At 59.4% G+C, this 54,047-nt stretch carries 38 protein-coding genes and 1 pseudogene; 20 read left to right on the forward strand and 19 right to left on the reverse strand.

Annotated elements, in window-relative coordinates; all coding sequences use genetic code 11:
- Window positions 1-403: 403 nt before the first annotated feature.
- The 5 genes from K0F88_RS05960 to K0F88_RS05980 all read left to right on the forward strand — a co-directional run bounded on the left by K0F88_RS05960 (window position 404) and on the right by K0F88_RS05980 (window position 6,067).
- Window positions 404-895, forward strand: a complete 492-nt coding sequence (locus K0F88_RS05960; protein ID WP_094470841.1) for a CS1 type fimbrial major subunit — start codon at window positions 404-406, stop codon at window positions 893-895.
- A gap of 114 nt (window positions 896-1,009) precedes the next feature.
- Complete coding sequence (locus K0F88_RS05965) at window positions 1,010-3,532, forward strand: TcfC E-set like domain-containing protein (RefSeq protein ID WP_219094554.1); 2,523 nt, start codon at window positions 1,010-1,012, stop codon at window positions 3,530-3,532.
- A gap of 38 nt (window positions 3,533-3,570) precedes the next feature.
- Entirely contained in the window at window positions 3,571-4,311 is a 741-nt protein-coding gene (locus tag K0F88_RS05970) for a pilus assembly protein (RefSeq protein ID WP_094470843.1), read from the forward strand.
- Window positions 4,312-4,316: 5 nt separating this feature from the next.
- A complete protein-coding gene (locus K0F88_RS05975; RefSeq protein ID WP_094470844.1) occupies window positions 4,317-4,805 on the forward strand; it encodes a CS1 type fimbrial major subunit in 489 nt (162 codons plus the stop codon).
- Complete coding sequence (locus K0F88_RS05980; protein ID WP_219094555.1) at window positions 4,802-6,067, forward strand: hypothetical protein; 1,266 nt, start codon at window positions 4,802-4,804, stop codon at window positions 6,065-6,067. The genes K0F88_RS05975 and K0F88_RS05980 overlap by 4 nt, the downstream gene beginning before the upstream one ends.
- Before the next feature lie 44 nt (window positions 6,068-6,111).
- On the opposite strand, the gene K0F88_RS05985 is transcribed toward K0F88_RS05980, so the two are convergent.
- The 3 genes and pseudogenes from K0F88_RS05985 to K0F88_RS05990 all read right to left on the reverse strand — a co-directional run bounded on the left by K0F88_RS05985 (window position 6,112) and on the right by K0F88_RS05990 (window position 14,446).
- Window positions 6,112-10,161, reverse strand: coding sequence for an NEL-type E3 ubiquitin ligase domain-containing protein (locus K0F88_RS05985; RefSeq protein WP_374039708.1), 4,050 nt, complete (start codon window positions 10,159-10,161; stop codon window positions 6,112-6,114).
- Window positions 10,162-10,185: 24 nt separating this feature from the next.
- Window positions 10,186-11,179: pseudogene (locus K0F88_RS32945) on the reverse strand (dermonecrotic toxin domain-containing protein); the annotation flags it as partial.
- Window positions 11,180-11,329: 150 nt separating this feature from the next.
- Window positions 11,330-14,446, reverse strand: coding sequence for a transglycosylase domain-containing protein (locus K0F88_RS05990; protein WP_219094556.1), 3,117 nt, complete (start codon window positions 14,444-14,446; stop codon window positions 11,330-11,332).
- A 615-nt stretch (window positions 14,447-15,061) separates the two neighbouring features.
- Between K0F88_RS05990 and K0F88_RS05995 the strand changes: the two genes are divergently transcribed.
- The gene (locus K0F88_RS05995; RefSeq protein WP_219094557.1) at window positions 15,062-16,483 is read left to right on the forward strand and encodes an amino acid permease; all 1,422 of its coding nucleotides are present in this window, start codon (window positions 15,062-15,064) and stop codon (window positions 16,481-16,483) included.
- 353 nt (window positions 16,484-16,836) lie between these two features.
- Complete coding sequence (locus tag K0F88_RS06000; RefSeq protein ID WP_219094558.1) at window positions 16,837-17,334, forward strand: Type 1 glutamine amidotransferase-like domain-containing protein; 498 nt, start codon at window positions 16,837-16,839, stop codon at window positions 17,332-17,334.
- Between the two features lie 253 nt (window positions 17,335-17,587).
- On the opposite strand, the gene K0F88_RS06005 is transcribed toward K0F88_RS06000, so the two are convergent.
- On the reverse strand, window positions 17,588-18,712 hold the full coding sequence (locus tag K0F88_RS06005; protein WP_219094559.1) for an OpgC family protein: 1,125 nt from the start codon (window positions 18,710-18,712) through the stop codon (window positions 17,588-17,590).
- Between the two features lie 249 nt (window positions 18,713-18,961).
- On the opposite strand from K0F88_RS06005, the gene K0F88_RS06010 reads away from it, so the two are divergent.
- The 3 genes from K0F88_RS06010 (at window position 18,962) to K0F88_RS06020 (ending at window position 22,511) form a co-directional block, all read left to right on the forward strand.
- The gene (locus K0F88_RS06010; RefSeq protein WP_094470851.1) at window positions 18,962-20,467 is read left to right on the forward strand and encodes a glucosyltransferase domain-containing protein; all 1,506 of its coding nucleotides are present in this window, start codon (window positions 18,962-18,964) and stop codon (window positions 20,465-20,467) included.
- A gap of 119 nt (window positions 20,468-20,586) precedes the next feature.
- Window positions 20,587-20,961 carry a GtrA family protein gene (locus tag K0F88_RS06015; RefSeq protein WP_094470852.1) on the forward strand — a complete coding sequence of 125 codons (375 nt, stop codon included), beginning with the start codon at window positions 20,587-20,589 and terminating at the stop codon, window positions 20,959-20,961.
- Window positions 20,958-22,511 carry a glycosyltransferase family 39 protein gene (locus K0F88_RS06020; RefSeq protein ID WP_219094560.1) on the forward strand — a complete coding sequence of 518 codons (1,554 nt, stop codon included), beginning with the start codon at window positions 20,958-20,960 and terminating at the stop codon, window positions 22,509-22,511. The genes K0F88_RS06015 and K0F88_RS06020 overlap by 4 nt, the downstream gene beginning before the upstream one ends.
- On the opposite strand, the gene K0F88_RS06025 is transcribed toward K0F88_RS06020, so the two are convergent.
- Window positions 22,489-24,108, reverse strand: coding sequence for an FMN-binding glutamate synthase family protein (locus tag K0F88_RS06025; RefSeq protein ID WP_219094561.1), 1,620 nt, complete (start codon window positions 24,106-24,108; stop codon window positions 22,489-22,491). The genes K0F88_RS06020 and K0F88_RS06025 overlap by 23 nt on opposite strands.
- Before the next feature lie 181 nt (window positions 24,109-24,289).
- Window positions 24,290-25,090 (reverse strand): LuxR C-terminal-related transcriptional regulator, encoded by an 801-nt coding sequence (locus tag K0F88_RS06030; RefSeq protein WP_059406091.1) that lies wholly within the window; start codon window positions 25,088-25,090, stop codon window positions 24,290-24,292.
- 124 nt (window positions 25,091-25,214) lie between these two features.
- On the opposite strand from K0F88_RS06030, the gene K0F88_RS06035 reads away from it, so the two are divergent.
- Both K0F88_RS06035 and K0F88_RS06040 read left to right on the forward strand, forming a co-directional pair.
- Complete coding sequence (locus tag K0F88_RS06035) at window positions 25,215-26,036, forward strand: carbon-nitrogen hydrolase family protein (RefSeq protein ID WP_219094562.1); 822 nt, start codon at window positions 25,215-25,217, stop codon at window positions 26,034-26,036.
- A gap of 239 nt (window positions 26,037-26,275) precedes the next feature.
- Window positions 26,276-27,601: an APC family permease gene (locus K0F88_RS06040; protein ID WP_219094563.1), complete on the forward strand. Its 1,326-nt coding sequence runs from the start codon at window positions 26,276-26,278 to the stop codon at window positions 27,599-27,601.
- Between the two features lie 63 nt (window positions 27,602-27,664).
- On the opposite strand, the gene K0F88_RS06045 is transcribed toward K0F88_RS06040, so the two are convergent.
- From K0F88_RS06045 to K0F88_RS06065, 5 genes are read right to left on the reverse strand one after another with little or no spacing between them, the layout of a single operon-like run.
- A complete protein-coding gene (locus K0F88_RS06045; RefSeq protein ID WP_094470856.1) occupies window positions 27,665-29,071 on the reverse strand; it encodes an ATP-binding protein in 1,407 nt (468 codons plus the stop codon).
- Entirely contained in the window at window positions 29,068-30,876 is a 1,809-nt protein-coding gene (locus K0F88_RS06050; RefSeq protein ID WP_219094564.1) for a DAHL domain-containing protein, read from the reverse strand. The genes K0F88_RS06045 and K0F88_RS06050 overlap by 4 nt, the downstream gene beginning before the upstream one ends.
- Window positions 30,873-31,832: a cytochrome-c peroxidase gene (locus tag K0F88_RS06055; protein WP_219094565.1), complete on the reverse strand. Its 960-nt coding sequence runs from the start codon at window positions 31,830-31,832 to the stop codon at window positions 30,873-30,875. Before K0F88_RS06055 ends, K0F88_RS06050 begins: the two co-directional genes overlap by 4 nt.
- Before the next feature lie 44 nt (window positions 31,833-31,876).
- A complete protein-coding gene (locus tag K0F88_RS06060) occupies window positions 31,877-33,751 on the reverse strand; it encodes a bifunctional diguanylate cyclase/phosphodiesterase (protein ID WP_219094566.1) in 1,875 nt (624 codons plus the stop codon).
- The gene (locus K0F88_RS06065; RefSeq protein ID WP_094470859.1) at window positions 33,748-36,048 is read right to left on the reverse strand and encodes a bifunctional diguanylate cyclase/phosphodiesterase; all 2,301 of its coding nucleotides are present in this window, start codon (window positions 36,046-36,048) and stop codon (window positions 33,748-33,750) included. Before K0F88_RS06065 ends, K0F88_RS06060 begins: the two co-directional genes overlap by 4 nt.
- Window positions 36,049-36,307: 259 nt before the next feature.
- Between K0F88_RS06065 and K0F88_RS06070 the strand changes: the two genes are divergently transcribed.
- The 4 genes from K0F88_RS06070 (at window position 36,308) to K0F88_RS06085 (ending at window position 39,493) form a co-directional block, all read left to right on the forward strand.
- Entirely contained in the window at window positions 36,308-37,687 is a 1,380-nt protein-coding gene (locus tag K0F88_RS06070; protein WP_219094567.1) for an HD domain-containing phosphohydrolase, read from the forward strand.
- 189 nt (window positions 37,688-37,876) lie between these two features.
- Window positions 37,877-38,311, forward strand: a complete 435-nt coding sequence (locus tag K0F88_RS06075; RefSeq protein WP_094470861.1) for an NUDIX domain-containing protein — start codon at window positions 37,877-37,879, stop codon at window positions 38,309-38,311.
- A 25-nt stretch (window positions 38,312-38,336) separates the two neighbouring features.
- Entirely contained in the window at window positions 38,337-38,975 is a 639-nt protein-coding gene (locus tag K0F88_RS06080; RefSeq protein ID WP_094470862.1) for a LysE family translocator, read from the forward strand.
- A gap of 2 nt (window positions 38,976-38,977) precedes the next feature.
- Complete coding sequence (locus tag K0F88_RS06085; RefSeq protein ID WP_094470863.1) at window positions 38,978-39,493, forward strand: GNAT family N-acetyltransferase; 516 nt, start codon at window positions 38,978-38,980, stop codon at window positions 39,491-39,493.
- Between the two features lie 162 nt (window positions 39,494-39,655).
- On the opposite strand, the gene metR is transcribed toward K0F88_RS06085, so the two are convergent.
- Window positions 39,656-40,573, reverse strand: coding sequence for a transcriptional regulator MetR (gene metR, locus K0F88_RS06090; protein WP_219094568.1), 918 nt, complete (start codon window positions 40,571-40,573; stop codon window positions 39,656-39,658).
- A gap of 118 nt (window positions 40,574-40,691) precedes the next feature.
- Here metR and metE point away from each other — a divergent pair, with 118 nt between their 5' ends.
- Window positions 40,692-43,004 (forward strand): 5-methyltetrahydropteroyltriglutamate--homocysteine S-methyltransferase, encoded by a 2,313-nt coding sequence (gene metE / locus K0F88_RS06095; protein WP_219094569.1) that lies wholly within the window; start codon window positions 40,692-40,694, stop codon window positions 43,002-43,004.
- A 245-nt stretch (window positions 43,005-43,249) separates the two neighbouring features.
- Complete coding sequence (locus K0F88_RS06100; RefSeq protein ID WP_219094570.1) at window positions 43,250-44,269, forward strand: alpha/beta fold hydrolase; 1,020 nt, start codon at window positions 43,250-43,252, stop codon at window positions 44,267-44,269.
- Window positions 44,270-44,410: 141 nt separating this feature from the next.
- On the opposite strand, the gene K0F88_RS06105 is transcribed toward K0F88_RS06100, so the two are convergent.
- The gene (locus K0F88_RS06105; protein ID WP_094470867.1) at window positions 44,411-44,779 is read right to left on the reverse strand and encodes a DUF6124 family protein; all 369 of its coding nucleotides are present in this window, start codon (window positions 44,777-44,779) and stop codon (window positions 44,411-44,413) included.
- A gap of 536 nt (window positions 44,780-45,315) precedes the next feature.
- On the opposite strand from K0F88_RS06105, the gene K0F88_RS06110 reads away from it, so the two are divergent.
- Window positions 45,316-45,981, forward strand: a complete 666-nt coding sequence (locus K0F88_RS06110) for a DsbA family oxidoreductase (RefSeq protein ID WP_094470886.1) — start codon at window positions 45,316-45,318, stop codon at window positions 45,979-45,981.
- Window positions 45,982-46,038: 57 nt separating this feature from the next.
- Here K0F88_RS06110 and K0F88_RS06115 read toward each other — a convergent pair whose 3' ends face one another.
- The 6 genes from K0F88_RS06115 to K0F88_RS06140 form a co-directional block, all read right to left on the reverse strand.
- Window positions 46,039-47,427 carry a sigma-54 dependent transcriptional regulator gene (locus K0F88_RS06115; RefSeq protein ID WP_219094571.1) on the reverse strand — a complete coding sequence of 463 codons (1,389 nt, stop codon included), beginning with the start codon at window positions 47,425-47,427 and terminating at the stop codon, window positions 46,039-46,041.
- A complete protein-coding gene (locus K0F88_RS06120; protein ID WP_219094572.1) occupies window positions 47,417-49,189 on the reverse strand; it encodes an ATP-binding protein in 1,773 nt (590 codons plus the stop codon). The genes K0F88_RS06115 and K0F88_RS06120 overlap by 11 nt, the downstream gene beginning before the upstream one ends.
- Window positions 49,186-50,313: a GNAT family N-acetyltransferase gene (locus tag K0F88_RS06125; protein ID WP_094470870.1), complete on the reverse strand. Its 1,128-nt coding sequence runs from the start codon at window positions 50,311-50,313 to the stop codon at window positions 49,186-49,188. The genes K0F88_RS06120 and K0F88_RS06125 overlap by 4 nt, the downstream gene beginning before the upstream one ends.
- Before the next feature lie 131 nt (window positions 50,314-50,444).
- Window positions 50,445-51,329, reverse strand: a complete 885-nt coding sequence (locus K0F88_RS06130; RefSeq protein WP_094470871.1) for a carboxylesterase — start codon at window positions 51,327-51,329, stop codon at window positions 50,445-50,447.
- Window positions 51,326-52,720, reverse strand: a complete 1,395-nt coding sequence (locus K0F88_RS06135; RefSeq protein ID WP_219094573.1) for an aspartate aminotransferase family protein — start codon at window positions 52,718-52,720, stop codon at window positions 51,326-51,328. The genes K0F88_RS06130 and K0F88_RS06135 overlap by 4 nt, the downstream gene beginning before the upstream one ends.
- Entirely contained in the window at window positions 52,713-53,426 is a 714-nt protein-coding gene (locus K0F88_RS06140) for an MtnX-like HAD-IB family phosphatase (protein WP_219094574.1), read from the reverse strand. The genes K0F88_RS06135 and K0F88_RS06140 overlap by 8 nt, the downstream gene beginning before the upstream one ends.
- Window positions 53,427-53,646: 220 nt before the next feature.
- On the opposite strand from K0F88_RS06140, the gene K0F88_RS32250 reads away from it, so the two are divergent.
- Window positions 53,647-54,047, forward strand: a 401-nt coding sequence (locus K0F88_RS32250; protein WP_257605196.1) for a MipA/OmpV family protein, incomplete at its 3' end; no start/stop codon positions are given.

Here is a 54,047-nt window from a genome sequence, read left to right on the forward strand (position 1 = left end):
TGCCATCAGGGACGAGGAGTCCTGCGTGATTGCTCTTTTAGAGTAATTAAACTAATCATGGAAGTTTATCGATTGATAACTATTCCACTATCATGAGATAAGTAGGTCCTGTCTTACGGAAGTTTTATTAGTTTATATCTGTGTGCTTTTTCAGTTAAATCTGTGTGTAGTATTTTTCTGAGGGTAAAACAATCAAGTTGGCGTTTTTTTTAACTTTTTCCTATTGTTCGAACGCCATTGTTACTACGTGTTCTTCGGAAGTTACGTACTTACTTTTTCAAGAGATTGGACGATCATCTTCTGGTGTCGAAAGTTAAGCGAAATAGCCATCAGTGCGAGGGGTTAAGTTCGCTTGTTTAGACTTTTCTCGGCCCAATCCTTTGAAAAAGACAGGTACTCAATAATGTTCAAGAAGTTTGCAATCGCCGTTCCGATGACCCTCCTGGCCCTGAGCGCTTCGATGGCGTTCGCTGCTGAAGAATCGCGCACCTCCATCAACATTACTGCGGATATCCCAAGCAAGGTCTTCCATGCCCAGCCTGTGAACCCGGACTTCGGTAAAGACGAGAAAATGCAATACCTCGTTGGGGTCGGCGACCTGGCAGAGGTCCGTGGCACCTATGATATTCAACACACCAATGGCTCGGTTGGCGCTTATGTCGTCGGCGGTCCTACCCCGCTGTTCAACGGTAATCCAACCTTGAACATTCCTCTGACGTACACCTTCAATGGCAAGGTGCTGACGGCCGAATCCCAGGAAGTGGTAGGTGACGTCGAGTCCAACGGTGGCATGCGCGCCGACCTGGTCATCAAGGCCGCGAAGCCGACCAACGCCCAGGTGGGTCTCTACACCGCCAACCCGGTCGTCATTTTTGATGCCATTCCGCGCATCTAAATCAAGGCGCGTTCTGTAAGTAAGTTCTGTCTTACTTGCCAACGTTCACCGATCGATAGGGTTGCGTTCCTGTCGATCGGGTTTCAACGAATTTATCTTCAGAGTATTTCGTTCATGTTCCCGATGACTCCCATCGCGACGGCACTTGCCCTATGTTTTTGTGCAACTGCCCTGGCCGCGCCAGCGGACAACGGCCACACACCCCGAAGTTTGCTTGCGCAAGCAAAGGGTCTACCGAGCGAGTTCGAAGAGCACTTCTTTGATGTGCCGCTGGCGGTGCGCGTGGAACTTGACCAACAGTTTCTCGGTGAGGCGATGGTCGTGTTGACCCGCGATGATCGCATCACCCTCGTTGACTTCGCCGATGTCAGCGACAGCACGATCAAACCCAGCGAGCGTGACATCTGGGCCAATTACCTGAAACAAGGCGTGGTGCTGGGCGCCTGCCAGGCCGATTGCCCCGAACAGCTGCTGGCCGTGCACTACAGCCTGGAAAACTCGCTGGTGTCGATCCTCACGGAAAACGCCGAGCGCGATGATCAGGTGCAGCGCTATTACAACCAGCCCGAAGGCGGCAGCACCGGGTTGATCGTGCGCAACCAGCTGAACCTCAATGGCGGTCAGAACCAGGACCTCGGCGGTCGCTACGGTCTGGAAGCGAGCAGCAGCCTGGGCAACTGGACCCAGGCGGTGAACATGCAGTTGTCCCGCCTCGGCGGTGTGGACAACCAGACTTATCACGCGGTGCACGAGCTCTTCACCCAGCGCGAACTGGAAGGCAATTTCCTGCGCCTGGGCTTGTTCACGCCCACCTCGGAAGGGCTGACCCGCCAGCCACGCTCCTTCGGCGCCAGCCCCGACACCGCAGTGGGTGTCATGTACGGCAGCTCCGACAGCCTGGCCATCAACAACCCGAAACCGGCGGTCTACCCGATCTACGTCACGGCCAATCGCCAGGGCTCGGTGGAGATCTATCGCGACGGTTTGCTGATCAACACTCAGGCGATGCCGGCCGGTTTGCAGACCCTTGATACGCGGCCATTGCCCGGCGGCATCTATGAAGTCGAAGTGCGGCTGATCGAAGACGGCCAGATCACTTCGAGCACTCAGGAACTGGTCTACAAACCCAACAACTGGAGCAATCATGACGAGCGCTGGCGCTACAACCTGTTCGCCGGGCGTGAATCGAAGATGCTCAGCAACTGGGATGAGCAGGCCGACGGCGACATGACCGCTGGCGCCGCGTTCAACTTCCTGCTGCACCCACGGGTGATCCTCGGCCTGTCGGGTCGGCAAGTGAAAGACACCCTGCAATACGGCACGTCGGTCGACTGGGCCATCGTCAACAACGCCAGCGTCTTTGCCAACGTCTACAAGACTCAGGACTACGGCACCGGTTTTGACGTGCAGGGGCTTTACTCCTACGGCAGCGGCAGCCTCGTCGCCAGCCATAACCGCAGCTGGCTCGACACCACGCGGCTCTACGACACCCTGCCCGACGGCACGCGCGTGCGGCAGCGCAACGTATTTATCGGCCAGACCAGCAACTCGTCGTTGTCGGTGAATCATCGACTCACCAGCAAAAGTTCGGTCAATGCCCGGGTGTCCCACAGTGAAGGCAACACCGAAGGCGTCGGCGTGGACCTGGGCTGGACCCAGCGCGCGCAACTGTTCGGCAGCGATGCCAATTGGCGCCTGTCACTGTTCGACAGACCGGGCAGTTTCAGCTCGGGGAATGATCGAAACCGTGGCCTTGATCTGAGCGTGAGCGTCGCGCTGGGTGGTCCGGGAGAACAGCTGTCCGGCAGCATCGGCACCCGTACCGATCGTGACGGCGGGCGCGACAACAATGCCTCGATTACTTACCGCAAAGACTTGCAGGACCACCTGCTGCAAAGCGTTTCCGCCACGGCCATCACCGACACCTATGGCATCGGTTTGAATGCGCTGGCGACGATGCAATCGGACCTGGCCAACGCTGACGGTTTTATCCAGCGCTCCTCTTACAACAACGACCTCACCGGCGGCCTCAACCTCGACAGCACCGTGGCGGTCGGTGGGCAAAAAATGATCGTGACCAGCCAATACCACCGCAACGGCGCGGGCATGATCATCGATGTCGAGTCGGACATCGACGACATCACGTTGCGCGCCGACGATTTGAGCGGCGGCAGCGCGGTGCTCAAGCCCGGACGCAATTTCGTGCCGATCACGGCTTATAAAAGCAGCTCCGTCAGTTTCGATTTCGAAGGCAACCATGTGCCTGCCGCGACCATCCAGCCGGCCCGTTCCAGCTATCACCTGAACAAGGGCGGCGTGGATTATCGCCAGATCCGCGTGATGCGAACCCTCACCGTCCTCGGCCGCCTGATCGACCCCCAGGGCAACCCGCTCAAGGGCCATCACATCATCAACCACGCCAGTCGCGGGGTGAGTGAAGTGGACGGCTTCTTCTCCATGGAAATGAACGCCTGCTCACCGACCCTGGAAGTGCGCTACGGCAATCAGTTGCTGTGCCAGTTCCGTCTGGACCCGAGCAATGGCCGCACGGAAAACAACGTGCTGATGATCGGTGATCTGCGCTGCACGCCCGACACGTTGGCGGACCTGACGCTCGAGACGCCGACGGCAGGTTGATGCCCGGCACCACGCACTTTTTTATGAGGTAAATGACGATGAAACGTCGGTTGGCACTGATTGGTTTTTGTTTGTTCACCCAGACGGCACACGCCGGGCCGAGCATCAATATCGGCACCGTTTACGACTACCTGGACGGCGACAAAAGTACCTTTTTGAAACGCGTCTACAACGGCGGCGACAGCACCGCTTTCGTCAAGGTCAACATCCTTGAAATCCTCTACGACGCCGATGGCAAATCCCGGGAAGTGCCGCTCCAGTCCAATGCCGACGGCAAATCCCGGGATGGCTTGATGGCCAGCCCGGCGCGGCTGATCGTGCCCGCCAGTGGCATGCAAGGCACGCGATTGCTGTACATGGGCGAGCGCGACAAGGAGCGCTATTTCCGCGTGCGTTTCGTGCCGGTGGTGCCCGAGAAAGAAGACGAATTTGCGGTCTCCGGCGAGGAACGTGAGGAATACAAGAAAGCCCTGTCCGCCGGGGTCACGGTGCTGGCCGGTTATGGCGCGGTGTTTTTCGTTCGTCCCAAGGACCCGCGTTACGCCAGCGTGATCGAGAACGAGGCGACCCGATACCGGATCCGCAATACCGGCAACACCGTGGTGGTGATCGACGAGTTCAAGGATTGCGCGGTCAAGAACGACCAGGACTGCCAGCCGACCACCAAGCATCACATTCTGGCCGGCCGCAACTTCGAGTTCGAGAAACAGGCAGGCCGCGAGTACCGCTTCACGTTGGTTGAAGGCGAAAGCCGCAAGAAACTCGATGTGAAAGGCTGATGACTATGTTCAGAAAACTGACCGTCCTGATGATGTCGGTAATGGCCTGCCATTCAGCGTATGCCGCCCGCGAAGTGCAGCACTTCGAAGTGTTCGTAACGATCCCGAGCCAGGCGTTTTATGTCATTCCCGCAGACCCCGACTGGATTCACCGCGAACAGCCATTGCCGTGGAACCTGACGACCTCGACCCTGGGCAGCTTGCGCAAGTATTTCGACGTGAAGAATGAAGCCGGCTCCATCGAAGCCCGCCTTGAGGGCAGGCCGTATTTGTCCAACGGGACGGATGCCCATGACATTGGTTTGCGCGTGCTGTTCAACGGCCATGTGCTCAATGAGCTGGACAGTCGCGAGGTGGTGTCAATGAGTGATGCTGCGCCGGGTAAACGGGTGTTGCTGGAGATCGTGCCAATGCCGCCTGTCGATGGGGTTTATAAACCGGGCAGCTATTTTGGCAGCGTGAATATGGTCTTCAATGCGGTACTGCCAAAATGAAGCGTTTATTGAAGAAGCGATCAGTCCGGGCTCGGAATGGGTTTGTATTGACCAGTCTGTTGTGCGCTGTGTTTTCGATGCCTGCAGAGGCGGTGGTGGCAGAGATCACGGCGGAGTTCGTGCCGGATTCGGCCAAACCGCAGAACAATAAATTCGTCAACAAGACGCCCTCTGAGGGGTTCTGTCGTCAAGTTCCAGAGACCTGTGCGCGCTATCAACTTTTCAGTCTTGTCGCGCCTATATTGTTCACGGCCAATGCGCCGATTCTTGCCAATCACGCGGACCCGCGCCAGGGCGGCATGGCCCGGGTACCCTCTGAATGGAGAGAGGTGCGTGTTACACATGAATCGGGCGATTCAAAAGTGCTTTCCATACGGATCGGGGGTATTGGTCACGAAGCGTCCATTCCCCGTCCAATCACCGACATTACGGGAGGCGGTTGGTGGGATCAGATGTGGCAGGGAGGGGGCTGGGTGTATGCGCCTGCGCCGTGTCTGGGGGTCGGTAACGCGACTGCGGGACCCGTTGGCTACAACAGTTTCTGGAGAGTCCCGGTGGGGGCGGGCGTATGCAGCAAAAAGGCGCTGTTCGACATCCCGATGTCCTTTAAGTATCTGTATTTTGTGTACGCCTATGAACTGCGCACGCCCGATCCGCTGAACATGGCCGCGGGTAAATACACAGGCTCCATTACCTACATGGTCGGTCCTCGTCAGGATTTCGACATGGGTGATGTCATGATTCCCAATGACAACCAACTGACCCTCAACTTCTCCCTGGATGTTCGGCACACCCTCAAGGTCGAGATTCCCCCCGGTGGCAATCGCATCGAACTGGTCCCGCAGGGCGGCTGGCAAGCCTGGCTGACGCAAGGGCGCAAGCCGACGCGGTTGTTTCGTGATCAGACGTTCAATCTCTCTTCGTCGAGCCGCTTCAAGATGAGCCTGGATTGCCAGTACAGCGAAGATGGCAATCGCTGCTCGGTACGCGACCCGGTTTCCGGTCATGTCGTGCCGCTCGACGTCAGCCTGACCTTGCCCAGTGGCTTGGTGGATGCCGCCGATCAGCCGGTCAGTCGCCGGCCATTGCGGCGCGACGGTATGGGTACCGAGTTGTTCCAGCCACGCTTTTATGTCGATCGCAAACCGGGAACGTTGCATTTCGAGATTACGCAGGATCAAGTCGGCGAAATGCTCAAGCCCGGTGTCGCGAGAACGTACTCGGGCACTGTCACGGTGATCTGGGATTCGGAAATGGGTTAAGGGTTGAACCCTGATGCATCACCCGATGCATCAGGGGTTGCCGATTACGGCTGTGCGTCTTTTTGCAGCGCTGCGCGGGTGAGTTTTCGGCTCAGCTCTTTTTCTTCGTAGCCCATGTCGTGCAGCAATTGGCCATAGACCTCATCAGTCATGTCTTCATCGGTCAACACCACACTCTCATCGACATCCAGGCGCCGGGCGAGGTCTTGCAGGCGCTGTTTGAGTGCTCGTCGTTGTGCAATCTGCTGGCCTTTGGAGCGGGCCCAGGCGTGTTGAACTTCGCGTAACTCATCCAGCAATTCGCTCTTGGTTTCGTAAAACAGGGCATTGCGCCGGAACTCGTTCGGGTACGTGTCCTGCAGGTATTTCTGCCAGAACGGCTGTTCGATCATGTCGTTGATCAAGCCATCGCCGGCCTCCATGGACATCACCGTATCGAAGGCGGTGTCGAGGGTGTTGGCGTCCACGCCGGCCGTGGGACGATACAGCATCGACTCCGATTGCCAAGGTAAACCGAGGCGTTGAGCCAGGCCGGTTTCGTAGGCGAGGTACACCTCGACCTCATCCGGATTGCCTGGCCGACTGCCGAAGTCGGCACGGGCAATGTCATCCACGCGGGCGAGGCGAGCGGCACCTCTGGCCAGGTTCACCAGTTTGCTTTCAAGGACGGCGTTGGATGTCGACAAGGCATAAGCTTCGGAGGCGAGCACCTTGATGCCCATGTGGTTGAACACTTGGGCTCCGGCATCGGCGCAGGTGGTGGGCGCCTTGGCCATTGCGAACAGATCCTTGCGCAACTCGGTGTCCAGGTCGATGGCTTCAATCATGCGCCAGACCCGGTTGCTGAGCTGTTGACGCAATTCACCACCGGCCGTGTAATCGGCCGAGCGGGTCTGTTTCTGGATCAAGGCAAAAAAGTCTTCGGAGCCAGGCTCGGTCATCAAGTCGTGCCAGGCTTCCTCTCGAAAAGTACCCAGCCCTGAGACTTGGTTACTCCACCATACCGAGTCGTCATTCATGGGCCACAAGTACATCGCGTCGCGTGCCGCATTGGCGTAGACCTGCTTGGGCGAGATGCCGACTGACCGTCGATACGCTTTGAAAGTGATCAGGTTGGCGTCCGAGAGTTGCTTTTCGTACAGGCGGGTCCGCGCCAGGAGGAAGGCGTCCTCCGAGCCGGGCACGACTTTCGGAATGACGCTGATCGGGTTCTCCTGCAAATCCAGAAAGAAGCCGCGCGGTCGACGTTTGTTGAAGGGCCCGAACAGGCCATCGGGCCAGGTGGTGGCCCCGGTGTTGCTCAAACTCAGGATTCTCAGTCTGGGCATGCGTCCAACGTCCGGGAGCAGGCCCAACCGCTTGTTGTCATCGAGCCTGAGGGTTTCCATGCGGGTCAGGTTTCGCAGTTGCTCGACAGCCGATGGGGTCAACGTGATGTCGTTGTTCATTAACCGCAAAGTGCGCAGGTGGTGCATCTTGCCGATGGTGTCGGGAAGTCGCGTCAAGCCGCAGCTGCGGGCGCTCAGTTGCCGCAGATGAGTGAAGTCCCCTAACAGGCCTGTGGCGGATTCGGATAGGTGCGTGCGGTCCAGATTCAAGGTGCTGATCTGATCGAGGTAGTGCTTGATATCCGGCAGGTCCTTCCACCAACGTTCGAGGTCGTACATCCCGAACTCTGTGGACAGGTCCAGCGCATAACCGCCGTCGGCCGTGATACTGCGTTCACCAAAGACCGTGGGCTTGCGTTTGAAACAGTCGATGAACCGCTCGGCAAGGTGCAAGCCGCCACTGTTGACGAACCCGCGTTGATCCGGGCCCCAGGTATCCGGCTGCTGGTATCGCCAGCGATTGAACAGCACACGCAAGTCATCCAGTTCGCGGTCCAGTCGGGTCAGTGTCTGGTGACCTTGCTCCTGCGAACCCAGGGATCGAACGAAGGTATCGACCTCGCGTTCGTTGAAGTGGGGGTAGATATCCTGCACCCGTTCGGTGAGCGTGGGGGCGGTTACGGAGAAACCGGGACCGCGCAACAGCATCATGTCTTCATGGTCAGCCTGCGGACGGATCGGCGGTGCAGCGAGCGCGGTACGACGCTGCGCCGGTGTCTCGGTCTTCGCCATCACCCATTGCTTGAAAAAGGCGCCCTGGCCCGGCCGATAACCCAGCTGCGCCTGTTTGTTTTTCGGCAAGGCGTTGAGCACGGCGTCGTAAAAATCAGCGGCGTCGTGCAGTTTGTGGTTGTCGCCGTCCCAGACTTCGAACCGGTTGACATCATCCTTGACCAGCACCCGGACCATGGACGCGTCCTCGGCCCCCACACGGCTGCGCAAGGGGCCGGAATCGTTGCCTTCGCGAACCTCGATGCGCATTTGCGCGAAGGTGTCGGTATGAATCCTCAAGGCGTTCAGTACCAGGCTCTCGGTTTCCTCCACCCACTGCGCGCCGTCGTGGAAGCCTTCATAGGCATGGTTGGTCCGGGCTTCGAAGGCTTCCCGCGCTCGGCTTTTCAGGCTGAGTGGCAGACGTTGCTCCTGGGTCATGCGCTTGAGGTCGGTCGCGTCGGCACTGCTCAGCAACGTCGCTGCCGCACGGGACGGCAGTTCGGGATATGAGTGGCGTAGGAGTCGCAACTGCGGGTCGTCAGACGCCTGGGCACCTTGGTAAAGCTGATTGACGATGTCCGCGTCCATTCGACTGGCTTCATCCGCCAGTCGATTACGCAACGCTTGCACTCGTTCACTTTTGGCGGTGGACCTACCGAGCACGGCTTGCAGCTCTTCTTCGCTGAGAAACTCGACAAGGTCTGGCGCAAATCGGTCGCTCATGAGGTTGGACAAACTGGTGGACAGCGTCTGCCCGTCGCTCGCATCGGCATTGCCGTACTGGCGGAACCGGCCGCTCGTGTCGGCGTTTTCGTAGACCTTCAGGGCTTTATCCGCGGGCCAGCCCTCCAGGTAAGTCGCCAGCGGTTCAAACCAGTAGGAGGAAGGATCCAGAGGCTGACCCGAGCGAATCCTTTCAATCGCCTGACGGGTCTGGCGCTGGATGTTCAAGCGGGTGAGGCTGTCGTCCAGTAACGGGGGCGGGGCCGTGTTGTCGACGTACATCCGGCGCAGCGCACCGTCGTCGGTGCCGCTGGCGATGCGAACGTCTTCGAGCTGCGCGTCACTGAAGCCCTCCACGGAGTGGCCGAGACGGCGCATCAGCGTCGGGCGATCCCAGGTTCGCGGGGTCTCGGCTTCATGAGTCCAGGCGCCGAGGTCGTTGTGTTTCAGCTCGGGCAGATAAGCATTCTCGCGATGCGGGTGTTTGACGCGGTAGTTGCCGGTTTGCGGATCCTTTTGCACGGCGTAGTGCTTGTCATCCAGTGGCAGAACATCCTTGCCTTCGTGGACATGCAGCCCCAGCGCGTCGGGTCTGGAGTCCGGCGATAACTGCACATCGGACAATTCATAGGGTTTGAGGTCGGGGTGCCACAGCCGGTGTTCGCCGTTGGGCAGGGTGACCGGTTTCATGCCTTCGATCAGCGGCGACAGTTTCAGGCGTGCCAGTGCACCGATCTGCGCACCGGCGGCAAAGGCCGCGAGCTGAAGAAAATCCGTGGCCACGCCGATGATGTGTTCGGTGGCTTCGGTCCACAGCCCCAGTGTCATGTCGACGATGCCTTCGATGGCGTCACTGGCCATCTGATAAGCCATGTAGCCCATCATCAGCTCACCGAGTCCGGGAACGAACGGCGTGACGACCATCAGGGCGATGTTGAAGATGTCCGAGGCTATTTTCTTGAAGTTCTCCCACCAGGCCCATCGGGCGTTGGTATCGGCATCGGCGGTGGACACGGCGATGTGTCGGGCGTCATTGAGAACCTTGTTGAGTTTTTGCTCAAACAGGTACTGCCAGAGTTCGCCGGTGAGCGGTGCGGTGTTGAAGTGCAGATGAGGGTCAGTGACGGCCACTTCCCGCCAGCTCGGCCTCTGGTCCAGCGGCTCTTTCTGATGCCATTTCACTTGGAACAGACGTTGTTGCAGCCCACCGAAAAAATGCCCTCGATCGGATTGATCGACGAACCGGCTGAAGTATTGCTGGTAGGTCATGCCGGTGGACGGTATGACGTCGTTGTTACGTAACTGACGCGTCAGTTCATTCACGAACGCGAGGGTCGAGGGGTACTCTTTCAGCGGGTGCTCAGGGTCTTGAGGGACGTAAGCGAAGATCGGCACCACCTCACGGGTCCGGTCCAGATCCGGCGTAATCAATACGATTCCGGTCAGCAAGCTGTCGAGAATCGACAGGTTGGCGAATTGCATTATCCGGCCTTTGCGGGTGAGGTTGCGCTGGCCATCGAGCATCATCAGGATCAGGTCACAGCTATCGGCGTCGATGTCGCCCTTCAGGACGGCCAGTCTGGCGGCCGCTTTAAACGAGGCTTTCTCGCTCTCGACGATCTTGTGTTTCAAAACAGCCCGCACGAGGCCATCCCTGGGCCGCAACTGCTCTTCGAGGTATTTCGTGTAGCGCGCCAATGTCCAGCTTGCGACACAGGGTCTGAAACTGGGCGATGGACATGTTGCGTTTGATCGGCAGGATGTCGAAATGCCCGCGAGCATCGGGCTGGCTGATGAAGTCCGAGTCTGGTTCGCAGGTTTCCTTGCTCGCGAAGTTGTGCAGCGCCGCGTCCAGCAGTGAAACGATTCGGGTCACGGCACCGCCGAAGTCGGCTGAATACCAGGGAAGCTTTTTGGGTAGATAAAGATGCAAGTAAGTGGTCTTTACATCGACGTCGACACCGAACTGTTTCAGTAACGCCTCGGTCAGTACCGGTTCGGCGAATTCGTAAACGCCTTGTACCTTGTCCATGACCCGATCGACGGTGTTTTGAGCGGACCAGCGTTCGAAGTTGGCTTCTTGTAACGGCGTGTGATCGAAATCCCTGGTGGCCTGTACCCAATACCCTGAAGCCGTTTGTGTGAGGCTCAGCTCCCGAATTCGTCGCAGTGAAGCGTCCTTGAACGCGGGATGGAGACGGCTCTTGATGAAGTCGTAATGACGACCTTTATGGTCATCGGCCCCCGGTGTCGGTAGCGCTGATATACGTCCGTGTAAGTCAGTCATGCTTTTAATAAACCTTGAGCGTTAAGTGGAGTGACCAGCCTAACGCCCGAGGCTCAAAGTAAAAGCCTGAATTACCGCTGCTTAATCAGTGTTGGCCCCCCAAATGCATTGGAATTACCAATGCCGAAAATAACTAATTACCGCCTTTTTTCAGCGCCGCGCGACCTCCACCGGCAGGCATTGCGTATGCGCACCCGGTTGCAGATACGGCGTGAGAATTGGCGCCATGCCCTTGAGCACCTGCACGGGCAGCGCCGAAGTGAATTTGAAGGCTTCGGCAGTGCGCCCGGGCACGAAGGCGGTCAACGTACCGAAGTGACTATCACCGATGTAAAACACGAAGGTGGCCGTGCGGTTGATCGACTTCGAACTGAGAATCCGCCCGCCGGAACCAATGGCTTCGATGCGGTTATCCCCGGTCCCGGTCTTGCCGCCCATGGCCAAGGGTTTGCCATCGGGCGTGATGAAACTGCCGGAAACACGTTTGGCTGTACCGGCATCCACCACCTGCGACAAGGCCTCGCGCATGGCGGCAGCGACTTCGGACGGCATCACCCGTTTGCCGGCGTCCGGGTCATTGATCAGTTTGGTTTCGTAGGGTGTATTCGCCGCGAAATGCAGGGTGTCGATGCGCAATGTCGGCATGCGCACACCGTCGTTGAGGATGGTGCCGATCAGCTCGCCCAAGGCTGCCGGGCGGTCGCCGGAGCTGCCGATGGCGGTGGCCAATGACGGCACCAGGTGATCGAACGGGTAGCCGACTTTCTGCCAGCGCTGATGAATGTCGAGGAAGGCTTCGATCTCCAGCATGGTGCGAATACGGCTGTCGCGAGCGCCCTTGTGACGACTCTTGAACAGCCAGCTGTAGACTTCCTGACGCTCGAACTGGCTGGCTTTGACGATCTGGCTCCACTTCGCATCCGGGTTGTTCAGCAGGTAGCCCATCAGCCACAGGTCCAGCGGGTGAACCTTGGCGATGAAGCCCTGATCCGGCAAGTCGTAGGCGCCGGGGCTGTAATTCTCGTAGAGCCGTTGCAGGCGTTCGTCGGTGAGTTTTTCGGTGAGCTTGGCGCCTTTGAGGTGCGCACGCACAAAGGCGTTGAAGCTTTCCTGACTGGCCTGGGGCAGCAGATAACGGTGCACCGCCGCCATGCGAATCGGCGTCGGACGCATGCTGTCGAGGAAGGTATCGAGCCGCGCCTGGGTGTCTTTGTTTTTGTATTTTTTCCAGAACTTCAGCAGGAAAGAAGTGCCTTCGCGGTCGGCGAAATTGGCCAGGTATTCCTGACGCCGTGGGTCGCGATCGTCCTTGAGCAATTCGGCGCTGTTGTTGGGGCCCGAATACGTGGTGTAGCGCACCAGGTCACGCATCAGCCGAATGAACGGCAGGTTGATCGATTCGCGCAAGGCATCGCGCAAGGTCGGAATGCGACCGTTGTCTTCCTTGCGGAAGTTGACGAAGGTGTGCAACCCGCCGCCGGTGAAAAAGGCTTCGCCGGGGCTCGCCGAATATTTACGATCCAGCGCGGCGCCGAGCATGGCCGGCAGGTTGCGGTCCTTGTTCTCAATCAGGTAATCGACGGCCCAGCGACTCAGGCGGTCCTGATCCGGGACGTCGACTTTCTTCAGTTCCGGGATGGTCATCGCTGCGTACTTGTCGTGCAGCTCGGCCATGATTTGCAGGTAGGTGGTGAGCACGCGCATTTTCGCGGTAGAGCCCAGTTCCAGCTTGCTGCCTTCGTTGATGTCGAACGGCTGATCGGTGCTGTCGGTCTGCACCCGCACGCGCGCGCCGTCCGGTGTCAGCTCAAACAACGTGAAGCTGTAGCGCACCTGGGTGGTGCTGGTGGGGGTGAGCAAGCGTTCACCCATCAGACCGATTTGTGTGGCAAACACCGGGTCGGCCAGGTGCTTGAGGTATTCGGTGGCCTGGGTTTGCAAGTCGCCTTGCAGGGTGCTGGTGGCGGACAGGTCGAGGCGGTCGAGGTCGTACAGCGGACGGTTGAGCAGCCCGCCCAGACGACTGCGCGCCACGCTGATGCCTTTGTTGGTTTCAATCGGCTGAATGGTCGGCTGGGTCTGCCAGTCGCGGTAGGTCACCTTGCTGGCCAGGGCGGCGGTGGCGAAGGGCGCATCGATCACGCCATTCGCCGCCAGCAGGCGGATGTGGCTGTCGGTGAGGTCGGCCAGTTCATCGTGGCCTTTGGTCAGGTAGTGAGAAGGGCGGCGCTGGGCGATCATCAGCGAGAGCATTTCACGCAGGGCCAGGCCCTTTTCGGCCATGCTCTTGGGATCCGTGTCGGTGCTGGCCAGCCGTTCGTTGGCCTTGTTGAAATCGGCGCCGTACCAGACGCGCAACCCTTCAGCCATGCCATGCACTTCACCGTGCCCCGGCACTGCCGACAGTGGCACGCTGTTGAGGTAATCGCGCACCACATTTTGCCGGACCTGCAAGGTTTCCGGTCCCGCTTGATAAGCGCGCACGGTGGCGGAAATCATCTGCCGGATCTTTTCCGCGCCCGACACCGTCAGGCCATCAGGCGAGTGCCGGTATTTCTCCAGTTGCGTCGCCAACGTACTGCCGCCCGCCGACTGGCCCGGCAGGTGCATCAGCTTGGCAACCTGGGACCAGATCGCCATGCCGAACCGCGGCCAGTCCACAGCGGGGTTGGCCAAGGGTTGCTTGGGATCGAGCAAAAAGCGGTTTTCAATAAACAGCAGGCTGCTGACCACCACTGGCGGAATCGACTCAAAGCTTGAATACAGTTGTTGTGGGTATTTGTACTGGTACAGCGGAGCCGCACGGCAATCGGTAATCGATAGTCCAGCCTGGATTTTCTCCGCGTAGGGCACGAAAAAACCGTTGTCGGTGTAGTCCATCAGCTTTTGGGAAAAGCGGGTTTGTGACGCAATGACGTAGTCACGCTTGAGCAACCGCGGCAGAAACTCGCCCATCGAGCTGTAGCCCAGACGAAGGTCGAAAGGGCCTGCGCCCGGATAGCGAATCGCGTCGCTGGGGCCGGGTTTCATTTCGTAACTCAGGGAGGCGGCGAATTTGCTCACCTCGCGGGATTGAAACTTCGAGGTACGCATTTCCTTGGCAGCGGCAAGCCCCAGGACAATCAGGATAATAACCAGCAACAACCAAAACGCCCCCCAACCGTGCGTCGTGCGACTGCCAGGGGGTTTTTCAGGAATAGGCGCTTCATCCACACGTTCAGTCGGAACCACAGTTTTACTCGTATCGGTTTGCCATAACGCGCCCATAGTCGATTGATCCATTCACGCAGATTGATCGGACTTGTCTGAAGCTTAGTCGGTGGTTGGCGATGGTGAAAAAATTGTGGATGTACAGATCTCAAATATTCCCCATTTCCTGTGGAGAGGGAGCTTGCTCCCGCCGGGCTGCGAAGCAGACCCGAATTTGCCATCTCGGTCTTTCAGTCGAACCGCGATCACAGGTTTTGCGACTGCTGTGCAGCCGAGCGGGAGCAAGCTCCCTCGCCACAGGGTAGTGCCTGCCTGAAATGCCTTTGCTAGACACGTTGAACAGCAAATAAGGCTTAGCCAGGGGCATGACGATGCACCAATGCTGTGCAATACTCGGCGGCGTTTCAGGTGGTGAAAGATCCTACAAAAGTCAGGTAATGCCCCTCCGCTAACCGGGCTTTTCCCGAGAGTTCTGGCTGAATGTTGTGGTTTATAGAGTGAAAAACCCTGTACGAAGCTTTTTATACTGCACGCCCCGCTGATCTTGCCGGTGTTGTCCTGCAAGACGGACTTGCTCACGAAGCAGGCCCGGTTTCTCAGAAGCAATGGCTTACCGGTCAGCGCTTTGTTACTCGGTGGTCATATCCAATAACAAGACGAGGTTGTACCCCTATGCCAGTCGGCAATCATCTGCCCCATGGCGAGACCGCTCAGGGCGGCCCGCTTAAACGCGAACTCGGCGAACGGCATATCCGCTTGATGGCGCTCGGTGCCTGTATCGGCGTCGGTCTGTTCCTCGGTTCGGCCAAGGCCATCGAAATGGCCGGCCCCGCCATCATGCTGTCCTACATCATCGGCGGTCTGGCGATCCTGGTGATCATGCGCGCCCTCGGTGAGATGGCCGTGCACAACCCGGTCGCCGGCTCCTTCAGCCGTTACGCTCAAGACTACCTCGGCCCCTTGGCGGGCTTCCTGACAGGCTGGAATTACTGGTTCCTGTGGCTGGTGACCTGTGTCGCGGAAATCACTGCCGTGGCGGTGTACATGGGCGTCTGGTTTCCCGATGTGCCGCGCTGGATCTGGGCACTCGCCGCGTTGATCAGCATGGGTTCGATCAACCTGATCGCGGTGAAAGCCTTCGGTGAATTCGAGTTCTGGTTCGCCCTGATCAAGATCGTCACCATCATCGCGATGGTGATTGGCGGCATCGGCGTGATCGCGTTCGGTTTCGGCAACGACGGCGTGGCGTTGGGGATTTCCAATCTCTGGGCCCACGGCGGCTTCATGCCCAACGGCGTGCAAGGCGTGTTGATGTCGCTGCAGATGGTGATGTTCGCCTACCTCGGCGTCGAGATGATCGGCCTGACCGCCGGTGAAGCGAAGAACCCGCAGAAGACCATTCCCAACGCGATCGGCTCGGTGTTCTGGCGGATTCTGCTGTTCTACGTCGGCGCGTTATTCGTGATCCTGTCGATCTACCCGTGGAACGAAATCGGCACCCAGGGCAGTCCGTTCGTGATGACCTTCGAACGCCTGGGGATCAAGACCGCGGCCGGCATCATCAACTTCGTGGTCATCACCGCGGCGCTGTCGTCCTGCAATGGCGGCATCTTCAGCACCGGGCGCATGCTTTACAGCCTGGCGCAGAATGGCCAGGCCCCGGCCGGTTTTGCCACGACCTCGAACAACGGCGTGCCCCGTCGCGCGCTGCTGTTGTCGATCTTCGTGCTGTTGCTGGGTGTGCTGCTCAACTACATGGTCCCGGAAAAAGTCTTCGTCTGGGTCACTGCGATTGCCACTTTCGGCGCGATCTGGACTTGGGTGATGATCCTGCTGGCCCAGCTCAAGTTCCGCAAAGGCCTGAGTGCCAGCGAACGTGCCGGCCTGAAATACAAGATGTGGCTGTACCCGGTCAGCTCGTACCTGGCGCTGGCGTTCCTGGTGCTGGTGGTCGGCCTGATGGCTTACTTCCCGGAAACCCGCGTGGCACTGTACGTGGGACCTGCGTTCCTGGTGCTGCTGACGGTGTTGTTCTACGTGTTCAAGCTGCAACCGACCAATGTGTCGCAAGGTGCGGTGCGTTCGGCTTCGTAAGTCGTAACACCTGAAACGCAAAAGCCCCGGTCCATTGGCCGGGGCTTTTTATTGGCTGGTGCCTGCTCCCCACTTGTTTCCCGATGTCGGATTTGCGTGGGAGGCAATTTTCAGAAAGTGAAGATGCTTTGTGTTAGCGAGCAGGCTCGAGAATTGTTTGGCTGCGCCCGGTCAAAGTTCGTAACTCTTGATCGGTTGCGGGTGAAAATGAGAATTTGTAGCATCGGCGGCCAGGCGTGGCTGCCTCGCAAAGGCCCTGAAAGCACACCTTGGCGTAGGGATAACAGTGGGCTCAGCCTGTCATGGGTTCCATTTGAACGTCGCGGTACATTCTTGAACTAAGGTGCTTGAACGTGAAAATCGTAACGATTGGTGGCGGTGAAATTTCTGAATTGGAAACTCTGGATCTGGATTCGTTTATCTGTAACCAAACAGGAAAGAGTATCCCCAAAGCCCTCTTCATCCCGACGGCAAGTGGCGATGCCGAGGGATACTGCAAAACTTTTCAGCACGTCTATGGCGAGCGCCTGGGCTGCAAAGTTGATTTCCTGCTGGCGACGCGTTCTAACTTTACGCAACAAGACGCCCTGCAGAAAATCCTCTACGCCGATCTCGTCTATGTCGGGGGAGGGAATACACAAAAGATGCTCGCCATATGGCGAGATTTCGGAATCGATACGGCTCTGCGCCAAGCGGGTACGAATGGCACCATCCTCTCGGGGCTAAGCGCTGGAGCCATTTGCTGGTATGAAGCAGGACTGAGTGACTCGGACCGATTCTCCGCTCATTCGGGCTCTGACTGGGGTCTGAAGCGGCTGGAAGCACTGGGCTTTCTGCCCTCACCTCGATAAAGAGCAGCGGCATGCACCCCTTCAGGAGCTCGTGCGCTCGTCCGGTGGCAGGGCTATTGCCTGTGACAATGGTGCTGCAATCTATTGGGAAGGAGGTGTCGCTCAAGTCCTTGCCTCTCTTCCTGATGCACATGCCTATGTCTACAGGGAGCACGCTGGAGAGGTAAAAATTGAGCGATTTACGTCGGGGCAAAAACTGCCGCTGTAAGCCTCTCGGACTTTCAATCTGGTGTAACCGGTTTTGTGTAGGCGGTCATGCGGCGGGAGCGGGTGCCGACCGGGTCAGGCGCTTGTTGAAATCCAGCCAAACCCCCAGCAACCCCATCAACCCCGCACCCACCAACGCGGTGAAGATTTGCATGGCAAACGCATCGTCGGTCAGGGCATTGACCATGTCCGCCAACGGCGCCAGCAACACGCTGAGGCAAAACACTTCCAGCGAATAACGCCCCATGCGACTGCATTGCTGTGCCAGCCAGTTCTGCGTCCAGCCAGTGTCCGGCAACAGTTTCGCCGTGACATACGCCAGCGCCAGAAAGTGCAGCAGGCGCACCGGCGACAGGTCGGTCTTGCTGATCGGGTACAACAGATTGCTCAGGCTGGTCGGTACCAACGCATCATGCAGTTGCGGCCACCGCCACAAGACGGTCAGTACACCGGCAACTACTGCGTATAACGCCGCACCCACAAACACTGGCTGACGAAGCAACGAGCGTCTGTCGGGCAACCGCGGGCGTTGCCCATGAATCGCAGCGGCACCGCCGAGTACGAACAACAGTTGCCAGGCGACGGGGTTGAAGTACCACACGCCGTCCTTGATGGCAGCCAGATTCCAGCCGAACAACGGCACCGTCAGGTACACCGCAAACGACATCGCCACCACCACCCAGGGTTTGCGCACAAATATCGGCAGCACCAGCGGCAAACCGGCCAGCAGCACGATGTAGAGCGGCAATGGGTCCATCAGGTTCGGTTTGAAGCGCAACAGCAACTCATCGATCAAGGCTTGCTGCGGGTTGCTGATGAAGTGGTGCATGCCCATCTCCTCCACCAGATCTCGGGTTTCCACGTGGCTGTTGGCGAAGAACACGATGCCCATCAGCATCGCCAGCAGGAAGATATGCACCACGTACAACACCCAGGCGCGGCGCAGGATTTTCACGCAGGCAATCAGATAACCGTCGCGCGCAAGGATCTTGCCGTAGGCCAGGACCGCCGCGTAACCGGCGAGAAACACGAAGACTTCGGCGGCATCGCTGAAGCCAAAATTACGCAGCGTCATTTGACCCAAAGGGTTGTGGGGCACGTGATCCCAGAAAATGAAGATCAGCGCCAGGCCGCGGAAAAAGTCGATCCGGTGATCGCGTTCAGTCGTCATGGCTGCGGGCTCTTGAACGGGTTTTGAAGTAGGAGCGCCGGCGCCACAAAAGGTTGCGCGCCGCACATTGGCGGCGCGCAGGGTGCAGGGATTCTCCGGCAATTGCAAAGTGCGGATATTACGGAATGTCTCTGTGCATCGCCGAGGTGACAACCGCCTGTCTAAAAGCCGCGCAGGTCGGCGATCTCTGACTACCGTCGGGGTTCAAAGCTTTATTGATTGAAGGCGGAATTCCCTTGAGGCGTCGGCATGAAGATCAGCGAATGGCTCGACAAAGAACTCACCGGCCGCCAAGTCTGGTTATTGTTTCTTTTCGCGACGCTGCTTTACATCCTGCCGCTGATCCTCGCGGATTATCCCTACATCGATGACAACTGGCGTGCCCTGGCCGCCGGCACCGGCTGGGCGGAGGAGGGGCGGCTGTTTGCGCAATGGTTCTACAACCTCCTGACCTTCAGCGGCGCCGCTCCGAATATCTTCCCGCTGCCGCTGTTGATCGCCACGCTGGCGATGAGTTGGGCGCTGACTCGGCTGACGTTCCACTACTTCCCCGAACCGACGTTCGCCCATTGCCTGGTGGTGCTGCCGCTTTGGTACAACCCGTTTTTTCTGCAAAACCTGTCGTACCAATACGATGGGCCGACCATGGCGCTGAGCCTGGTGGCGGTGATCTACGCGATCACCTTTCAAAGCCCCTCGCGCGTCCAGACCCTGCTGATACCGGCCGCGCTGATAGCCTTGGCCATCGGGCTTTATCAGGTCAGCTTCAATGTGTTTCTCGGTCTGTGTTGCCTGGAGTTGCTGCGGCGCACGGACGACCCATTGGCATGGCCTGCGTGGTGGCGATTGATCGGCTGCAAAGTTGTACAGGTGGGGCTGGCGGGGTTGATCTATTACGCCACCGCTTATTCCTTCATGACTCAGAAGCGCACCTCATTGTTGAACGGGGCAGCGGCGCCGTTGCAGCAAATTGAAACCAGCGCGGGCTGGGTCCTGGAAAAAATCGTGCTGCTGTTCCATGGCGGCTTTGCCTGGGTATTCGCCGCGCTGTTGCTGTGCGCCCTGTTCGGTGCCGTGCGCGTGGGACAGCGCGTGTTTGAGCGTGCGGACACTGGGTTAAACAAAACCGTGATCGGCCTGCTGTGCCTGTTGATCCTGCCCGCCCTGATGCTGCTGGTGCCGGGCGTCTCACTGTTTTTCCGCGACTTCAATGAAGGCGCCCGCACCTTGATGGGCTTTGCGGTCGTGCTGGTGCTGCTGTTCTACCTGAGCCATCGGGCACTGGCGCCGGTGCATGGAAAGCTGCCGCTGCTGTTGCTGGTTCCACTGTTGGCGATGCTCTCGCTTTCCTTTGCGTATGGACGGGTACTGACGTTACAAAAAACCTTCGCAACGAATGCACTGTCTGCCTTGAGCGCCGACATTGCTTCGCGCCCGGCATTACGCGAAGCCAAGCGTATTTATATGTCGGTGACCTACTCCGATCACTGGCTGGTGGGGGCTGCGGGCTCGTTCAAACAGATGCCGGTTTTGCATTACCTGCTGAACATCGACTTCTACATGCTCGCGGAAAATCTGCCCAAGGCAGGCATTACCAATGTGGTCAGGGAAAAGGAACGGCGCAACGCGACGATGGTGGGTTACCAGGGTTATGCACCGCTGGTGGACAGCCTGTTCTATCGCATTTATCTGCTGGGGGATTACGGCTTTATCGTCATGAAAGAACCCACCCGGATCCCCTCGCTGCAGTGGTGAACACCATGACCACTGGTCTGGAATGCCGCGTTACCTGTTAGTTCTTACAGTAGACGCGCAACTGTCTTCGACTTTAGGTTTGAACCGCACCTGAAACCGGAACAGTTCAAGGAACGGACATGAAAGCCTTATGGAAAGCATTCTCCACCTACGCGATCGTTGGCGTGGCCAATACGCTCATTCACTGGCAGATCTTTTACGTTCTCACTGTCGCGGCCGAGCTGAGTCAGGCTGCCAGTAATTTTTCGGCGTTTTGTGTCGCGGGGACCTTCTCATTTTATGTGCACGCGCTGTACACGTTTGAGGCCGGGGCGTCGGTACTTCGTTATCTGTTGTATGTGTTTTTTATGGGGATCATGAGTTTTGTGGTCGGGCATTACGCCGATGTCTGGAAACTCCACGGGCTGGTAACCGTTGGGTCTTTCTCACTGTTAAGTCTGATCTGCGGGCTCTTCTTTTCGAGATTTGTTCTATATGGCGAGCGCGATGCATGAAGGTGTCGCGCCGGTTTGTCGATTGGGCGGGGTTGATTGCGGTGGTGGCAATCGCGCTGGCCGTGAGGTTTCACTCTATTACCGTGCCGGCCGTCTGGTATGACGAGGCGTATAGCCTGCTGCTCGCTGCCGAATCGCCCTCGACTATCTGGTCCACCACGGCTCGGGACGTTCATCCACCGCTTTACTATGTGTTGCTGCATTGCTGGATGTTGTTGTTCGGTAATGGCGTCTTGTCTGCTCGATCCCTGAGTGCACTGGCCGACGTTGGCACGCTGTTGCTGTGCATCAAACTGATGAGTCTGGTTGCCACACGAAGGGCGACATGGATCGCTGCCTTGTTGTTGGCACTGCTGCCGATTTCGGTTCGTTATAGCCAGGAAATCCGCATGTATACCTTGCTCGGTTTCTGGCTCATGGGCGCGACCGTGGCGTTGGTGTGCTGGGTTAATTCACCGCAGCGAAAGCGCTTTGCAATCCTCTATGTGTTGTTGATGACGGCAGCTTTTTATACGCACTACTTCGCCGCGTTATGTGTTTTGGTGCATTGGCTTTTTTGGTGGCAGGCGCGCGGATTGTCCATCCGCACATGGGTACTGGCCAACAGTGCGATCGTCGCGCTGTACCTTCCTTGGGTACCGAGTCTCTCTCACCAACTGCTGCAGGGAGAAGGGCTCGAATGGATCCCGCGTCTGACTTGGCAAAGTGTGCTCACAGCCGGTTGGCAGTTCACGGTGATACGTGATTCGGTGCCGGCGTTGTCCTGGTGGCGTGTCGTGGCGACACTATTGATCCTTGCTTGCGCAGTGTTGGTAATGATGGAAGACCAGCCCAAGCGTCGTTACAGGGTATTGCTGGTTAGCTATTTTTGGGTGCCTGTACTGTGCGTATTGCTGCTTTCGCTGTTCAAACCGTTATTTTTTTCTCGATACCTTGCGTTCGCAGCTATTGCGCTGCCCTTGATCGCCGCGCTTGCTCTGGATTCATGGGGTCGCAGATTCAGAACGTCTGTCTTTGCTGTTGTGGCATTGCTTGTCTTTGCAGAATCTCAGGGATTGCGGGCGGTGTACGCACAGACGGATGAGATGAACGGTACAGACGTTCGACAACAGGGGCGGCTGGACATCTTGGCGGCTGGCATCGCTCAAAAGAGCGGGTCGGATGATGTGATAGTGATCGATGGATTGTTTTGGTACTTACCATTCATGTACTACAACACGAGTGGCATCCAACCGAGGATTTACGTTTACAAGTCCTCGACTGGCGGAGCGTGGGGGCCCTCCAGGTTTGGCGGTTGGGCATTGGTCTCTCAGCGTGCAGTCGATATGACTTTCAATGATTTTTCGGCTTTGGATCTGACTGCCAAAAGAGTTTGGTGGATTAAGGGTATTACCAAGGCTGAACATTCCAGGCTGTTTCCAAAAGACTGGAAACAAACGCTGTCATTGAAGGGGGGATATGTCGAAGCCCGCCTGTTCACGCTTGATGCCACGCCAACCTCTCGCGAGGCTGACGTGCAATCGCTCCTTACGCAGCAACCACCTCATTAGGCTCAAAACTGTCCGCCCGCGCCATCTGCCACATCCGCGAGTAAAACTCGCCATTCACCTCACCGGTCAGCAATTCCCCCGGTTTCAAAAACACATGCAACTGCGAGAACAGCTTGATCTCGGTCGCCGACATGCGCCGCACCAGATGCTTGGCCGACAGCTGTGAAGGATGATCGAGGCCGGCGGCTGCGAGCATTTCCGCCAACGCCTTGAGCGTGTTGCGGTGGAAGTTGAAGACGCGCTGGGCCTTGTCCGGGACCACCAGCGCACGTTGACGCAGGGTGTCTTGAGTGGCGACGCCGGTCGGGCATTTGTTGGTGTGGCACGACTGCGACTGAATGCAGCCGATGGCAAACATGAAGCCGCGCGCCGAGTTGGCCCAGTCGGCGCCGATGGCCAGGACGCTGGCGATGTCGAAGGCACTGACGATCTTGCCGCTGGCGCCGAGTTTGATTTTGTCTCGCAGGTTCAGGCCCACCAGCGTGTTGTGGACGAACAGCAGGCCTTCGCGCATTGGCACACCGATGTGGTCGGTGAATTCCACGGGGGCGGCGCCGGTCCCACCTTCCTTGCCGTCAACCACGATGAAATCCGGGAGAATGCCGGTCTCCAGCATGGCCTTGGCGATGCCCATGAATTCCCACGGGTGACCGAGGCAGAACTTGAAGCCCACCGGTTTGCCGCCGGACAGCTCGCGCAATTGCTGGATGAAATGCATCAGTTCGATCGGCGTGGAAAACGCGCTGTGACGCGACGGCGAGATGCAGTCTTCGCCCATCAGAATGCCGCGGGTTTCGGCGATTTCCTTGGTGACCTTGTGCTTGGGCAGGATGCCGCCGTGGCCGGGTTTGGCGCCCTGGCTCATCTTGATTTCGATCATCCGCACTTGCGGTGTTTGCGCTTGTGCGGCGAAGCGTTCCGGGTCGAAGCGCCCATCCGGTGTGCGGCAACCGAAGTAGCCGCTGCCCAGTTCCCAGGTCAGGTCGCCGCCGTTTTCCCGGTGATACGCGCTGATGCTGCCTTCGCCCGTGTCGTGGGCGAAGTTGCCGAGTTTGGCGCCCTGGTTCAAGGCGCGAATGGCGTTGGCGCTGAGCGAGCCGAAGCTCATGGCCGAGATGTTGAACACCGAGGCCGAGTACGGCTGGGTGCACTGCGGGCCGCCGACGATGACCCGGAAACTGTTTGGGTCGCTCAGCGGCGCCGGACGCATCGAGTGGCCGATGAATTCGAAACCCGACTGGTACACATCGATCAGCGTGCCGAAGGGTTTGTCAGCGCTTTCATTCTTGGCCCGGGAATAGACCAGCGAACGCTGGGCCCGGGAGAAGGGCAGGGCGTCGCTGTCGGATTCGAGCAGGTACTGGCGGATTTCCGGGCGAATGCCCTCAACCAGATAACGAATGTTGCCCAGGATCGGGTAGTTCCGGCGCACCGCGTGAGGGCTTTGCAGCAGGTCGAACAGGCCCACCAGACTCAGGACGCCCGTCACCGCGGTGATCGGCCAGAGCCAGTCGTGTTCGAGGAAGGGCAGGCTGGCGAGGGTGAAGATCACGCAAGCGGCAAAGAAGGCGTAGCGGCTCAGGAGTGACAGGCTCATACGGGTTCCTTGGGTTCGGACTCGGTCGTGTGTAGTGCACAAGGTGTAGCGGATCCGAAGATCTCTGTGGGAGCGGGCTTGCCCGCGATTGCGCCGTGTCAGACAACAGATTTTTTCTGAAAGGCCGCTATCGCGGGCAAGCCCGCTCCCACAGTAAAAGCGAAAGCACGCCACTGTGCGATCAGGCATTTTGCGCCTGCAGGAATATCGAGAACAGCTCGGACTGGGATTTGATCCCCAGCTTGCTGTACATGTGTTTCTTATGGACTTTCACGGTTTCAACAGAGATTTCCAGCTTACGGGCGATTTCTTTACTGGAGCAACCGCTGAGCATCAATCGTCCGACATCCAGTTCCCGGGCGGTCAATTGCGCGCCCTTGAGTTGTTGCACCGAGGCTTCCAGCTGCACGCGCCAATCGCCCTGGATCGGTGCTGGCGCGAGGGCCACGACTTCGTTGATTTCGTAGGGCAGGCGCTGGCGCAGCAGGCCGAGCACCCAAGGCTGGATCAGCGACAGCAAGGCAATCTGCTGGCCGCTGAAACGCTGCTTGCTGCCCAACGACAGGCACAGCGTGCGGTCGCCTTCGAGCTGGCAATTGAACTGGATTTCATCGGCCACCACATTCAGGCGAAAGTAGCGTTGGTAGTACTCGGTCAGCTCGAAGTGCTCCGGCGCCACTTCCGACAAGCGATAAAGGCCGGTACGCGATTGCTCGCGGCAGGCGATGTAGAACGGGTCGAGCAAGTACAGCCCGCGCAAGTAATCCTGAAACAACTGATCAGGGCTGCCGTCCTCGCCTGGGCATTCGGCGAAGACCTGCGGGTGCTGGTCCGCGCTGAAAAGCAGCGCCACCCAGCTGTCGAAGGTCACGTACTGATCCAGCAACCGGACAAGCTGCGTCCAGAAGTTGGGCTTGTCGAGGGCGTCGATCAGTTGCCCGACCGAGCGGTGCCACGCGATGTCGTCTAACGAAAGTGTCATGCCTCTACCCCTATCGGGTTACCCCAGCGGCGTGATTCCCCGCCCGGTGGCTTGCTGCGCATACTGGCGCACAGACACAGACCGGGCAATCTTTCTGCCGCCCGGCCCATAACAAGGAATACCCATGAAAGTCGAACTCGCCCAGTTGGCGGGCCGTGACAACGGCACAGCGTACAACCTCGAACGCGCCCTGGCGGCCATCGCTGCCTGTAATGCGGATACGCAACTGATCGTCTTCCCGGAAACCCACCTGATGGGCTTTCCGACTGCCGACACCGTGGCCCAAACCGCCGAACCGCTGGACGGGCCGACGGTCAGCGCCGTGTTGGCGGCTGCTCGCGAACGCAACATCGCCGTGGTAATCGGCATGGCCGAGAACGACAACGGCCGCTTCTACAACACCACGCTGCTGATCACCCCGGAAGGCATCGCCCTGAAATACCGCAAGACCCACCTGTGGGCGTCGGATCGCGGCGTCTTCGAGGCGGGCGACCGTTACGCCACTTGCGAGTGGAACGACCTGCGGGTCGGCCTGTTGATCTGCTACGACATCGAATTTCCCGAAACCGCCCGCGCCCTGGCGCAACTGGGTGCCGAATTGCTGATCGTCACCAACGGCAACATGGACCCTTATGGCCCGACCCACCGCACCGCGATCATGGCTCGAGCCCAGGAAAACCAGGCCTTTGCGCTGATGGTCAACCGGGTAAAAGAGAGCGATGACGGGTTGGTGTTCGCCGGTGGCAGTGCGCTGGTGGATCCGCTGGGCACCTTGTTGTTCGAGGCCGGGCGCGAGGAAGGGCAGTTTACGGTTGAGCTGGATTTCAGCCGGTTGGAGGCTGCACGCAAGGACTATCGGTATCTGGATGACCAGCGGTTGAAGTTGCCCGGGGAGATTATCGAGCGGGCTGCGGGTGTGCGGGAGTTGCTGATTCCTTTGCGTTGATCCTGATCCTGTGTTGTCAGGGCTGACGCCTTCGCGGGCAAGCCCGCTCCCACAGGTTCTTCGGTGGACACACATTCAGCGAACGACTCTGATCCCTGTGGGAGCGGGCTTGCCCGCGAAGAGGTCAGTCCAAACAACACACCAGTTTGATCAATCACCCAAAACAACAAAGTCACACCCGAAAATTTAGCGCCGAACTCGGCTCTGCCATAAATCTAATAAATTCGGAGTAGTCGCTCATGGCTCGTTTGCAACGCACCCTGTCATTGGGTTCGGTGGTGCTGTTCGGCATCGCCTACATGACGCCGATCATTGTGCTCGGCACGTTTGGCATCCTCGCTCAATCCACCGCCGGCATGGTTCCGGCCGCGTATCTGGCGGCGCTGGTGGCGATGTTTTTCACTGCCATGAGCTACGGGCGAATGGCCTCGGCGTTCCCCGTCGCCGGCTCGGCCTACAGCTATGTACGCAAGGCCATCAGCCCGAAACTCGGGTTCATCGCCGGTTGGGCGGTGCTGCTCGATTACCTGTTCCTGCCCATGGCGATCTGGCTGATCGGCGCCGCCTACCTCAACTCAGCGTTCCCGGCCGTGCCGCAGTGGATCTGGGTGCTGGCGTTCATCGGCATCACTAGCGCGATCAACATCGTCGGCCTGAAACTGGCCAACGGCATCAACGCCTTGCTGATGCTGGTGCAATTTCTGGTGCTGATCGCCTTCGTCGCGCTGTGCATTCACTACGTCGGGGGCGATGCGAGCACGCCGTTGTGGTCGATCAAACCGTTCTTCAACGGCGACATGCAGATGCCGCTGATCATGAGCGGCGCGGCCATCGCCTGTTACTCGTTCCTCGGTTTCGACGCGGTCAGCACCCTGACTGAAGAAACCCGCGACCCACGTCGCACCATTCCGCGGGCGATCATGCTGATTACCCTGATCGGTGGGCTGATCTTTGTCAGCGTCTCGTACTTCGTGCAGATCGCCCATCCCTCGTTCCAGTTCGACAGCGTCGATTCGGCCGCCTATGAAATCGCCCGCAATATCGGTGGCGATCTGTTCGTGACGATTTTTCTGATCGGCCTGATCGTCGGCCAGTTCGCCTCGGGCCTGTCGGCTCAGGCCAGCGGTTCGCGACTGTTGTTCGCCATGGGCCGCGACGGTGTGTTGCCGAAATCGTTCTTCGGCACCTTGCATGAGCGCTTCGGCACACCGGTCAACAGCATCCTGTTGTGCGCCGTGGTGGCGTTGCTGGCGCTGAAACTGGACGTCACCACTTCGACCTCGTTCATCAACTTCGGCGCGTTCCTGGCGTTCAGTCTAGTGAATTTGTCGGTGATCTTTCATTACTGGATCGGCGGAGAAAAGAAAGGGCCGCGTGAGTTTGTGTTGTTTCTGCTGTTCCCGTTCATTGGCCTGGCGGCGGATTTGTGGCTGATGGTCAGCCTCGATCACCTGGCAATCTACCTGGGCCTGAGCTGGCTGGCGATTGGCGTGGTGTACCTGGCGGTGCTGACCGGTGGTTTCCGCCGCCAGCCACCGGAGATGGATTTCCAGGAGGCCACATAACCTCCCGGACCAGTGAGGAACCCTGTGGGAGCGAGCAGGCTCGATCCCACATTTGGATTGTGTTCAGGCCGCTGAGTGTGTTTGGTGCACAGGCAACTCGACTCGGAACGTAGTGCCCACACCCACCTCACTGCGCACAAAAATATCCCCCCGGTGCTTCTTCACGATGCCATAAGACAGGGACAACCCAAGCCCTGTCCCCTGGCCCACTGGTTTGGTGGTGAAGAACGGGTCGAAGATTTTCTGCAGGTAGTCCGGCGCAATACCGGAGCCGGTGTCGGCCACTTCGATCCACACCGATTCTCCTTCAACCCCGGTGCGCAGGGTAATGGTGCCGCGCTGCGGGCCCATCGCCTGGGACGCGTTGACGATCAGGTTCATGATCACCTGGTTGATTTGCGACGGCAGGCACTCGATGTCGGGCAATGGCTGATACGCCTTCACCACATCGGCCTTGTACTTGAGTTCATTGGCGACGATGTTCAAGGTCGATTCGATGCCCTGTTGCAGATTGGTCCACTGCCATTCCTGGTTGGAATCCACCCGGGAGAAGTCTTTCAGGTCCTTGACGATCTGCCCGACCCGGTTGATGCCCTCCTTGGATTCCTTGATCAGCAATGGAATGTCCTCGCGCAGAAACTCCAGTTCAATCCGTTCCCGTAACTGCCCAAGCCGTTCGATCACCTCATTTGAAGCAATCGCCTCTTCGGCCTCGCGATAGCCGTCGAGCATTTCCTGCAGTTGCTTGAAGTAGCCATCAAGACTGCCAAGGTTGGAGGAAATGAAGCCGATGGGGTTGTTGATTTCGTGGGCGACCCCGGCGGCCAATTGCCCCAGGGAAGCGAGTTTTTCCGATTGCACCAGTTGCGATTCAAGCTGTTTGCGCTCGTCGATCTCCCGCTGCAACGCCTCGCTGGCCTTTTTGAACTCCGTGGTGCGCTGGTCCACCAGATGCTCCAGGTGGCTCATCTGCACAAAGGCGCGCTCGGTCATCTCCCATTTGGTCAGCAGGGTGTTGGCCATCTGCTGGACTTCGATGTTGTCGAACGGTTTTTTCAGTATCAGCAAACGATCATGGGCTTGCAGCCGGTCCAGCAGTTCATCCCAGGAGTAGTCGGAGTACGCGGTACACACCACCACTTGCAGGCGCGGGTCTTCCTGCCACAGATGCTCGATGGTTTGTGCGCCATCCCAGCCTTCAGGCATGCGCATGTCGACGAACGCGAGTGCGTAGGGGCGGCTTTCCTGCAAGGCCTGAGTGAGTTTGCCCAGACCTTCCTGGCCGCCATACGCTGAATCCAGTTCGAACAGCGCAGTGGTGGCTTTGATTTCACTGCCAAACAGCGTGGCTTCCATCTCGTCCAGTTCGACGTGCTGCAGCGAACCCGGGGTGAGGATCTTGCGAAAGTCGTCGTGAATCGACGGCGTGTCATCGATCAGCAGAATGCGTCGGTTCGAATGCCCACTCATGCCTCCTCCGGGACGGTCTTCAGCGGGATCTGCAAGGTGAACTGCGCGCCCTTGCCGGGTCCGTCGCTGTGGGCGCTGAGATGGCCGTTCATTTCTATAGCCGCGAGTGCGCAGCTGTGCAGACCAAAACCGTGGCCTTCCTTACGAGTGGTAAAACCGTGGGCAAAGATGCGCGTCATGTTCTCCGGCGCGATGCCTTCGCCATCATCCTTGACGCTGATTTGCAGGGTGTCGTCTTCAACGATTTTCACCCCCAGGGTCATTTGTCGTGGACGATTGCTGAGGTCGGACATGGCGTATTTGGCATTGCTGATGAGGTTGATCAGGATCAGCAGCAACCGGTGCTTGTCGCCCATGACCTGTGGCACTTCGTTGTACTCCTTGACCACCGTGACGTGGTGCCGGGTCAGGGCGCCGGAGTTCATGCGCAGGGCGTCTTCCAGCAGTTCGCTGATGTGCAGCGGTTCCATCAGGCTGTTGGCGCCGGCGTAAGACTGCTGGGTGGCGACGATGTCCTTGATGTGGTCGACGCTTTTGGTCAGTTGGGCGAGTTCGTCGGTCATGCTTTGTTGTTCGAGCGCGATGGCGTCGACCAGTTGATTCAGGTAACCGGGCAGCAACTTGCCTTTCTCGTCCAGGGTCAGAAAAGTGCCCAGATCGCCCTGATGTTCGTTGATCAGCTGCATCGCCTTGCCCAGCCCCTGGGCCTTGCTGCTGCGCAGTTTTCGGCTGACCAGGTCAGCGGAGATGTTCACGCTGTTGAGCACGTTGCCGACGTTGTGCAGCACATTGGTGGCGATTTCCGCCATGCCGGCCTGACGCGCGGTGTCCAGCAGTTCGCTCTGGGTATCCTTGAGCTCGCGGGTACGTTCTTCGACCCGTTGTTCAAGATCGTCATTGGCGGTTTTCAGGGCTTTGTTGACGCGATTGATGACCGTGAAACTGCGCATCAAGTGAATCGCCAGGTACACCAGCAACAACACCAACAGCACGGAAAACACCAGCATGTAAAAGTGATAACGCTGGTCGACGGCGTCGGTACGCTTTTGATCGTCATTGAGTTGGGCGGTAATGTCATCCAGACGCTCGGCAACCGGGATGGCGGCGATGTTATCCAGCAACCGGTTGACCACTGGCTGCTCGCGCAGGATCAGCTCGATGTGATTGCTCAGAATCGTGATCGGACTGTGAAACTGCTCCGGCAACCGCTGGCTGTTGACCCTCATTTTGTTCAGGCCGAGCAATATGTCAGCGGCCTTGTCGTCGGAGGTGATCTGGGCGAATTCCAGGCTGCTGAGCAACAGGTCATAGGTGTCGGTGGCGATGTTTTGCACCTGCAGTTTATTTTCGTCCGGCAGGGCCGCCAACTGGCCCTGTATATCGTCTTCGGCGGTGGGCAGAAAGGCCAGAGAGTTGCGCAGCACGGCGTTATGGGACTTGAACTGTTCCACCAATCGGGTCTTTTCCGTGATTGCCGTCAAATAAGCCTCATGACTCGCTTGCCACACAGACGTGCCGCGATCATGAGTGGTTTCCAGTGCCCGGAACTGCTCCCACAGTCGGGTCATCTCGGTCAGCGGCGAGACCAAGGGATCATAGTTATGAGTGATGGCAATCCGCGCTTTGAGGATCTCGGTTTCCCATTGGGCGTTCAGCTGCTTCATCTGCCGGATCAGATCCCGGGATTCGGTGTAGATCGACGTCTGGTTCGAGCTGGATTTGAGGTACAGAAACAGCAGTATCGAGGCCAGTATCACCGCCACGATACCGAGGAGCGCCAAACTGCGTCGGCGGGACATTTTCATAACGGTTTGCCCTCCCATTCGCCGGTCAGGGTCTTGAGGAATTTGATAATCAGCACCTTGTCTTCGTCGGAGGGGATGCGCCCCAGCTGAAACGTGAACATCACGTCCACCGCGTCTTCGAGGGTTTTGGCCGAACCGTCGTGAAAGTACGGCGCGGTCACGGCAACGTTCCTCAGGCTCGGGACCTTGAACACGTAGCGGTCCTCTTCGTCTTTGGTTACCAGATAGCGGCCCAGGTCAGTTTCGGTCGGGTTGCCTCGGGTCTTGAAGTAATCGCCCATCACCCCGAATTTCTGGAACATGTTGCCGCCGATATTGATCCCCTGATGGCAGGCGATACAGCCGTAATCCTTGAAGCGTTGGTAACCGTACTTCTCCTCGCGGGTGAGAATGTCGGTATCGCCCTGAAGGTATTGGTCAAAACGCGAGTTGGCACTGATCAATGTGCGCTCGTAGGTCGCCAGGGCGTTTTGCACATTATTCATGGTCACTCCGTCCGGATAAGCGTTGCCGAACGAGGTTTGATAAGCCGGATCGGCGGACAACGTCTGCACCACGTGTTCCCAGTTGCTGCCCATTTCACTAGGGCTTTGCACCACGGTGTGGACCTGGGTTTCCAGTGTGTCGGCGCGGCCGTTCCAGAATTGCCGGAAGTTCAGGCTGGCGTTGAACACGCTGGGGGTGTTGATGGCGACTGGCAGTCCGTTGAAGCCAATGGAAAAGGTCTTGTTATCAGCGCCACCGATTGCCAGGTGATGGCAACTGGCGCAGGACAGGCTGTTGTTGACCGACAAGCGTGGTTCATTGAACAACTGGCGACCGAGTTCGACACGCAGTGGGTTTTGCTGCGGGACGGCCGGCAGCGGTTTGAGCGGCTCGTCCAGTGGCGCGCCGCTGGCCGTCAGGCACAGCCCGAGCAGAGGCATCAGAAACAGGCGGCGGAGAAGTGGCGACATCTTGTAATTCCTTGGCTGATAGCCCGCGTGTCGCTGCATATCGATCATGTGGCTGCAGGGGGAGGGGATTTCACCGACGTCAGGTACTGCACAAAGGCGTCCGGTGCCACGGCTTTGCTGAAGTAGTAACCCTGGCCTTCCTCGCACTGATGGGCCTTGAGAAAATCCAGCTGTTCGAGGGTTTCCACCCCTTCGGCAATGATGGTCAGCTTGAGGCTCTTGCCCAGGCTGATGATGGCGCTGACCAGGGCTGCGTCATTGCTGTCACGGCTCAGGCCGCGAATGAACGACTGGTCGATTTTCAGCACATCGATGGGAAAACGTCGCAGGTAACTCAGGCTGGAATAACCGGTGCCAAAGTCGTCGATGGCCAACCGCACCCCCAGTGCCTTGATCTGCTTCAGGGCGGTGACGGTGGCATCGACGTTCTGCATCAGCACGCCTTCGGTGATTTCCAGTTCGAGCAATGACGGGTCCAGACCGGTTTGTTCGAGGACCTGTTCAATGCCTTCGACAAAGCCTCGTTGGCGAAAGTCGATGGCTGACACATTCACCGACATGCACAGCCTCGGCAGTCCCGCCGCCTGCCAGGCGCAGGCTTGTCGACAGGCCTGGGCCAGCACCCATTTGCTCAACGGTACGATCAAGCCGCTGTCTTCGGCCACGCCAATGAAGTCCGACGGGTAGACCCAGCCATACCCCGGTTTCAGCCAGCGAATCAAGGCCTCTGCGCCGACCACTTCACCGGTACCCAGGTCGAGCTTGGGCTGGTAATGCAGGACAAATTCGTCGCGCTCCAGGGCCAGGCGAATACCCGACTCGATGGTCTGCTGGTCCCGGGCGCGCTGGTTCATTTCTTCAATGAAAAAGCGGAAGTCGTTGGGGCCGCTTTCCTTGACGTGGCGCATCGCGTTTTCGGCTTTCTTGATCAGCGCGATCGCATCGAAGCCATCATCGGGGTAGATGCTGATGCCCAGGCTGGCGGTTACGCTCAGGTCATGGCCGGCGATGTGCTGGGTCGTGCCAATGGCGTTCAAGAGTTTTTCGGCGATGCCTTTGGTCTGCTGGGGATGGCGGATATCAGCGAGGATCACCACGAACTCATCAGAACCGTAGCGAAACACCGAATCGGATTCGCGCACCGTGGACACCAGGCTACGCCCGACCCGTTTGAGCATCTCGTCACCGGCCGGATGGCCCAGGGCATTGTTGATGCGCTTGAAGCGATCAAGGCCCAGGAACATCACCGCCAGTTGCTTGTCATGGCGGCGGGACAATGCCAGGGACTGGTTCAGCCGATCACCGAGCAGCGTGCTGTTGGGCAGTTCGGTCAAGACGTCGTATTGCAACAGGTGAGACACCTTGAGCAGTTCGTGGACCCGCGCCTCGATGGTTTCCTCCAGGCTCTGCACTTTCGTCTCCGCGTCCTGGGTCATCTGCCATTTCCAGGTCAGGGCGCTGGCCATCTGGCGGATTTCCAGACTGTCGAAGGGTTTTTTCAACACCAGCAACTGGTCGCCGAACTCCAGCCGTTCAGCCATGTCCTCCCAGCTGTAATCCGAATAGGCGGTGCACAGCGCGATTTGCAGGTGCGGGTCGATCTTCCAGAGCTGTTCGATGGTTTCCAGCCCGTCCCAGCCCGGCGGCATGCGCATGTCGGTGAACGCCACGGCATAGGGACGCCCTTCGTCCTGGGCCCGCTTGACCATTTCCAGGGCTTCCTGGCCCTGGTAGGCGGAATCGAGCTGGAAGGTGAGCCGAGCTGCCTGTTGCGTGCCGAACAGCGCTTCTTCAGTACCGGCAAGGCTTTGCTCACTTTCGGTATCGGGGCCGAGAATCTTGCGAAAGTCCTGATGGATCGAGGGTGTGTCGTCGATGATCAGGATGCGCCGGTTGGTCTGGACGGACGGAGCTTTCATTCTTTGCCCTCCGTGGCGTGCGGATTGTCCAGGGGGCCGGAGTGATGGCTCGGGGGCACGATGCTGCCGGCTCTGAGCAACTGGGCGGCTTGTTGGCTGCTGACCGCTTTACTGAAAAAGTAACCCTGTGCGTTCATTGGCGAGCCTGTGGCCATCAGCGAACTACGCTGTTCTTGGGTTTCGACACCTTCGGCGATGATTCCGATCCCTACTTCGCGAGCGAAGTTGATGATTGCGCGCAACGTGTTGGCACTCGCCGGGTCGCGGGCAGCGGTGTCGATGAAGGCCTGGGCGAGTTTCAGGTGATTGACCTGGTACGTCTTGAGGTAGTCGAACGAGGAGTATTCGGTGCCGAAGTCGTCGATGGCGATCTTTACTCCCAGCTCCCGCAGGCGCGGCAGCACGTCGTTGTGGGTCCATTTGGTCTGGGCCAGGGTCGCTTCGGTGACATCGAAGCGCAGGTCCCAGGCGCACAACTCCCAGCGCGCGGTGGTGCGCAGTACGTCATAGATCAGCTCGGGTCCGCTTTTCAACTGGGCCAGGGACAGCTTGATGGCTATCACCGGGGGCGCCACGCCTTCGTCGCGCCACTGGCGCATTTGCTGGCAGGCACGATCCAGCACCCAGTGACCGAGGGGGATAATGGCGCCGGTTTTTTCCGCGGCCGGCAGGAACGCCGGCGCTTCCAGCAAACCGCGCTGGGGGTGGTTCCAGCTGACTTGGGCTTCCATGCCGAGGATCTTGCCGCTGCTCAGGTCAACTTCCGGCCAGTAATTGAGCTCAAGTTCTTCATGGTCGAGGGCCGCACGCAGTTCGCTGGCGATGGTCATGCGCTCGACCACCTCCTGATTGATCTCCTCGGAGTGGAAGTGATACTGGTTGCGGCCCTTTTCCTTGGAGCGATAGAGCGCCATGTCGGCCTGGCTCAGCAGGCCGTCGGCGCTGGTGATGAGCGGCGAATAGCTGCTGATGCCGATGCTGACCGAAACGCGCACATCATTGCCGCCCAGGGAGTAGGGCAGCACCAGCGTATCGCGGACCTTGCCGGCCAATGACGCAGACTGGGTCGGGTCGCTGACGTCCAGTTGCAGGATGGCGAACTCGTCGCCGCCGAGGCGGGCGACCACGTCGTTTTCGCGCACACAGGCTTTGATGCGCCGGGCCACTTCCTGCAGCAGCAGGTCGCCCACCGGATGACCGAGGGTATCGTTGATCCGTTTGAAGTGATCGAGGTCCAGGTAGAACATCGCGAACGGAGTAGCGCCTCGACGCGCGGCGGCGAACGCCTGGTGCAAGCGCTCGATCAAGGTGGCACGGTTGGCCAGCCCCGTCAGCCCGTCGGTGCGGGCCAGCAGGGCGATTTTCTCCTCGGCGACCTTGCGTTCCGTGACATCGATGATGATGCCTTCGACCTCCAGCAGGCGTCCTTCGTCGTCACGCACCGGGATGTAGCGGTTCTCGACCCAGCGCCAGGCACCATCGCCGGTGCGCATGCGGAACTCGATGGAGGCACCCGCTGCATGACGGTCCAGCACCTGGGCCATGGCGGTGTCGACCTTCGATTGATCGTCGGGATGGATCAACTCCTGGGCCCAGTTGGCCGACGCCACCAGGTTCGCCGCGACGTGACCGTATTTGGTGATGTTATGGGAGATGTACATCAGCGGAAACGACGGTTCGCCCCGCAGGCGATACAGAATGGTCGGGCTGTTCTGCACGATGATGTTGGCGTCGGACAGCTCCCGGGTGCGTTCTTCGACGGCCTGTTCCAGCAGCGACATCTTCAGCTCGGCGTCTTCGGTCATCTGCCATTTGGCGGTCAGGGCGCTGGCCAGCTGACGGATTTCGATGGCATCAAACGGTTTTTTCAGGATCAGCAGGCGATCGCCCAGTTCCAGGCGTTCATCGATGTCTTCCCAGGAATAGTCGGAATAAGCGGTGCACAGCGCCACTTGCAGCTTGGGATCGACCTGCCACAGCCGTTCGATGGTTTCCAGACCGTCCCAGCCCGGTGGCATGCGCATGTCGATAAAGGCCATCGCGTAGGGCAGGTCGTTGGCCAGCGCTCGCTCGACCTTGTCCAGCGCTTCAAGGCCCTGAAAGGCCGAATCGAGCATGAAACTTTGCAGTGTTGCCGTCGCTTGCATCCCGAACAGGGCTTTTTCGGCGCTGATCAGCTCGTCATCTTCGGTCGATGGCGGGCTGAGGATCTTGATGAAGTCCGCATGAATAGACGCGGTGTCGTCGACGATAAGTATCCGACGGTTGGTTCGTGCCAGCAGCGTATTCATAGGCATACGCCGGGAGCGGTGGCAGTGTGGTGCGGTGTGCTCATAGGGGCATCCTTTCCCTGATCACGTGGCCAAGCGGTATAGATAATGGATCCGAGTGAACTGAGCATAGTCGTCCGTGCGGCACTTCGCCCGGTCGACTGAAGCGAATCATTTTCAGGGGCCTGGCTGGAAATCATCTAGCCTGTAGCTCAGGCAAGGCCAGAAACGGAGCTTTCTGGCGGACGACTGACGCAACAACGCCCGTTTCGCTTGAGGTAATGCCATGGAAGAGCAACTCCCCACGACCTTCACCTGTAAATCCACGATTCTGCTGGTCGACGATGAGGAATCGATCCTCAACAGTCTGCGCCGGCTCTTGCGCGGCCAGCCCTACGATGTGCTGCTGGCCACCAGCGGTGCCCAGGCCCTCGATATCATGGCGAAACAGCCCGTCGACCTGGTGATGAGCGATGCGCGCATGCCCAATATGGACGGCGCCACGCTGCTGGCGCACATTCACCAGCGCCATCCCGCCACGCTGCGTATTTTGCTGACCGGTTATGCCGACCTGACGATGATCGTCAAAGCGATCAACGAGGGGCAGATTGACCGTTACATCAGCAAACCCTGGCACGATGAGGAATTGCTGCTGACGCTGCGACAATCCCTCGCCTACCAGCATTCCGAGCGCGAGCGCCTGCGTCTGGTGCAGGAGACCTGGGACCGGAACGAAGAATTGAAGTTGCTCAACGCGATTCTGGAAAAACACGTCGCGTCCCGCACCTCAGAGCTGCAGCAGACTGCTGACATGCTCGACCTGGCTTATGAAGAGCTCAAACACAGCTATGTCACCGGCACCGAGGTGTTCTCGCTGCTGGCCAACCTGCGTTTGCCGCCGGCCAAGCAGACGAACCGGCAGATCATCGAACTGGTGCGGGTGTACTGCAAACTTCATGGCCTGGACGAGGGCAGTACCCGCGACCTGACCATGGCCGCGGCGCTTTACAACATCGGCAAGCTGAGCTGGACCGACAGCATGATGACCGCGCCTGCGGATTTGCTGCACCACAACGATCAGGAACGCTATCGCGGTTATCCGAAGCAGAGCGAATCGTTGCTGATGACCCTCGATCCGATGAAGGATGCGGCGCGCCTGATCCTTCACCATCAGGAACGCTGGGATGGCACCGGTTTCCCCGACCGGCTCAAGGGCGAGGCGATTCCGCTCGGCTCGAGGTGGCTGAAACTGGCGGTGGATTTCATCGAGTTGCAGCGTGGGCTGATCCTTGAGCGCCAGATGAACAGCGATGAAGCCCTTGTCTACATCCGCCAGTACGCCGGTCGTCTCTACGATCCTGATCTGGTGGAGGACTTCATTCAGGTCTGCGCCGCCTACCTGAGCGATGTGTCGCTGGCCGATCCGACGGTCAAGGTTCTGACCACCCGGGACCTGGCGGCCGGCATGATTCTGGCGCACAACCTCAATGCGGATAACGGCATGCTGCTGCTCAATGCAGGCAAGGTGCTGAGCGGGCCGCTGGTGGAGAAACTGATCGCGTTCGAGGCGATGGAAGGGGCGAAATACAGCGTTTTTGTGAAAGTGCCGGAGGAGGTAGAAGCCGCGATTCTCGAGCCGCTAGAGGTTGTCCAGCCGCTGCCCTGATCCCTGTGGGAGCGTGGCTTGCCCGCAATGAACGATGACGCGGAGTGCCTGATAGACCGCGGTGCCTGAATCGCGGGCAAGCCACGCTCCCACAGAGGGGTCAGTGCCGTGCAGAGATTATTTCGGGGTGACGCAGAGCCCGCACCCATGTGATCCTTTGCGCCTTTCACCCAAGGCCCATTCAGATCCATGACCTTTGCCACCGCCACTTGCCCCCGCATCATCCGCATCGCCGCCGCTCTGCTGATCGGCCCTGACGGTCGCACGCTATTGGTCCGCAAACGCGGGACAGAAGCCTTCATGCAACCCGGCGGCAAGATCGAGGCTCATGAACAACCGGTTCACGCCCTGGCCCGTGAACTGGAAGAAGAGCTCGGGCTGGTCATTGACCCCGCGCACGCCACCTACCTGGGGCCCTTCTCGGCACCGGCGGCCAACGAGCCGGGGTTTGTCGTACAGGCTGAACTCTTTCAGCTGACCATCGATTCAGACGTCTCGCCCGCAGCGGAGATTGAAGAGGTGCGCTGGATCGATCCGGCCACCGACGGCGATCTCACGCTGGCGCCATTGACACGGGACTTGATCCTGCCGTTTTATCGAGCTTCGCTGACCGCGACCGCCTGATCATTCCCGGACTAGGACTGCCCCCATGATCCCGCTTCAAGACTTGCTGATTTTCGCCGCCGCCGCGTTGCTGATGGTGCTGACGCCGGGGCCGAACATGATCTACCTGATCTCCCGCTCGATCTGCCAGGGGCGCAGGGCCGGTGTGACTTCGTTGCTCGGCGTGGTCGCGGGGTTTTTCGTGCATTTGTTCGCCGCTGCGGCCGGTTTGACCGCTGTGTTTCTGGCCGTGCCGTTGGCCTACGAAGTGCTGAAATGGGCCGGCGCGCTGTATCTGTTGTGGCTCGCCTGGCAGGCGGTCAAACCCGGCGCCCGTTCACCCTTCGAAGCACAGCAGTTGCCGCCGGACTCGTCGCGCAAACTGATCACCATGGGTTTCCTCACCAGCGCCCTGAACCCGAAGATCGCGGTGTTTTACCTGTCGGTGTTTCCGCAATTCATCACGCCTGAGCACGGTTCGGTGTTTACCCAAAGCATCGTGCTGGGCCTGACCCAGATCAGCGTCAGTTTTTGCGTCAACCTGCTGATCGCGATCTTCGCGGCGGGCATCGCGTCGTGGTTCGTCAACAACCCCACCTGGCTGGCGGTGCAGCGCTATTTCATGGGATTTGTTCTGTCAGCGCTGGCGGTGCGGCTGATGCTTGAACAACGTCGGACGGCTTGATCATGTGGATTGAACGACTGGATGCCAGCCATGCGCTGGATTATCGGGCGCTGATGCTCGAAGCCTACGACCTGCACCCGCAGGCCTTCACCTCGAGTGTGCGCGAGCGTGCGGCGATGCCGCTGAGTTGGTGGGAATCGCGCCTGACCAGCAAACTGGATGTGGTGCTCGGGGCGTTCGAGGAAGGCAAGTTGGCGGGCATCGTCGGCCTGGCCTTCGAATCCCGGGAAAAGGCCCGGCACAAGGCGACGCTGTTTGGCATGTACGTGTCCGGCAAAGTCCGGCAGCGAGGGTTGGGCCAGCAACTGGTGCAAGCCGCGCTGGATGAAGCGCAGAACCATAAAGGCCTGCGGCTGATTCAGCTGACCGTCACCGCCGGCAATGAGGCGGCGTTCAACCTGTACCAGCGTTGCGGCTTCGTACAGTTCGGCCTCGAACCCATGGCAGTGCGCGTCGGCGAAGACTACTTCGACAAAATCCACATGTGGCGTGAGCTCAACCCGAATCCTGAAGGTTAAGAGTTTTTGTGGCGAGGGAGCTTGCTCCCGTTCGGCTGCGCAGCAGTCGTAAACTGAGTCTATGCGGTGTAACCGAGGGAATGAGGTCGCTGATTTTGGGGCCGATTCGCGGCCCAACGGGAGCAAGCTCCCTCGCCACAAGGGTTGTATTTCAGTGATCCTTCAGCGAACGGCACTGACGCCGTCGAGTGTCGAGAACGACGTGTCCTTGGCCGTCAGCAAGAAATCGCGCATGTACGGTGCATCCAGCATGTCCGCGCGAATCCCCGCGTACAGCGTCGCAAACAATCCTTTCTCGCCGAGCCGCTTGGCCTTCACGTAACCCCGTGAGCTGTATTCATGCAGCGCCCAATGGGGCATGCCGCACACGCCGCGTCCGCTGGCGACCAATTGCATCATCATTACCGTCAGTTCCGAGGTGCGGACCTGGGCCGGTTCGCTGTCGGCCGGTTCGAGGAAACGGGTGAAGATGTCCAGCCGATCGCGTTCCACCGGGTAGGTGATCAGCGTTTCCGTGAGCAGGTCTTCCGGCACGATGTAGGCTTTGCTCGCCAAACGGTGCTGGTTGGCCACCGCGAGCATCGCCTCATACGTGAACAACGGCACGTAGGTGATCCCGGCCAATTCCAGCGGATCGGAGGTCACCACCAAATCCAGATCACCACGGGCCAGCGCCGGCAGCGGTGCGAAGGAGAAGCCCGAAGCCAGGTCCAGTTCGACTTCCGGCCAGGCATCGCGGAATTGGTCGATGGTCGGCATCAGCCACTGGAAGCAACTGTGGCACTCGATTGCCATGTGCAAACGGCCCGCCGTGCCGCCCGCCAAACGCGCGATGTCACGCTCGGCACCGCGCAGCAGCGGCAGGGTCGCGTCGGCCAGTTGCAGCAGGCGCAAACCGGCGCTGGTGAAACGCACCGGTTTGGTCTTGCGCACGAACAAGGGCATGCCCATGCGCTCCTCCAGTTCCTTGAACTGGTGGGACAGGGCCGACTGGGTCAGGTGCAGACGGTCGGCGGCATCGACCAGGCTGTCGGCTTCGCGCAAGGCGTGCAGGGTCTTCAGGTGACGGATTTCAAGCACCGGGGGCTCCATGAGGAAAACTTGTGATGAACACGAAAAGGTTGAGTTTGTCTCATGTTGGGCTGGCTGTCGACAATAGCGCCATGTTTTACAGTTTCTTTTATAGAGAGAATTCAACATGGCTCTGGCCCACACACTTGGTTTTCCACGCATCGGCGCTGACCGCGAACTGAAAAAAGCCCTCGAATCCTACTGGAAGGGCGACCTCGATCAGGACGCGCTGAAAAGCGTCGGCCGCCAACTGCGCGCCACCCACTGGCAGTTGCAGAAAGACGCCGGTATCGACCTGCTGCCCGTCGGCGACTTCGCCTGGTACGACCAGGTGCTGACCCATTCCCTGACCTTCGGGGTGATCCCAGAGCGTTTCGACAGCGCCAAGGACTCGCGCGGCCTGCCGACCCTCGACACTCTGTTCGCCATGGCCCGTGGCGCCACGGCGGCCTGCTGCGGTGGTGAACACACCCAGGCCCAGTATGCCCAGGAGCTGACCAAGTGGTTCGACACCAACTACCACTACCTGGTCCCGGAATTCAAAGCTGACCAGCAATTCAAGCTGAGTTGGGAACAGTTGTTCGACGAAGTCGACGAAGCCAAGGCCCTCGGCCACAACGTCAAACCCGTCATCATCGGCCCGCTGACTTACCTGTGGCTGGGCAAAGCCAAAGGCAACGACTTCGACAAGCTCGACCTGCTGGAGCGCCTGCTGCCGATCTACGGTGAAATCCTCGGCCGCCTCGCCGCTCAAGGCGTGGAGTGGGTGCAGATCGACGAACCGATCTTGACCCTCGACCTGCCACAAGCCTGGAAAAACGCCTTCGAACGCGCTTACCACATCCTTCAATACTCGCCGCTGAAAAAGCTCGTGGCGACCTACTTCAGTGGTCTGGAAGACAATCTCGGCCTGGCCGTCGGCCTGCCGGTGCAGGGCCTGCATATCGACGCGGTGCGGGCGCCGGATCAACTCGGCCAGGTGCTGGACCGTCTGCCGACCTACAAGATTCTTTCGGTGGGCCTGGTCAACGGCCGCAACGTCTGGCGTTGCGAACTGGAACAAGTCCTCGCGCAACTGCAGCCGGCGCAAGAGCGCTTTGGCGACAACTTGTGGGTCAGCAGTTCCTGCTCGTTGCTGCACAGCCCGGTGGACCTGGAACGCGAAGACAAACTCGATCCGGAACTGAAAAGCTGGCTAGCCTTCGCCGTACAGAAGTGCGGTGAAATCGCCGTGCTGCGCGATGCCCTGAACGACCCGCAATCGCCCAAGGTGCAAGCGGCTTTGGCCCAGAGCCGAGCGATTCAGGCGAGCCGCGCCGAGTCGCCGCGTATCCATAAAGCCCACGTGCAGGCGCGCATCAACGCCATCAGCGCAGCAGACAGCCAACGTCACTCGCCGTTCGCCAAGCGCATCGAGCAGCAGCGCGCTCGGCTGAAACTGCCGGCATTCCCGACCACCACCATCGGCTCGTTCCCGCAGACCGGTTCGATCCGTCTGGCACGCCAGGCGTTCAAGCAAGGCAAGCTGTCGGCCAACGATTACACCGACGCCATGCACAGCGAAATCCGTCACGCGGTACAAGTCCAGGAACGCCTGGGCCTGGACGTGCTGGTGCACGGTGAAGCCGAGCGCAACGATATGGTCGAGTACTTCGCCGAACAACTGGACGGCTACCTGTTCACCCGTTTCGGCTGGGTGCAGAGCTACGGTTCGCGCTGCGTCAAACCGGCGATCATCTACGGCGACCTGAGCCGTCCGACCGCCATGACCGTCGACTGGATCACCTACGCACAGAGCCTGACCGACAAAGTCATGAAAGGCATGCTCACCGGTCCCGTGACCATGCTGATGTGGTCGTTCCCGCGCGAAGACGTCTCGCGCAAAATCCAGGCGCAGCAGTTGGCGTTGGCCCTGCGTGATGAAGTGGTGGACCTGGAAAACGCCGGCATCAAGATCGTGCAGATCGACGAAGCCGCGTTCCGCGAAGGCTTGCCGCTGCGCCGGGCGCAATGGCAGGAATACCTGGACTGGGCGGTGGAAGCCTTCCGCTTGAGCGCCTCCGGTGTGCGGGATGAAACCCAGATCCACACCCACATGTGCTACAGCGAATTCAACGACGTGATCGAGTCCATCGCGGCGATGGATGCCGACGTGATCACCATCGAAACCTCGCGCTCGGACATGGAATTGCTGGAAGCCTTCGAAGCGTTCGACTACCCGAACGACATCGGCCCCGGCGTCTACGACATCCATTCGCCACGGGTGCCGGACACCGCCGAGATGGTCAAGTTGATGAGCAAAGCCGTGAAGCGCATCCCGGCGGAGCGGTTGTGGGTGAACCCGGATTGCGGGCTGAAAACCCGGGCGTGGCCGGAGACAGAGGCGGCGTTGGTCAACATGGTCGCGGCGGCGCGGCAGTTGCGCAGTCAGTTGGCTTAAGCCTAGCGGCGCCTGTTCTGACGCCTTCGCGAGCAAGCCCGCTCCCACAGTGGATTTATGTCGATCACAGAGGTTGTGTACGACATCAATCCTGTGGGAGCGGGCTTGCTCGCGAAACAGGCGACTCGGTCTTCAATACGACCGCTCGGCAATCTTCATCAAACTGTCACGTAACTGTGGCAGCGCGCTTGATCAAACTTCATCAGACTCGCGCTCTACTGGGGTTCTGCGTTTCGGTGTTTTTCATGCGTGCATTCATTTTTCTGGCCTTGCTGTTGTTTGGCCTGCCGTCCTTGGCGGCGTCTCGTTGCGATATCAATGTTCCCACCCAACACGCCGATCTGGCGCAGGTGAGCCTGGCGTACCAGAGCATCGGCCGTGCGTCCGACCCGGCGTTGTTGCTGGTGATGGGGCTGGGCGGGCAGTTGATTCACTGGCCGGACGAGGTGGTGGTCGCTCTGTGTCAGCAGGGTTTTCGGGTGATTCGTTATGACAATCGCGACGTCGGCCTCTCGACCTGGCGGCAAGCGCCCGTCGACGCCAACCTGACCTTCGAAGTGCTGCGCTACAAACTCGGTTTGCCGGTGTCCGCGCCGTATACCCTGACCGACATGGCCGACGATGCCTTTGGCCTGATGGATGCGTTGAAGGTTGAGCAGTTTCACGTCTTGGGCGCGAGCATGGGCGGGATGATTGCCCAGCACATGGCGGCGATGGCGCCGCAACGGGTCGAGAGCCTGACCCTGATCATGACCAGTTCCGGGGCCGAAGGCTTGCCGGCGCCGAGTGCGGCGTTGGTGCAGTTGTTGTCGCGGCGCAGCGCGCCGAATCGCGAAGTGGCGCTGGAACAGCAGGCCGATTTGCTGGCAGCGCTGGGCAGCCCGACCGTCAGTGATGATCGGCAAGCGTTGCTGCATCAGGCGGCGTTGTCCTATGACCGGGCGTTCAACCCGGAGGGCGTGAAGCGCCAGATCATGGCGATCCTCGCCGAGCGCAGTCGTGTGGCGCTGCTTAATCAGTTGCGCGTGCCGACGCTGGTGGTTCACGGCACGGCGGATCCGCTGTTGCCGGTGATGCATGGCGTCCATCTGGCGGCGCATATTCGTGGCAGTCAGTTGAAGCTGATTCCGGGGTTGGCGCATCGATTTCAGGAAGCGTTCAAGGCACCGCTGCTGGCGGCGGTGTTGCCGTATTTGCAGGCCCATCGCGAAGACACCTCGCATTGGGCGCAGATCGATCCGGTGCCCACCCCCAACCTCCTATAACCCCCAATCACAATGTGGGAGCGAGCTTGCTCGCGATAGCGGCATGACATTCAGCATTGATGTTGACTGACACACCGCCATCGCGAGCAAGCTCGCTCCCACAGTTTTGATCTTTGGTGTTAGTGAAGCATCGCCAGACAGTTAGGTAGCTGAACCCGGTGGAACAAAGTTATCCAGCATCCGGTTCACCGCCAGTTCACCCAGCATCACGGACTGCTGAATGCCGAGCACGGTGTTGCGCTGCGGGCCTTCCAACAACCCGGCGAAATCACTCAGCATCACGCTCGCTGACGCCAGGGATTCGCAGGCGTTGGCCAGCAGGGTTTCGTGATCGATGTCGGGGGCGATGGTGTAAATGGTGCTTGGTTTGCGTGGGGTGTCTTTCGGGATGACCGGTTTTAGGTAGAAATCGAGGGCACGATCGGCGGCTTGGTTGAGTTTTTTGGAGTCCGGGGTTTCGTAGGGGGAGACGTCGTCGGTTTCTGGTGGGTTCGGAGTAAGTTTGAACATAAGTAAATCCTCAGGTTGAGCCGCATTCATCTCGCTACTAAACGAAGAGGGAGGCAGCTGTGCGCAAGTTAGTAGACCGGGAGGATTCAAAACCGGCGCGCCCGAGGGCGCCAAGCGCACAGCCGCCATCGAATGCAGGCACAAACCTGACTGAATGACACTTGTGCAGCCGTCAAAACCTACCCGGGCTACTAAACCCGATCACTGGGAATTAGTGACACGAACCAAGTTACCGACGGCCCCCAAGGCGCACAAGCCGGCGGATTCTGACGTGGTTGTAGGCGACGGCGCAAGGCGCTGTAGCTTTCAGGAAGTAACCTTAAACAGAACTAAACACTCCCTCCCAAACACCGAAAATCCCTGTGGGAGCGGGCTTGCTCGCGAAGGCGTCGTGTCAGTCGCCAACTACTTGTCTGATACACCGCATTCGCGAGCAAGCCCGCTCCCACAGGGGAATACAGCAACGGCTGCCACCTTGGTCTCGTCAGGTGTATCGTTCAAACTTTCCGGCGCGATCCAGCCCTGCGAGGTGAATGATGAGTACCCCTTTGAAAATCGATTTCGTCAGCGACGTGTCCTGCCCGTGGTGCGTGGTCGGCCTGTATGGCCTGACCCGGGCGCTGGAAGTGCTGCGTGATGAGGTCCAGGCCGAGATCCGTTTCCAGCCGTTCGAACTGAACCCGAAAATGGGGCCAGAGGGGCAGAACATCACCGAACACATCACCGAAAAATACGGCTCGACCCCGGAGCAATCCCAAAAGAACCGCGAGATGATCCGCGCCCGTGGCGCCGAGGTCGGGTTTGCGTTTCGCACCGATGGCAACAGCCGCATCTACAACACCTTTGATGCGCATCGGTTGCTGTTTTGGGCGGGGCTGGAAGGGTTGCAGTTCAATCTGAAGGAAGCGCTGTTCAAGGCGTATTTCACCGAGGGCGGCAATCCCTCTGATCACCAGCAATTGGCGCAGATTGCTGAAAGTGTGGGGCTGAACCGGCAGCGGGTCGAGGCGATTCTGGCGTCCGATGAGTTCGCCAAAGAGGTGCTCGAAGAAGAGCAGTTGTGGCTGTCGCGCGGGGTGAGTTCGGTGCCGACGGTGGTGTTCAACGGGCAGTACGCGGTGACGGGCGGGCAGCCGGTTGAGACCTTTGTCGGGGCGATTCGGCAGATCATGAGTGAATCAAAAGGCGGGACCGTGAGCTAATTACCGGGAGTGCTTCTGTGGCGAGGGAGCAAGCGCCCTCGCCACAGGGGGGAGCGGTTACCTGACGATTTTGTCTACGTGGATGCCCAGTTTTTTCAGGCGATACCAGAAGCTGCGCTCGGAGATCCCGATCAACTGCGCCGCCGCAGCCTGTACGCCATTGCTCTGCGCCAGCGCGGCCAGAATGTAAGCCTTCTCGACCTCCGCCAATGCCGCTTCCAGATCCGCCGGTACGCTGCCTTCGGTGACCAGCGCACCGCTGCCGCAGGAATTTGAGGCAAACAGATACGCCGGCAAATCCTCCTCTTCAATCACCGCCCCCGACGCCACAATCGTCGCCCGCTCCACGCAGTTCTGCAGCTCGCGAATATTTCCCGGCCACGAGTAATGGGCCATCGCCTGCAAGGCTTCCGCGCTGAACCCGGTAAAACGCTTGCCCGCCGTGGCGCCCAGGGTGTGAGCAAAATGCCGGGCCAGCGGCGCGATGTCTTCCACCCGTTCGCGCAGGGCCGGCAGTGGAATCGGGAACACGTTGAGGCGGTAATACAGGTCTTCGCGAAACTCCTTGTTGGCCACCGCGTCCAGCAGGTTCCTGTTGGTCGCGGCAATCACCCGCACATCGACCTTGCGCTCGCGCGGATCGCCCACCGGCTCGATCACCCGTTCCTGCAAGGCCCGGAGGATTTTCGCCTGCAAGGCCAGCGGCATTTCGCCGATTTCATCGAGGAACAACGTGCCTTTGTCAGCCTGCATGAAGCGCCCGACGCGATCCGCCACGGCGCCGGTAAACGCGCCTTTGCGGTGGCCGAACATTTCACTTTCCAGCAACCCTTCCGGGATGGCCGCACAGTTCACCGCCACAAACGGTTTGTCCGCGCGGTTGCCGTGTTTGTGGATCGCCCGGGCGACCATTTCCTTGCCAGTGCCGCTCTCGCCGGTCAGCAGAATCGTCGCGTTGCTTTCGCGCACCGAATCGATGGCGTGTAGCACCCGGCGAAAACTCGGGCTGTCGCCGATCAGGCTGTCGATCTGCTGATGCTCATCGAGCTCGGCGCGCATGCGCTGGTTGTCTTTGAGGATGTCGCGAAATTGCAGGGCCTTGCTGACGGTGATGTCCAGTTCGTCGATGTCGAACGGCTTGGCGATGTAGTCGAAGGCGCCGTTGCGCATCGACTGCACGGCGTTTTTCACCGTGCTGTAGGCGGTCATGACGATCACCGGCAACTGCGGAAAACGGCTTTTGATTTCCGCCAGCAGTTGCGGGCCGTCCATGCCGGGCATGCGCCAGTCGCTGATCACCAGGTCGATGTCCTCGCACTCCAGCACCTTGAGCGCGTGCAAGCCGTTGCCGGCGGTGAACACCTGGATGCCGTTCTGGCCCAGGGCCGATGCCAGCAAGTCGCAGAGCTTGGGCTCGTCGTCGACCACCAGTACGTTATGTGTCATCGCTGCCCTCGTCGAAGTCTTCACCGTTGGCCGGAATGTACAGGCTGAAGGTGGTGCCGGCATCTTTTTCACTGACGCATTCGATGCGCCCGTCGTGACTTTCCATGATCGAGAACACCTTCGCCAGCCCCAGGCCAGTACCCGAAGCCTTGGTGGTGACGAACGGCGTGAAGATCCGTTCGAGCATGTCCGGTTCGATGCCCTGGCCGGTGTCGCTGATGCTGATCACGGTGTACGGCGATTCGCTGCTGATCGCCACGGTCAGCCGTCCACCGTCGGGCATGGCGTCGATGGCGTTGACGATCAGGTTCAGGCCGGCCTGCTTGAGTTGCCGCGCGTCGACATGAAGGGTCGCGCCGGGGGCCTGATCGTCGATGTGCACATCGATGTTATGGCTGGCCAGTTCCGGGGCGCAGAAGCCGATCAGGTCATCCACCAGCGGCCGCGCCGCCTGGGTCGAACGCATCGGCGCGCTGGGCTTGGCGAAGTCGAGGAAATCGGTGATCAGGTCGTTGATGCGGCTGACTTCGCTGACCACGTATTCCAGGTGACGCTTGTCGGTCTCGGGCAAATCGGCGCGCCGGTGCAGCAGTTGCGTGGCGGTCTTGATGATGCCCAGCGGGTTGCGGATTTCATGGGCCAGGCCCATGGCGACTTCACCCAGGGCATGCAGACGGTCACGGCGGCGCAGTTGCGATTCCAGGTGCTGCAACTCGCCGAGGCGTTCGCTCATGTGGTTGAAGGTGCTGCTCAATTCCGCCAGTTCGTCGCCGCCGGTGACCGCCAGGCGTTGGCGGTAATCCCCGGCAATCACCGCTTGCACGCCTTTGGACAACCCGCGCAACGGCTTGGTCAGGCGTTGCGAAACAATCCAGCCGACCGCCAGGGACGCCGCCGAGCTGAGCAGGAAAATCAGGATGAACAGGTTGCTCTGGTTCACCAGCCCGACCAGGCTGGTGTGGCGCAGCAGACCGCTGAAAATCACGCCTTGCAGCTCACCGCTTTCATTGAGGATCGGCCGGTAGATGCCGCTGTAACGATTGGTGAATTGTTCGATCGGCTGCTTGGTATTGCGCAGGGTTTGTTCGATTTTTTCCGGTACCGCCGCCGGGTGATCTTCGAAGCGCTGGGTGGAGAAGATCTCCGAGAAGTCATCGGCCTTGGCCAGGTACAGGCGCAGGTCGAGGGAGTGCACATCGGCGACGCTGGTGAGGAAACTGCTGTCCAGGTAGGTGGCGATGACCAGTTTGTAGTCGACGCCGTCCTGATCGGTCTCGAAGGTCGACACGACCGTGCCGGTGGGGATGCCGCCGACTTGCAGGGTCTGCAACAACGCCTTGGACTCGGTGCTGATCTGCCGGACGATGTCATCGGCGGCGGTGCTGAACACCACTTTGTGATCGCTGTTGCGCACCAGCGCCACCACGTCGATGCCCATGGAGTCGGCGATGTCGGAGGTCAGTTTGTCGTGCTTGCTCGACAACCGGTCCGTCGGCGGGCGGGTGTAGCGCAGGAATAACTGCGCGGCCCTGGCGTTATCCCGGCGGATCTCGGTGATCTCGTCCTCGACGATCTGGGTCGATTCCTGCAGCCAGATCCGCACGTTGCTGTCGAAAATCTGCGACAGGGTGGTGGCCGCCAGTTCCGCGGCGATCATGGTCGGAATCACGCTGACCAGCCAGAACGCCAACACCAGTTTGCGCTGCAGGCTCCAGCCGGAGAGGGCGAAAGGTCGGGCGGTGGCGGGGCGGTTTTTGATCATGAGGTTTCGCTTATTGCAGCAGCCATGGCAGGGTCGGAGCGGTCCGGTCGAATGAACATTTTCACCACCTGCAACAGGCCGTTGAGCACTCGGTTGCGATGGCGGAAAAACACGGTGTTGCCGGTGAACGAGCAACCCAGGCGCAGCTTACTGGCATAGCCGGCCTGACCGCACGCGTAGATCGGGATGCCGTGTTCAATACAGTAGTCGACATTGGCCAGCCAGCTGCGCACGTACAGGTTGTGCTCGCGGGTTTTCGCAAGGTCGTGGGCGAAGAATTTGTCGACCAGGCGTTGCTCGTCCAGCAGCACCAGGTTGAACGCTACCAGCTCATCGCCGACCCAGTACAGCACGCACGCGGCACGCTCATCGAGGTGTTCGAGGACCTGGCGGAAGTAGGTCGGTGGCAGGCGTTCGAAGGTCAGCTCGCTGCGCTCAAGGGTGGCTTCGTATAGCGCCATCATGTGTGGGAGGAGGTCTTCCACAGCGCGCCGCCATTCGATGCGCGGACCTTGCCCGCGCAACGTGCGGCGCAGGTCTTTGCGGGTGGATTTACCGAGCGTGCCGAGGTACGCGTCCACCGAGCCAAAACGGATCGGCAGTTCGGCACTGGGCAAGCCGGGCATGCTTTGCAGACCGGCCGCCTGGCACGCCTGCAACCACTGCGGATCGCGGTGGGATGCGTCCTTGACCGCCAGCAGACCGATTCCGGCCTGGTCGGCGTCGTTGCGCGCCAGGGTCAACAATTGCTCAAGCAAGGCCAGACGCCGGGCGGGGTCGATCTGGCGTGCGGTGCCGACATGGCACTGCTCGGCCACCGGCGAACCGAGGGCGTACAGGCGCACGTCGAACAGCCCCGGCCACCAGCGGCGCAACTGTTCGGTGACGCGTTTGCCCGGTCCCTGAACCGTGGTGTCCAGCGAATACGCGGTGGTGAACGCCACCGCAGCCGCGACCAACTTCTCGTCTTCGTACAGCGCCAGATAACGCCACTGGAAATCCGCAATGCCCGCCTGTTCGACAGCCCGGTAATAATCCCAGTCCTCCAGTTCGCCAGGGAAACAGTCATTCCAGGCACTGCGGTCGATGGCTTCGATGGTTGAAAAGGCAAGGGCAGTGATCACATCGATTCCTTAAAAGTTACCCACAATGTTCGCCATCGCACGGCTCCCACGCACTTTGCGTCGTTACACAATCCCTGTAGCAGCAGGCTTCGCCAGTTGCTACAGGGATTGTGCGTTGATTCGTCAATGGGTCAGGCCAGTTGCCGGTAGTCCTGGCGGATGGGTTGCGGGACGATTCCTTGTTGCATGAACCGGTGCTGGATGAAGTCCGCGCTCAGCTCCACCACGCGACGGTATTGCAGGTCGACGGTGATCATGTGGTAGCAGTCGTCGAGCAGGATTTTCACCACCGGACCGCCGAGTTTTCGTTCGACATAGTCGGCGTTCCAGCGGCTGGTGATGTCGTCTTCCCGCGAATGCAACACCAGTGCCTGGGTGGTGATCTGTGGCATGCGCTTTTTCACCGCGGCCACCAATCGATGCAGTTCCCGGACACTTACCCCGGACATGGTCAACAGCCCGGCATTGCTGCTTTCACCGGCCTTCATCTGCCGCTCGACAATCGCCCGCAAGCGTTCGTCCTTGATGCCGAACGGTGATTTTTCGTTGAAGCGGCACAGGTGCACGCCATACGGAATCGCCATCAGCAACGGCGTGAGTACCGCGACTTTGGGCATGTTCCAGCCGTCATAGCGCAGGGTGGTGGAATACAGCAGCAAGCCTTCGATCTGCCCCGGATGCTCGGCGGCCAGGTACATCGCCAGCACCGCGCCCATCGACAAGCCGCCGACGAACACATGCTCATGCTTGCGCCGAACACCGATGAAGGTGTTGCGCGCGCTCTCGTACCAGTCGCGCCACCCGGTGGCTTGCAGGTCGGCGTTGTCCCCGCAGTGACCGGCCAGGGTCGGCACGTAGACCGTGCAGCCGGCCTTGGCCAGGCCCATCGCGACCCGCCGCAGTTCGGTCGGCGTGCCGGTGAGGCCGTGGATCAACAACACCGCGACCTCCCCGTTGCCGAGAACGAAACCGGCGCTGCCTTCGCCCATGTCGATCTCGATCTCGTGCTCGTTCATCGTTTCATCGCCCGATGCAGCAAGCGGTCGAGCAGCGCGATACCCAAATCGATTTCCGGGTAGCTGATTTCCAGCGACGGTGCGAGGGTGATCACGTTTTTGTAGTAACCGCCCACATCGAGGATCAGGCCCAGGCGTTTGCCGTCGATTTCGATGTCGCCTTTCATGCCTTCTTCGACCATGAAATCGAGCGTTGCCTTGTCCGGCGTGAAGCCGTCCGGCCCGCAGATTTCACAGCGCAGGGCCAGGCCCAGGCCGTCGACGTCGCCAATGATCGGGTAGCGTTTCTGCAAGTCTTTCAGGCCTTCGAGGAAGTACTTGCCCTTGTTCATGACCATCGCTCCGTAATCGACTTCGCTGGTCATCTTGAACATTTCCAGGCCGACCGCCGTGCCCAACGGGTTGGAGGCGAAGGTCGAATGGGTGGAGCCTGGCGGGAAGATTTTCGGGTTGATCAGCTCTTCCTTGGCCCAGATGCCGCCCAGTGGATTGAGGCCGTTGGTCAAGGCTTTACCGAAGACGATGACGTCCGGTTTGACGTCGAAGTGCTCGATCGACCACAGCTTGCCGGTGCGGTAGAAGCCCATCTGGATTTCGTCGACCACCATCAGGATGCCGTGCTGGTCCAGCACATGCTTGAGTTCGCTGTAGAAGTTCATCGGCGGAATCACGTAGCCGCCGGTGCCCTGGATTGGCTCGACGTAAAAGGCTGCGTATTCGCTCTGGCCGACTTTAGGGTCCCAGACACCGTTGTATTCGGTCTCGAACAGTCGGGCGAATTGCTGCACGCAATGGCTGCCGTACTCTTCCTTGGTCATGCCTTTCGGGCCACGGAAGTGATACGGAAACGGGATGAAATGGGCGCGTTCGCCAAAGTGGCCGTAACGGCGGCGATAGCGGTAGCTGGAGGTGATCGACGACGCGCCAAGGGTGCGACCGTGGTAGCCGCCTTCGAAGGCGAACATCAGGCTTTTGCCGTTGGTGGCGTTACGCACGACTTTCAGCGAGTCCTCGATGGACTGCGAACCGCCGACGTTGAAGTGCACCCGGCCGTCGAGGCCGAACTTCTTTTTCGCGTCTACGGCGATCATTTCCGAGAGCTCGATCTTGCCTTTGTGCAGGTACTGGCTGGCGATCTGCGGCAGGGTGTCGATCTGCTGTTTCAACGCATTATTCAGGCGCGGGTTGGCGTAACCGAAGTTGACCGCCGAGTACCACATTTGCAGGTCGAGGTAGGCCTGGTCTTCGGTGTCCCAGACGTAGGAGCCTTCGCAGCGGCTGAAAATGCGCGGCGGATCGATGTAGTGAACGGTGTCGCCGTAGGAGCAGTACTTGGCTTCTTTATCCAGAAGGATCTGGTCTTCTGCGGTAGCGATTCGAATATCAGACATGGTGGAAGAGTTCCTGATTTTCTGGGTTGAAGGTTTCTATGTTGAAAGAGGTGGCGTTGGCGGCGCTGGCGCTTGGCAGCAGCGCGAGCAACGCGGGCAGTTCGGCGAAGCTGTCGAAGCGGGCGTAGGCGATGCCGTTGCGCTCGCAGTGCTCGGCCAGGCGATCCTTGGCGAACACGAAATCGGCGGTGGCGGCCACGCACATGTCGGACTGGCCGTCGCCGATCACCAGCACCCGTTTGGCGCTGGGGGTGGATTTGCATTTGCAGTTGCCGGAGGCGGCGCGGCAGGCGTCGCTGGCGTGGGGGAAATCGATGCGCCAGCTTTGGTGGTCGAGCTGCCGCAGGCGGTTGGCGAGGATCGGCAACAGGCTGACGTAGTGGCGCGCCAGGATCCGTGCGATGCCTTGCTCGATGCCATCGCTGACCACTTCAAGGGACGCGCCGAGGCCGATGACGTGGTCGACGAAGTCGGGGAAATCCGGGTCGATCTCGATGCTGTCGAAGAACCCGAGCAGTTCGCCCGGTGTGGCCTTGACCAGCGAGAGCTGGCGGCTGAGGCATTCACGGGAACCGATGTCACCCGCCAGCCACTCGTTTTCGATCGCTTCCCAGCTCGGGTCGGCGAACCGTTGGAGGATGCTGTCGATCACGTCGGTGCGGGTGATGGTCCCGTCGAAATCACACACGATATGCCAGTCAATCATCTGTTGTACCTATCTTGGCAGGAGGCGCTGTTTGCGCTTGCCAAGGGGGTAGAGCAGGGACTGTGCCAACTGGGTTTGGCCCAGCGGGGCTGGGGTTCTGGCGTGTGTTTGTGTCGGCGAAGCTACAATTTTTGTAGGTCGCTACAAAGAACATGAGTGCTTGCGCGGGAGGGGCGATTCGGGGATTGATGCGCGCACATCCAGATCAAGGAATGGCCTCATGTCGAGGATTACTGTTGCTCTATTTGCCGCGCTGACGTGCCTTTCGGCCAACGTTTCAGCGGACGGCATCACCGGTGAAGCAGGGGCAGGCCTCAGCTATCAACCGCACGATCCGACTGGTAGCCGCTACGAAACCCGGCCGGTGCCGTACCTCGATCTTGATTGGGGCGATGTCAGCCTCAGTACGGACGACGGGCTGACCTGGGACGCCTTGAACGCCAATGGCTTCAGCGCCGGCCCCTTCGTGAATTACCTGCCGGGGCGCACCTCCAACGGCGAATTGCAGGGGTTGCGCGATGTGCCGGACATGGGCGAGGTGGGCGGTTACGTGCAGTACGCGCCCGCTGATTTCTGGCGAGTGTTTGCCTCGGTCGGGCAAGCGGTGGGCGGGCGCGGCGG

This window comes from Pseudomonas sp. UMAB-40, assembly GCF_900095275.1.
Lineage (GTDB): Bacteria > Pseudomonadota > Gammaproteobacteria > Pseudomonadales > Pseudomonadaceae > Aquipseudomonas > Aquipseudomonas mandelii_B.

Excerpts from the sequence above, each read along its gene's own strand:
- K0F88_RS06105 (WP_094470867.1), bottom strand. The coding sequence starts at position 44,779 with ATGTTCAAACTTACTCCGAACCCACCAGAAACCGACGACGTCTCCCCC.
- K0F88_RS05995 (WP_219094557.1), top strand. The coding sequence starts at position 15,062 with ATGCCAGTCGGCAATCATCTGCCCCATGGCGAGACCGCTCAGGGCGGC.
- K0F88_RS06115 (WP_219094571.1), bottom strand. The coding sequence starts at position 47,427 with ATGACACATAACGTACTGGTGGTCGACGACGAGCCCAAGCTCTGCGAC.
- K0F88_RS06020 (WP_219094560.1), top strand. The coding sequence starts at position 20,958 with ATGAAGGTGTCGCGCCGGTTTGTCGATTGGGCGGGGTTGATTGCGGTG.
- K0F88_RS06035 (WP_219094562.1), top strand. The coding sequence starts at position 25,215 with ATGAAAGTCGAACTCGCCCAGTTGGCGGGCCGTGACAACGGCACAGCG.
- K0F88_RS05980 (WP_219094555.1), top strand. The coding sequence starts at position 4,802 with ATGAAGCGTTTATTGAAGAAGCGATCAGTCCGGGCTCGGAATGGGTTT.
- K0F88_RS05985 (WP_374039708.1), bottom strand. The coding sequence starts at position 10,161 with ATGACCTACCAGCAATACTTCAGCCGGTTCGTCGATCAATCCGATCGA.
- K0F88_RS06135 (WP_219094573.1), bottom strand. The coding sequence starts at position 52,720 with ATGTCTGATATTCGAATCGCTACCGCAGAAGACCAGATCCTTCTGGAT.
- K0F88_RS06110 (WP_094470886.1), top strand. The coding sequence starts at position 45,316 with ATGAGTACCCCTTTGAAAATCGATTTCGTCAGCGACGTGTCCTGCCCG.
- K0F88_RS06060 (WP_219094566.1), bottom strand. The coding sequence starts at position 33,751 with ATGAAAGCTCCGTCCGTCCAGACCAACCGGCGCATCCTGATCATCGAC.
- K0F88_RS06045 (WP_094470856.1), bottom strand. The coding sequence starts at position 29,071 with ATGAGTGGGCATTCGAACCGACGCATTCTGCTGATCGATGACACGCCG.
- K0F88_RS06140 (WP_219094574.1), bottom strand. The coding sequence starts at position 53,426 with ATGATTGACTGGCATATCGTGTGTGATTTCGACGGGACCATCACCCGC.
- K0F88_RS06015 (WP_094470852.1), top strand. The coding sequence starts at position 20,587 with ATGAAAGCCTTATGGAAAGCATTCTCCACCTACGCGATCGTTGGCGTG.
- K0F88_RS06030 (WP_059406091.1), bottom strand. The coding sequence starts at position 25,090 with ATGACACTTTCGTTAGACGACATCGCGTGGCACCGCTCGGTCGGGCAA.
- K0F88_RS06005 (WP_219094559.1), bottom strand. The coding sequence starts at position 18,712 with ATGACGACTGAACGCGATCACCGGATCGACTTTTTCCGCGGCCTGGCG.
- K0F88_RS06055 (WP_219094565.1), bottom strand. The coding sequence starts at position 31,832 with ATGTCGCCACTTCTCCGCCGCCTGTTTCTGATGCCTCTGCTCGGGCTG.
- K0F88_RS06080 (WP_094470862.1), top strand. The coding sequence starts at position 38,337 with ATGATCCCGCTTCAAGACTTGCTGATTTTCGCCGCCGCCGCGTTGCTG.
- K0F88_RS05975 (WP_094470844.1), top strand. The coding sequence starts at position 4,317 with ATGTTCAGAAAACTGACCGTCCTGATGATGTCGGTAATGGCCTGCCAT.
- K0F88_RS06100 (WP_219094570.1), top strand. The coding sequence starts at position 43,250 with ATGCGTGCATTCATTTTTCTGGCCTTGCTGTTGTTTGGCCTGCCGTCC.
- K0F88_RS05990 (WP_219094556.1), bottom strand. The coding sequence starts at position 14,446 with ATGGGCGCGTTATGGCAAACCGATACGAGTAAAACTGTGGTTCCGACT.
- K0F88_RS05970 (WP_094470843.1), top strand. The coding sequence starts at position 3,571 with ATGAAACGTCGGTTGGCACTGATTGGTTTTTGTTTGTTCACCCAGACG.
- metE (WP_219094569.1), top strand. The coding sequence starts at position 40,692 with ATGGCTCTGGCCCACACACTTGGTTTTCCACGCATCGGCGCTGACCGC.
- K0F88_RS06070 (WP_219094567.1), top strand. The coding sequence starts at position 36,308 with ATGGAAGAGCAACTCCCCACGACCTTCACCTGTAAATCCACGATTCTG.
- K0F88_RS06130 (WP_094470871.1), bottom strand. The coding sequence starts at position 51,329 with ATGAACGAGCACGAGATCGAGATCGACATGGGCGAAGGCAGCGCCGGT.
- K0F88_RS06065 (WP_094470859.1), bottom strand. The coding sequence starts at position 36,048 with ATGCCTATGAATACGCTGCTGGCACGAACCAACCGTCGGATACTTATC.
- K0F88_RS06120 (WP_219094572.1), bottom strand. The coding sequence starts at position 49,189 with ATGATCAAAAACCGCCCCGCCACCGCCCGACCTTTCGCCCTCTCCGGC.
- K0F88_RS06010 (WP_094470851.1), top strand. The coding sequence starts at position 18,962 with ATGAAGATCAGCGAATGGCTCGACAAAGAACTCACCGGCCGCCAAGTC.
- K0F88_RS06075 (WP_094470861.1), top strand. The coding sequence starts at position 37,877 with ATGACCTTTGCCACCGCCACTTGCCCCCGCATCATCCGCATCGCCGCC.
- K0F88_RS06085 (WP_094470863.1), top strand. The coding sequence starts at position 38,978 with ATGTGGATTGAACGACTGGATGCCAGCCATGCGCTGGATTATCGGGCG.
- K0F88_RS05965 (WP_219094554.1), top strand. The coding sequence starts at position 1,010 with ATGTTCCCGATGACTCCCATCGCGACGGCACTTGCCCTATGTTTTTGT.
- K0F88_RS06025 (WP_219094561.1), bottom strand. The coding sequence starts at position 24,108 with ATGAGCCTGTCACTCCTGAGCCGCTACGCCTTCTTTGCCGCTTGCGTG.
- K0F88_RS05960 (WP_094470841.1), top strand. The coding sequence starts at position 404 with ATGTTCAAGAAGTTTGCAATCGCCGTTCCGATGACCCTCCTGGCCCTG.
- K0F88_RS06040 (WP_219094563.1), top strand. The coding sequence starts at position 26,276 with ATGGCTCGTTTGCAACGCACCCTGTCATTGGGTTCGGTGGTGCTGTTC.
- K0F88_RS06050 (WP_219094564.1), bottom strand. The coding sequence starts at position 30,876 with ATGAAAATGTCCCGCCGACGCAGTTTGGCGCTCCTCGGTATCGTGGCG.